Origin of the sequence: Arcobacter pernae, from assembly GCF_049472135.1 — a bacterium.
Taxonomy (GTDB): Bacteria; Campylobacterota; Campylobacteria; order Campylobacterales; family Arcobacteraceae; genus Arcobacter_B.
The window spans coordinates 57672-115342 of sequence record NZ_JBMOVV010000002.1; the positions used below are offsets into that span (position 1 = coordinate 57672).

The following is a 57671-nucleotide window of genomic DNA, read 5'->3' on the forward strand; positions in this document are numbered from 1 at the left end:
TGTAAAAACTCAGAAGTAATATTGTTTTTAAACTTTTCACTAATATTTTGTTTAAAATAGTCATATTCGCTAGCACAACTTAAATCATCTTTATTTAAAATTCTAATCTCTAGTTCTGCACCTAAAGTAAATGTATAGCCGTTTGTGAATTTATCAAATATCAAGTTGCACCAACTTTTATATTAATATTGTATAACATAAATACTAACATAAAAAGTTGTGAAGAAAATAAAAAATAATAGTTTTTTATTGTTTATTTATAAAATAATTATGCCCTAGTCAGCAAGTTTATCTAAGATATATCTCTCTAAATCTCTTTTTGTAACTTCATCTTTTTGTGATTTTTCAAAGATTTCTTCCATTTTTTTAGAGTAATCTTCGTAAGGGAATAAAGGAAAATGAAGCTTCCAAGATCTTTTGATTAGTAGTAAACTAATTGAATCTCTCATTTTTGCTCTAAAGAAATTAAAGCCAATAAAAATCACAGCTGTAATAACCATTGCTCCTAAAATTGAAACATGAGAATCTATTTTTGCTAAAGTTTTATGAGTTAATAAAGATATTGGAACTAAGATAGATAAAACAATAGCTAAATACACTAAATAAGCTCTTGATAATCTAAGTCTAAACCCTAACTTAGCAGGATCAACATGCATCCCTTCATTGTATTGTCTATTTGCGATTAATAAATCTCTTAATAAAATTGGTTGCTTTGAAGTAATGTAAATATAGTCTAAAATTTTCTCTTTAAATGTTTTTCTCTTAGGCATTAGGCTTTCCCTATAAAATTTTAATCATATTTTATCCAATTAAAGATAATAACGGGTTAATTTAAAAAACATGAAAGTTTATTAATTATTAACTCTTGATATTTTTATATTTTCAATATAATTAAAATTTATATAATAATTTAATCTAAATAACTATAAACTAGATAAAATATATAAAATAGATATAGGTTTTCTTATGAAAAAAATAGTTTTAATATTTTTCACTTTTATTTACACTTTTTTATATGCAAATGAAAAGACAAATGTCTCTATTCAATTTATGTGGCATGATCAGTTTCAATTTGCAGGTTTTTATATAGCAAAAGAAAAAGGCTTTTATAAAGATGTTGGTTTAAATGTAGAGTTTCATAAATATACAGCAGACACAAATATCACAAACCGAGTTCTTCAAAATAAATCTGACTTTGCAACTGGTTCTATTTCCTTACTAGTAGATAAATCAAAAGGTAAAGATATAGCTCTTTTAGGTTCTATCTTTCAATCTTCTCCTTTAATACTTCTTTCTTTAAAAGACTCAAACATAAATAAGATTGAAGATTTTAAAAATAAAAAGATAATGATTACAAAAGACCTTCAAAGATTTGCTACATTCCAAGCAGTTCTTGCTAGTAAAGGGGTTTTGTTAAAAGATTTTCAAACTCTTGAACATAGTTTTGATGTTCTTGATTTAGTAAATAAAAAAACTGATTCAATGATTGCTTATACTACAAATGAGCCTTTTGTTTTAAAAGAATTAGGATACGAAAGTAAAATCTTTCATCCAAAAGATTATGGATTTGATTTTTATGAACAATTAATTTTCACATCAAAAGAGTTTACACAACAAAATCCTTCTACGGTAAGAAACTTTTATGAAGCTTCTATAAAAGGTTGGGAGTATGCTTTTGAAAATATCAATGAAACAGCTAAACTAATTTTTGATAAATACAACCCTCAAAATAAAAGCCTAAAAAGTCTTATCTTTGAAGCAAAAGAGATGAAAAAACTTGTTTACACAAAAGATGGGAAAATTGGGCCTATTAGTAAAGATAAAATTGCATTAATTGAAAACACATATAGAATTATGGGCTTACTTGATAAACCTTTAGATATTAATGAACTTGTTTATGAAGAACATATTAAAGTAAAAAATAGTTTAACGCAAAGTGAAAAAAATCTATTAAAACAAATGGGTACGATTAAGATGTGTATTGACCCTAGTTGGATGCCATTTGAAAAGAATGAAAATGGTAAACATATAGGAATTACTGCTGATTTTATAAAACTAATTGAAAAACAAATAGGTACAAAAATAAGTATGGTTCCAACATCAACATGGTCACAATCTTTAGAGTTTGGAGAAAAAAGAGCTTGTGATATTTTCTCTTTAATAATGTCAACAAAATCAAGAAAGACTTTTTTAGATTTTACGAAACCTTATTTAGAAATTCCATTAGTTGTTGCTTCAAAATTAAATACTATGTTTATAAATGATATATCTCAATTAGAAAATAAAAAACTAGCTATAGTAAGAGATTATGCTTATGCTGAAATATTAAGATTTAAATATCCAAATATAGAACTACTTGAAGTTGATAATATTGATGAAGGTTTAAAAAAGATTGAAAATGATGAAGTTTACGGTTTTATTGGAAGTCTTGCAACTATAGGTTATCACATACAAAAAGATTATATTGGACAACTTAAAATTAGTGGTAAATTTGATGAAAAATGGAAACTAGGAATCGCTACAAGAAACGATATACCTCAATTAAAAACAATTTTTAATAAGGCAATAAATAGTATTTCTGATGAAAATAAACAAACTATATTAAATAGATGGATTTCTGTAAACTATCAAAAAAGTTTTGACTATTCACTTTTATATAAGATTCTATTTTCATCTTTAGTTATTATCTTTTTAATCATTTTAATTTACAGACAAATACTTCTTAAAAAGCTTAATGAAAGACTAAAGAGAAAAGTAGAAGCTGAAATACAAAAAAACAATGAACAAAATCAACTTATGAATCAACAAGCCAAACTAGCTGCAATGGGTGAGATGATGGGAAATATTGCTCATCAATGGAGACAACCTTTATCTCTAATCTCAATTACAGCTACAGGAATGAAGTTTAAAAAAGAGTTAGGGAATTTAGATGATAAAGAGTTTGATAAATGTGTTGAACAGATTGTAAACTCAACAAAATATCTATCAAGTACTATTGATGACTTTAGAAATTTTTTAAATAGAAATAAACCTGCTTTTGCATTTAGCACAAAACAGTTAATTACTAAAACTCTAAATTTAATTGATGCCCAATTTAAAAACAATGATATTGAAATAATTCAAAATATTGAAGATATTGAAATCACTGCCCATGAAAATGAGCTTATTCAAGTTTTAATCAATATTCTAAACAATGCAAAAGATGCTCTTGAAAACAGAAAAGAAGAAAAACTAATTTTTATTAATATCTATGAAAAAGGTAACTTTGTTTATATAGAACTTCAAGATAATGCAAATGGAATTGATGAAAATATCATTTCAAAAATCTTTGAGCCATATTTTACAACTAAACACCAGACACAAGGTACTGGTATTGGTCTTTATATGAGTAAGCAAATGATTGATAAGACGATGAAAGGAAAACTATTAGTCCAAAACAAAGAGTTTATCTATAATCAAAAAGAGTATAAAGGTGCTTTATTTACTATAAAATTAAGCAAACATAAACAAAGCTAGAAATCACTTTGTTTTATCAAAGTTGATAAGACCTTTATATATAGTTTCTCAATTATACTTTGGGGTTTTGAATCAACAATCAAAACTCCTTTTTGTCTATATAAAACCTCACTTGTAAAACCTATGGGTTTTGCAAAAACTTTATAATATGCTTTTTGACTTACAAGGTTTTCATTTTCATCTTTATTTGCAGCTATTTCTCCATCATAAATAGAGCTTAATTCTTTAAACTCTATATTTGGTAAAGAGTATGTAGATATTTCTAAAACTTCACTTTCAATCTTCTTTATACCATTATCTAAAAGAAGCTGTGCATTTTTACTATCTTTTATATACGAATAATTCTCTTCTTTACAATAAGCAATAATCTCAAATGAACTAGGATTATAAAGAGTAAATAAAGGCTGTTTTTCATCTACCCATATACCTTCTTGAATATCTTCATTTTTATAAATAATTCCATCAAAGGAAGCTCTTATTTCAAAACTATTTAACTGTTTTAAAATTGATTCCTTTTCTCTTAAAAGTTTTAATAATTGCTCTTCTAATACTATTTTATTATCTAAAGATTTTTGATTAGAATCAACAGTATTTAGTTTTAATTCTACTAGATTAATCTTTTTATCTAGTTGCTTTAATGCATACTGTTTTTCAGAAGAGTTTAAATATGCTAAAAGCTCACCTTTTTTAACTCTTTTTTCATTTGAAAAGAAAATCTTTTCTATAAAAACCTTATCATTTGAATAAATTTGATTAAACTGTTTTGATTGAAGTACAGCTGGCATAGAAACTTTTGTGTTCCAAGGATAAACTAAAAAAACTATAAAAAGAACAAATAAAATCAAACTTGTAATATTTCTCATATTTAAACTCACTTCATTAAACTTTTTAGTCCAAACTTTTAACTCATTGTATATTGGCATCAAAATAAACCAAATAATTTCAACAATAAATAGAATAATACCTAAAACTTTAAAAGCAAAAAAGTAAACAAGTAAAGCTATTCCTAAAAATAAGAAAAATCTATAAATCCAAGTAGCTATTGCATAAACAATAAAAAATCTTTGTTTATATAAAGGCAAAAACTCTGGTGGGTTTATATCTAAACCTAAAATATATTTTCTTAAAAACCACCTAGCCATTGCAAAACTTCGTGGCTGTAAATTTTTAGTATTAGTAGCATCACTTAAAGCATAATAACCATCAAACCTAAGAAATGGACTAATGTTAATCAACAAAGAGGTAATCCAACTTGTTGTTGCAAGTATAAAAGCAATTGTTTTTAAAATACCATCAGGCAAAAATGCCCAAAGAAAAGTTGCTATTAAGGCTAAATAAAGTTCAACTTTTACTCCTGCAAGAACTATTTGCAATCTTTTATATTTTGATTTTAATCTCCAAGAGTCTGTTGTATCTGTATACATTACTGGAAATAAAACTAAAAAAGCTACTCCCATAGTAGGGACTCTAATACCATTTTTCTTTGCTGTAAAAGCATGTCCTAATTCATGTAATATCTTTACAAATATAATTGATACTATATAATAAAAAGCCCCTTGCATTGAGAAAAGGTATGAAAAAGTATTTATAAAATCTTCATAATTTCTAAGTGCAAATAAAATACCAATGAATCCTAAAAATAAAACTATATTTTTATAAAAAGCACTGTAAAAAAAACTTACTTTTGACAAATTGTTTTCTAAAAATCTATCACTTTTAAATAAAGGTATTTTTATAAAAAGATAGTTTTTTAAAAGCCATTTAAAAGGTGAATCTTTTGTATTTTGATATTCATCATACAATCTTGTTACATCTTCTTTACTTGATGTTTCTAATAGAGAGTTTTTTCTCAAAAAATCTATAAAAACATCTAGATTCTCTTCTTCAATTTCATAATCATTTTGTTTTAGAAACTCTAAAAAGGAATTAATATTCTCACCATTTCTCCAAAGTCTTACAAGTTTAAAAGCATCATATGAAATTGAAAAGTATTTATCTTGTAAAGGATCAAAAATAAGCCAACTCTTTTCACCAGTTTCTGTTGGCATTGCATCTAAAAGTTTAAGGTCTTCTCGTATTGAAGGTAGTAGCTTTTGCTTACTATTTAGCATAGACTACCAACCAATATATTGTCTTAAAGAGGTTATAGGTTTTTTAAATAAATAGAAAAATAGAGTTACTTCTTCAGAATAGATTTTTGCTGTACCTCTTAATCCAATAGATGGCAAACTGTTTTTATCTAAACTATCAAAAGAGGCTATTATCTTATAAGATAAAATATTTTGAGTACTTAACTGTGGTTTATATGAGATATGTTCAACTTTTCCTTGCCAAGAGTTTAAGGGATCATTATCAAAAAAAGCTTTAATATTTGCATTTTTTTCAATAAAAATAGCATCACTTACAGGAAGCATTATTTTTAATTCTACCATGTTTTTATTTGCAATATAAAGGATTTTTTCTCCTATTATTACAGGTTTACCTTTCCATTCATTAGGATTATGAACAATAGCAATTCCATCTTTTTTTGCATATATTTTTGTTTTTTCTAGTTGTTCTTTTCTATACTTTAACTCTACTTCTTTTAATTCAACTTGTGTTTTTAACTCAGCAATTTTTCTTTTTTGATTAATATCAAAAAAACTAGCTTGAGAAGAAGTATGTAGTTGAGCTTTTGCTATATCCAAACTCTTTTTTGCAAGTTCATAATCATTTTTATAAGAAGTATTATCTAAAGTTACTAGAAGTTCACCTATTTTTACCTCATCATTTGGCTTTACATTTATTTCTTTTACAGCAGCATCAAGAGCTGATGTGACAATAAAAGGCTCTTTAGGAACTACTTCAAGAGGAGCTAAAACAGACATTTTAATAGGAATAAACATCAATAAAATAAAAACTAAAAAAAGATATTTGAAGTAACCTTTAAAAAAGCTTCTTTTTCTTAATTTTAATGAGAAACTATTTTTAGTCATTGCATATAAAAAGTAAGCATATGAACCACTAAGATGGGAACAAACTTCAAGATGTTTTTTCTCAAATGGCTCTTCATTTATTAGAATCATATAAAAACTTATTGAGGCATCATTTTTTTCTATTTTAATAGGAACAAAAAGAAGATTTTTATATTTGTACTCTTCTAATACTTCTCTTTCATAAGAGTCCAATTCCTCTTCATTGTTTATCAAGTGCAAACTATCACTTTTTTTTAAAGCTTTGTTTGCAATAGATTGTAAAGTTTGAACAAAAATTGAGTTAGTATTTACTGTTGCCACATCTGAAATAGCTTCAACTTTTAAATCTTTATTTTTATTTGCAAAGAAAAACAAAGCTGTTTTATAAGGAATTAGTTTTCTTGTTTCATTTACAATTATATATCTTAGCTCTTCATAACTTTGTGCATTTCTGCAATTATGTTCAATTTGTAGAAGATTCGCAATATTTAATTTCAAGCTTTAACCCTTATACTTCTTGACTTGAGAATAAAGCTCTAAGATTTTTTCCGTAAGATTCTAAATCACTATCTTGTTTTGCTAACTGTGAACTAAAATCAAGACTTGTATTATTTGAACTTATTTCTAAAATTTCATCTTGTAAAGCTGATATATCAATCTTTATATTTAATATTCTTGTTTTATTATCATAATCATAGGCTTTAATAATAAACTCCATATTTTCTTTTATTAAACCTTTTAATTCTCCTGTTTTCTCATCAAAAACAATAGTACTTGGAAGGTTATCTCCATTTGCTAATAAAACTTCATATGCTTTAGCTTCTTTTACATCTACAATTTTTAGTTGTATATAATCATTTGAGTAAGAGAAATCTTCAATTGTTAAACCTATAGTATCATATGCCTCTTTTTGTTGTTGCTTTATATCAACCTCTCCTCTTGTATCAAATGTAATATCAATTGATTTTAGAAGATGAAACTTATTTATATTTGTAAAAGCTTGAGTTTGATCTATTGTTTCAAATTGAGTATATCCTTTTCCTATATTATCAAGTTTTTGAAACTCTTGATTAAACTTTTCATTTGATTCTTCTTCAATAGGATTTGTTTGAACTACTCCTGCTTTTTCACTATTTACAGAAGTATCTTCAACTTTAATCTCTTCAACATCGGAAGGTGGTTCAACAATATTTGGTTTTTCAAATTCAGGGTCAACAACTTTTGGTGGTCCTAATACGTCAATTTGATATGTTCTTGAAGCTAAAGCTTGCATTGATGAAGAGTCATATGTTGTAATAGTAACTTCAAAAATTCCAATTTCAAGAGGTGTTCCACTAATCAATCCAGTTACAGGGTCATATGTAATTCCAGTAGGAAGCCCCACAGCTTCATATACTAAACTATCACTATTATCAACATCTGTAAATAAAAATGCAATTTCTTGTGAATAGTCTTGACCATAAGTAATAATCGAATCTATATCTTCATTTGATACAATTGGAGCATCATTTTGACCACCAATATTTATGGTAATTGCTCTTAAATCTGTTTGTTTTTCATTATCTGTAACTTCAATATTATAAACAATTTTTATTGATTCATTTTCCGCTAAAAAATCTAGTTTATCTTCTGTAATAGTATAGTCCCATGTAATAGTTCCACTACTAGTTCCCTCTCCTATACTACTAATACTAAAAGCATTTAATAAATCTATTTGTTGTTGTGTAGTTAAAGTAAAAGTAGTAACTCCATCTGCTCTATATGCAATAATAGAATCAAAATAGTCACTAATACTTATGTTATTAGTTAAATCTAAATCTTCAAAAGTTAAAGTTCCCCCATCATTGTATGTTGAACTTTCTTGAATATTCCCCACTAAATCAGTTCCACTTAAAGTTGGATTATCATTTGAACCTTTTATTACTATTTCCACATCTTGAGTTGATGTTTGACCATCATTATCTGTTACTGTTATTGTAAATACAGCTGTTACAGTTTCACCTAATGATAGAAAATTTATATCTGCTTCATTTATATTATAATTCCAAGTAACAGTCCCATTATTTGTATTTGAACTAAGGTTTGTAATAGAAAATGCATTTTCAATTGCAGCTCTTTGAGAAGGAGTTAAAGTAAGTGTTGAGTTATCACTTTTTGTGGCTGTAACATCTTTTACACCAAAACTTCCTACTGGATTATCATCTTTATCAATATCTGTAAAATCAATTGAACCACTATCACTTAAGCTTGAACCTTCTTGAATTGCCCCATTTACATCTACTGCTGTAATTACTGGAATATCATTTTCTCCTATAATTACTATTGTAATATCATGAGTAGCAAAAGCTCCTGTTTCATCCTGTACTCTTATTTGAAAAGTTAAAGTAATTTCATCACCTTGACTTAAAAAATCCAATTGAGTTTCAGTTAATGAATAATTCCATTTTACCTCTGAACTATTAGAATTAGGTGTAGTTTGAGTAATTGAGAAGGCATCTTCTAAAATAGTTGCATTTGAACCACTTAAAGTAAGAGTATTTCCATCTTTATCTACTGCTTGAATATTTGTTAAGCTCTCACTTACAACGGGCTTATTAGAAATATCTATATCACTAAAATTAATCGAGCCACTATCACTTAAAGTTGAGCCTTCAGATACTCTTCCTTCATCATCAATTACATTAATAACTGGCTGTTCATTTGTTCCTTTTATTGTAATAACAATATTCTGCTGTTTAGTGCCATTATTTCCATCATTAACTTCTACTGTAAATGTAGCTGTAAGAGTTTCACCTTCACCTAAAAACTGAATATCATTTTGACTTATAGTAAAGTCCCAATTTATACTTCCATTATTACTATTTGTATTAGAAGGAGTAATAGAAAATGCATCAATTATATCTTGTTTTTGTAAATCACTTAAACTATACCCATTAATATTTGTGCTAACTAAAGAAGCAGAAGGAGTATCTGTAAGGTCTGGATCAACAAAAGTTATAACACCATTTTGACTAACCACACCTTTATCAACTATTTCACCCGTATTTGTTGAACTATTTACTATAGGAGCATCATTTGTTCCTTGGATATTTATAGTTATAACTTGATTAACACTAGCACCACTACTATCTGTAACTCTTATTGTAAATTTTGCTACTACTGACTCATCTTTTGCTAGAAAATCTAATTTATTATTTGTAATAGAATAACTCCAGTTAAAAGTTCCAGTGTTTGAGTTAATACTACTATTTGTGAAACTAAATGCATTGATAATATCATTTGAGCTTGCACTATCTAAACTCATACTTGTACCATCACTTAAATAAGCCTCAATTGAGTTTGTAATATAACTTGCAGATAAAGTATCATTTAAATCTTTATCACTAATATCAATACCACCTGAAGCACTAACAATTCCGTCTTCAACTAAGTTTTTTGTATCATCAGCACTATCAATTATCGGTGCATCATTTTCACCAACTATTTCAAGAATTGTTTGAGAAGTATTACTATCATTTACTCCATCATTTACTTTCCATGATATTGTTCTTTGATTAAAAGTGCTTTCTGGGGAATCACTTGTAGAATAGAATCTAACAGCCTTAATTGCATTTTTATATTGTTCAATTGTTGCAGTTCCCACTAGACTTAAAACCCCTGTAGAACTGTCATATGAAGAAGAAATATTTCCATAAAGAGTATTATCATCATTTAAAAAACTAAGAATATCACCATTTGTAAAACCATCACTAATAGAAATTTCTGCACTCTCTAAATTAGTACCATCATCAGTTAAAATTACAAGATTTACTAATTCTGAGGGTGTACCTCCTTCTGTATAAGTAAAAGTTGTTACATCTGAACCCCCAATTTTTATCTCTGCAACTTGAACAGGTATTGAAGAACCTGAACCTCTAAGGGCATTAAATTCTACTTTATAGTATCTATAAACTTCTGTATTACTAAATGGTGCTTTAGGAGATTCTGTTTGTCTTGCTATATCAGGATTTAAATCTCCTGATGCAATAAAAGTAAAATTAGAATTATCATTTGAACCATAAATAGCAAATCTTGTTGGGTCATAATCTGTTGGACCATCTGATGTTACAATTGTAATTGAATCAACTATATAAAAGTTACCTGCATCAAAAGTAAAGTTACTTCCTCCACCTGGTTGATAAGAGTAAGAAGTATTTACATCATTATCAAAGGCAAATTGAGCTTCATTTTTAGAAAAATCACTCGCAGGAATAGCATCAAAGTTATTTGAAGTTGAAAGATAAGGAGCATCATTTGCTAGTAAAGTCTCATAATTTTCAATTACGATAGTTTCACTTTCAATAAATCCTGTACTATACTCTAAGTTCCAATCTGCTTCTAAAAGCTCATCCCCTGTTAAATCATCTGAGGCAGCGATATCTGCATTTGTTAAAATAGCTAATTTATCAACAAAATCTCTACCTTGATTACTTTGTCCAACTGAACAACCATATAATAAAATATCTGCATTTTCATTTAAACTTTTTGAGATATTCTCAAAACTTTCTTTATAATCATCAATATTTTCATTATTAACTAAACTAGAAGAAAAAAGAAGTTCTCCTTCTTTTCCATGGGAAATTATATGCAAACTATCAATATCATCTATATTTTGTAAAATGCTTTCAATTTGTTTTATTGCATCACTATTACTATCTAAGTAGTAAACTTCGATATTATCATCTAATTGTTCTACAATTTTTTCTTTGTTTTCAACACTACTGTCAATAAAAGCTATTTCTTTTGTTTTTTGATTATCTGAAGTATTATCTGGTGTATCATTGTTTTCAAAACTATTATTATCTAAAACATCAACAGCAGTAGCCACAGCTGCTCCGTCAAATAATACTCTTGGTTCTAGGGTACTAATTAGTGGATTTCTTTTCATAATAACCCTTTATTTTTGTTCATCAATTTGAAATATTGCTGTTGCACTCATCCCTGGAATAATTTTATCATATGGTTTTTGTAAAGCCACTCTAACTAAAACTGTCTGACTTATTGGGTCAACTACAGAACCTATTTCTTTAATTACAGCATTTATCGAAGTTTGAGTTTCATCTACATTTAAAACAACTTTCATGCCTTTTTTTAAAACTGACAACCAAGTTGAAGGAACAAATGTTTTCGCTTCTAAACTATCTGTTGAAATAATCTCTAATATCTGTTCATTAGGTTTTACACTTTGATGTTGACTAACTTCTCTACTTACTATTCTTCCATTATATGGTGCTTGAATATTACATCTTTGTACATTTATAGAAGCTATCTTATATTCAGCCTCTTGCTTTCGAAACTCTTCTCTTGCAATATCAACTTCAAATTTACCTATTGATTTAAAGCTTTCTAGTTTTTTATTCTTTTTATATTTTAAATAAGCAATATTTTTTTCAATTGCTGCTTTTGATTTTTTTGCTTGATAAATATCACAATTAATTTTTACTAAAACTTCATCTTTTTTAAAAGAATCACCTTCTGTTTTTTTCAAATAAGTAATATTTCCTGCAAGTTCACTTGAAAGAATTGTTTTATCATAAGAAGTAATTACAGCTCTTGAACTAATCTCATCTTGTGCAAAAACAAATGTTGAAATTAATATTAATAAAAATGCTTTTTTCATATCTTACTCTTCTATATCCATAACTAAATTACTAACATACCCAAAAGAAGTTTTATACCATATATCTTTTTTTGTTGATACTATTTCAGAGATATTAATTTTTTTATCTTTTGGCAATAAAAAAACTGTCGGACTTTGCCAGTTTGGTTGTGTTCTTATATTTGCATGTTTAAAAGCAACAGCTTTAAAAATACTCTTTTTTGCATCCATTTTATTTGCTAAAATCAAATCTTTATTTTCAACTTCATCTTTAATAAATACTGCACTTTTGTAAATAAATCCCAAAGGTGTTTCTACCCATTTCCCAAATTTATTTTCAAACTCTCTTAAAACTTTTATTTTTCTATCTTTTAATAAAACTACACTAAATTCACTATCTTTATTAGGTTCTTTTCTTAAGTATACATTTTGCGTAGTTTGTGCAGTCTTTATAAGGTTTTCTACTCTCTTTTTTGTTTCAGCTTTTACTTCTTTTATTTCTTGCTTTTTAGGTTTTTGTTCTTTTAAAATACTATTTTTCTCAATTGTTTCTTTTCCTATATCTTCATAAGTTCCAATTGAAGCAAAAACTCTTCCATAACTATTTTGAACATTTGCATATGAAGAAGAGTGTCTAAGCAATGCCAAAATATAGTTTAGTTTCTCTTTTATATAAACTAATCTACTATTCATATCAAGTCTATTTGTAACTTCTGTTAATTTATAAATCTCTTGGGCTACATCTAAATATTTTTTAGAAAGCATATACTCTTTCTTTGATTGTTCAAAATCAGCTAAAGATAAATGTACTTGAGATAAAACTGCCATAGAAATAGCTAACTTTTGTTCCTTTGCAATTGCAATTTTTGTTTTTGCAAGCTTTTGACTTGTACTTGCTTTAAAGATATTTAATAAATTCCATGAAATTGTCGCTCCATATGAAGTCCAATTGTTATTTAGTAAATAATCATTGTTATCATATGAAATACTACTATTTAACTTAATTCCAGGAAGCATTTGTAATATAGCTCTTGTTGTTTCTTTATGTGAAATTCTTTGTTGGTATCTACTTTCTAAAATTTCTGGTCTATTTTCTAAAGCCATCACTTCCATTTCTTTAAGACCTAAATTTAACTTTGGAAGTTCATAGTCATTTTTAATCTCTTGTGCAATAGTAAAATGTGTACCTGCTTTAAGTCCCATTAGCTCTGCTAATTCAACTTTAGCATTCATCAAACTTCTCTCTAAAGTTTGAAGAGATCTTAATACTTCTAATAAATCCCTTTGATAAGCCAAAGATTGCATTGGTGAATTTATTCTTAGTTTTTTAATCTTATTTGAGTCATCTAAAGCTGTTTGAACATCTTTCATCATTGGTACAATTTTTTTAAGTAAAGCTTGTGCAGAAGCAGCTTTATAATAAGTTCTTCTTACTTCTTGAACGATATTATGAATTACTTTTCTTTCATTTTGTTTTGCCATTAGATACTTATCAGCTTGTTGTTGAGCTTTTACATAAGATAATCCAAAATCTAAAATATTCCAACTAAAAGAGATATCCGCATCAATCTTCTCTTTATCTTGTGATACAGAGTATGAAGGTGTTCCAATTATTGGCTCTGGGTTACCATTTGAAAAAGATGTACTTGCAGATGCTGCATATTCATCTCTTTTTGAATATCCTGCACTTGTAGTTAAGTTTGGAAGCATGTCATAATAAACTAAATCAATTTGCTGTTTTGCTAATGCTGTTTGCATTAATTTTATTTTATTTCTTACATTATTTTTTAAAGCCTTATTTATTGCTTCATCTATTGTAATTGGTTCTGTAATAATTGGAGAAATTCTATTTATTAATTTTAAATCTTGATTTGCTTTTAAAGCTATTTCATCTTTTGTTAAAGGTTTTGGGCTAACTGTACATCCAGTTATAAAAAGTGTAGTTATTAGTAAAAATATTGTAGTTGATTTTTTCCTAAAAAAACCCATTAAAAACCCCATGATGTAATTATTTTATATATTTTGCCCTATATAAACTTAAATCCCTATCTAATGGGGTTTTTAGAAGTTATTTTTGTTTAAAAAGTAGTTTGACCTACTTTTTAAATATTATAATATTTTGCTTCGTGGTGAGGAACAACTATTGCACAAGTTGTTTGTTCTGGATGCATTTGGAATGTCTCAGATAATTCAATTCCAAACTTCTCTGGGTCTAATAAATCAAAGATATCTCTGTTCATTGCTAAATCTGGACAAGCCGCATATCCAGGAGAGTATCTACAACCTACATATTGTTTCATTTGAACATCATTTAAAGTATGTCCTTCTTTTGGAACAATATCTAAATCAAGTCTGATTTGTTTATGTAAAACCTCTGCTAATGCTTCAGCAAGTTCAACACCAAGTCCATGAATTTGATAATATTTATTAAACTCACCCTTATTATAGAACTCTCTCTCATAATCAGCTACTTTAAGCCCAGCACTTGCAAGAGTAAATCCTACTACATCTAATCTATCATTTGCAAAATAATCAGCAATACATCTAAATGGTTTTCTTTGTTGTCTTGGGAACTCTAAAACTTTTATTGCTTCATCTAATGATGGCTTGTTTGCTCTTGCTTCTTCTTCTGAATTAAATAGATATTTTTTATCAAAGATATAAAGTTTATTATCATGTGACATACAAGGATAATACTCGTAAATAGCAATTGGGTCAAAGATATTATTATCAATTAACTCTGCTTTTAACTCTTCATACATAGGTTTAACAACTTCTTCTTCATGCTTCAAGAAGTCTGTACTACTTTGTTTACCTCTTTTATATCCCCATCTTTGTCTAAATAATACTCTATGGTTAATCCATTTAAATACTAACTCTTTATCTACTTCATCACCTGTTTTTGCAACTCTATCCCAGATTGGAGGGAAAGTAAATTGTGTAGGTTCAGGAAGTTCTATTTCTTCATAAGGTGGTATTTCAACTTCTTCTTTTGCAACTCTATCACTTGTATCAACTTCTTCAATTAAATCAGCAGCTAAAGCAGTGTTTTCTAAATCACCTTCTTCAATTCTTTGCATAGAAACAACACCATCAAAGGCATCTCTACAATAGAAGATTGGACCATCATAAATTGGTCTACAATAATCATTTACAAAACCTTTTGTAAGTGCAGCACCACCTAAAAGTACAGGAATATCAATACCCTCTTTTTGTAAAGCCTCAAGGTTTTCTTTCATTACTGCTGTTGATTTTACAAGTAATCCACTCATTCCTATTGCTTGTGCTTTATGCTCTTTAACTGCAATAATGAAGTCATTTAAATCAGCTTTAATACCAATGTTTATAACTTTAAATCCATTATTTGAAAGAATAATATCAACTAAGTTTTTACCAACATCATGTACATCACCTTTTACAGTTCCTAAAACAAGTACAGTTTCACTAGCTTTCTCTTCTTTTGGTAAATATGGATTTAAAGCATCAACAGTTGCTTTCATAGTTTCTGCACTTTGAAGTACGAAAGGTAACTGCATTTGTCCTGAACCAAATAGCTCACCAATTACTTTCATACCATCAATTAACCACTCATTTACAATAACTTCTGGGTCAACTGTATGTCTTAACTCATCAACTAAAGGAAGCATTCTTTCTTTATCACCATCTAATAAAAGTTTTTTAACTTTCTCAATAGGTTCAAGTTTTTGGAACTCTTCATCACTTGTATCTTCTTGGGCTTCTACATTTGAGAAGTGTTCAATAAACTTAAATAATGGGTCACCATTTTCTTGGTTGTTAAAGATTAAATCATCACAAGCTTTTCTATCTTCTTCTGAGATTTTATTTAAAGGCAAAATATGTTTTACATTTACAATTGCTGTTGTAAGACCTGCTTTTACACAATGGTCTAAATAAATAGAATTTAAATAAATTCTTGCTTTTTGGTCAAGTCCAAAAGAGATATTTGAAAGACCTAAAGTAGTACCAACTTCAGGATGTCTTTTTTGGAACTCTCTAATTGCTTCAAGAGTTTCAATACCTGCTGTTCTATATTCATCATCACCAGAACCAATAGTAAATGTAAGCATATCAAATACTAAATCTTCAGGATTAAAACCATGTCTATTTACACATAAGTCATAAATTCTTTCAGCAACTTCAAGTTTTCTATCTAAAGTTTTAGCCATTCCAATTTCATCAATTACAAGACAAACAAGTGCAGCACCAAACTTCTTAGCTAATATACATATTTCATCAAACTTATCTTCACCATCTTCAAGATTTACTGAGTTGATAATACATCTTCCACCAATTTGTTTTAATGCAGCTTCAAGTGCAGGAATTTGAGTTGAATCTGGCATTAAAGGAAGAGATACTTTTTGAGAGTATAAAGATACAACTTCATCCATATCTTTTCTCTCATCTCTTCCCGCAAATCCAACAGATACATCAATTACATGAGCACCTGCTCTTACTTGTTGTTGACCTACTGATAAAGTACCTTCATAATCATTTGCTTTTAATAACTCTCTAAATGCTTTAGAACCAGTAGCATTTGATCTTTCACCTATTAAAAGTGGTGCTGGGTCTTGTTTTAATGGCATTACATTAAATAGCGATGCAAGAGAGGCTTTTAAAAATCCACTTGGTTTTCTAGGAACTTTACCTTCTATTGATTTAGATAATGCAGCAATATGCTCTGGTGTAGTACCACAACATCCACCTAAGAAAGATACACCATTAAACTCTAAGAACTCTTCTGATAATTCAGTAAACTCTTTAGGTCCCATTGGATAGTAAGTTACTCCACCTTTATTTTGAGGAAGTCCTGCATTTGCGTGAACTGAAATAGGGAATTTACATACTTCACTTAAAGTTTTTACATGTTTATGTACTTGCTTTGGTCCCGTACCACAGTTAAATCCTAAAGATAAAATATTAAATGGTTCCATAATAGCTGCAATTGTCATTGCATCTGTTCCAATAAGCATTGTTCCTGAAAGCTCAATTGTTACAGAAACCATAATTGGTGTTTTAGGAGATACAGCAGTTAAAGCATGTAATGCAGCTTTAATTTGTAATGGGTCTTGACAAGTTTCAAGTAAGAAAATATCTGTCCCACCATCAATTAAACCTTGAGCCATAATCTTGTAACCTTCATACATATCATCATAAGTAATATGACCTAATGAAGGAAGTTTTGTTCCAGGACCAATTGAACCTAATACATATCTTGGTTTTTCTGGCGTACTATATTTTTCACAAGACTCTTTTACTAGTGCAGCACCTAACTTTGATAATTCATAAGAAGTTTCAGGAATTTGATACTCATCTAATACCCATGGCATAGAACCAAAAGTATTCGTACTAATTAAATCAGCCCCTGCTTTTGCATAATTATCGTGAATTGTTCTAAGAACATCTGGTGCAGTTAAATTTAAAAGCTCATTACAACCTTCTAAATTTCTTCCTTCATATTCCCAATCTTTATCTTTTATATCAGCAATTTGAAGTTGTGTACCCATAGCTCCATCAATTACTAATACTCTGTTTTCTATTATACTTTTAATTTCTTCTATCATTCTTCTTTCACTTTTATTATTTGAAAATCTTATAATTATTATATTTTAAAGTTATAATATACCAATTTATAACTTAAATTAATTTCTTTGTTATTTCTCTACAACTACTCTAATTACGCTAGCCTCGCCTTGATGACCTTTCCCTTCATCAAGAATAGTTACAACTTCTTTTACATCATTTTGACAAAGAGCAAAACCTTTTTTGAAATCTTCAACTGTATAAAGTAACTCTACATCTTTTGGGCCACCACTATTAAAGTTTAGCTGATTTACAGAGAAAAACTCCCCAACAAAAATTCCATCTGGTTTTAAAACATCTTCAATTTTTTCAAAAAGTTTTGCTCTATCTTCTTTATACATATGTAAGTATGAAGCTACAATTACATCATATTGCTCTTTTACTTCCCACTCATTTAAATCTGCACAAATAGTCTCAATAGAAACACCCTCTTCTAATGCTCTAAAATGAAGTTTAGAAAGTCCTATATCAGAAGCATCTATTGCAGTAACTTCCATACCTCTTTTTGCAAGAAAAATAGCATTTCTACCTTCTCCTTCACCTAAACATAAAACCTTTCCACCTCTTGGAAAAGTTTTTATTTTTGAAGCTATAAAACTATTTGGTTTTGTACCATAAAGGTAACCTTCTCTTGAAAACTTACTATTCCAAAACTCTTGTTGACTCATTTTTTAGAATCCTTTTTTACACTACAATTTATTGTTATTCTATCTACTAAAGTTATGTACCACTTACCATCTTCTAGTTTATTTAGATGAAATACAATTTCTGGTGTTAAGATAACTTTGTAAGACATCAGTTCAATCATTTTTGCTTTATGAAAATCCTCTTTTTTAAAAGAGTCTTTTTTAAGCATATTTTTCTCTTCCATAAACTTTTTTAGCTTTGTACTAGTATTTGTACTTAAAAAAAGTCCATGATTAGTCCAACCATAATAAGCATCATTATAAGGACTACAATTAAATTTAGTATCAGCCTCAATAATTGGAAGATTTACCGTTTTTTTAGGAACTCTTGAGATTAAATGAGAGAATTCATCAATCTTAATAATCTCTTCTTCAATAACATTATAGAACATTTTTTGATATGAAAAGTTCTCATATCCATCAACTTTATATAAATTATAAACACCAAAATCTTTGTTTATAAATTTTGTATTTAATAACTGTAAATTATTTTGAGACATAGCTTTTACTATCTCATGTACAGTTTTCAAAAGTTCATCAGAAACAACAGGTCTTTCATATACAAACTCTTTTTCTTTTGGTTGAATAATCTCATTAAAATCTTTTACAGAACAACCAGTAACTACTAATGCTATAAACACTCCTACAGCAAAATTCTTAATAAATCTTCTCATTTAAAAAACTAATCCTAAAATTTTTTTGATAATATACCATAAGTAACTATTTAAACCCCTAAAAGGAATTTAGCATTTAAACTATGACCTAATTTTAATAATATCTTGGCTAGAATATTCATTAAAAATTAAATCATTAGGAATTTATAAGATGACTGAAGCAAAATATATATGGATGGATGGAGAATTTGTAAACTGGCATGATGCAAAGGTACATGTTCTTTCTCATACTCTACACTATGGAAATGGTGCAATTGAGGGTACAAAAGCATATAAAACTCATGATGGAAGATGTGCGATTTTTAAATTAGAAGAGCACACTAAAAGACTTATAAACTCAGCGAAAATGACACTAATTGATGTTCCATTTAGTGCTGAGGAATTAAATAAAGCACAAATTGAATTATTACAAAAAAATGAATTAACTGAAGGTGCTTACATTAGACCATTAGTATACTTAGGTTACGGTGTTATGGGACTTTATCACAAACAAGCTCCTGTAAATGTTTCTATTTCTGCATGGGAATGGGGAGCGTACTTAGGTGAAGAAGGTATGAAAAAAGGTGTAAGAGTAAAAATTGCATCTATGACTAGAAACTCAAATACTTCTGGAATGGGTAAAGCAAAAGCAGTTGCAAACTACTTAAACTCACAAATGGCAAAAGGTGAAGCGGTTGAATGTGGATATGATGAAGCATTATTAAGAGATGACCAAGGTTATATTGCAGAAGCTTCTGGTGCTTGTTTCTTTATCGTTAGAGATGGTGTAGTTATTACTCCTCCAAATGACAACTCTTTAGAGTCTATTACTCAAGCTACAGTTATTGATTTAGCTAAAGACTTAGGATACGAAGTTGTAAGAAGAAGATTAACAAGAGAAGAAGTATATATTGCAGATGAAGCATTCTTCACAGGAACAGCTGTTGAAGTTACTCCAATTAGAGATATTGATGCAAGAATTATTGGTACTGGTTCAAGAGGACCAATTACTGAAGCATTACAAAAAGCTTACTTTGATGTTGTTCAAGGTAAAAATGAAAAATACACTAAGTATTTAACATACATTAACTAATCTTTGTTAATATTTGGAAATTAAACTAAAATAAGGGAAAAAATGCCAATAGACAACGACTATTTTAAAAACAGACAACAGCAAAATAATGGTGGTGGTTCTAACAATGGTGGTGGTGGAAACTATCAACCACCTTTTGAGCCACCTGAATTTTTCAAAAACTTTGGAAAAAAAGCAGGATTTATTTATGTAATAATCATACTTATAGCTGCACTATTTATCTTTAAACCATTTGTGATTATTGAATCAGGACAAGTTGGTATTAAAGTTACAACAGGTAAATATGAAGATAGACCTTTAACTCCAGGTTTCCACTTCTATATTCCAGTATTCCAAAAAGTTATTGTTGTAGATACAAAAGTAAGACTTATCAACTATAGAAGTGTTGAGCAAATGGGTGGATTTGACCAAAGTATTAGATCAAACCCTGCAATTAACATTCTTGATGCAAGAGGTTTACCAGTTTCTATTGAATTAACTGTTCAATATAGACTTACAGCAGCGGGAGCTCCAACTACTATTGCTACTTGGGGTCTTGGATGGGAAGATAAAATTGTTAACCCAGTTGTAAGAAATATTGTAAGAAATGTTGTTGGTGGATTTAACGCTGAAGAATTACCAACAAGAAGAAATGAGATTGCTACATTAATTGAAAATGGTATTAGAACACAAGTTGAAGCTTTAGAAGGTACTCCTGTAACAGTTGAGTCTGTTCAATTAAGAGAGATTGTATTACCTGAGAAAATTAAAGAGCAAATTGAAAGAGTTCAAATTGCTAACCAAGAAGCTGAAAGAGTAAGATACGAAGTTCAAAGAGCAAAACAAGAAGCTGAGAAAAAAGCTGCACTTGCAAAAGGTGAGGCTGACAGAAACAGAATTGAAGCACAAGGTAGAGCAGATGCTGTAACTATTGAAGCAAAAGCACAAGCTGCTGCAAATAAAGAGATTGCAAAATCTTTAACATCAGAACTACTACAAATGCAACAAATTCAAGTTCAAGGAAAATTCAACGAAGCACTTAGAGAAAATAAAGATGCTAAGATTTTCTTAACTCCTGGTGGTTCAACTCCAAATATCTGGGTTGATACAAAAGACAAATCAAGAGATACTGCAATTCACAGTAAATAAAATAATAGAGTAGATTTTCTACTCTATTAGAATTAAAACAATGAAAAAATCAAAACTACTTTTAATACTATTTTTATTAATTATCAATCATTCTCTTAATGCAGAAGATAATATTAAGAGTAATAAAAAGATAGATTTAAATCTATCTTTAGAAGAGGATAGATACTCAAAATACAAAGATGAAAAATACTTAGCTCCTCCACCAACAACAGAAGAATCTAAAAAACTTAAAGATGATGATATAGAAATTGGTGGAGAAATAGAAGTAGATAAAGTTACAAAAGAAGTTGAAAAACTGAAACTTGATATAAGTAAAAAATTTTAAGGGTACAAATGGAAGCAATAGAAAAAATTGACTGGGAAAAAATGAATGGTTTACTTCCAGTAATCACACAAGATGCAAAAACTAATGAAGTTTTAATGTTAGCATATATGAATAAAGAAGCATTAGAATTAACTATTAAAACAAACTACGCACACTACTTTAGTAGAACAAAACAAAGAATATGGAAAAAAGGTGAAAGCTCAAATCACACACAAGAGATTGTAAATATAATGCTTGATTGTGATAATGACACTCTTTTACTAAAAGTAAATCAAGAAGGTGTTGCTTGTCATACAGGAAGAAAATCATGTTTCTTTACTGATTTACAAACAAATGAAGAAGTAAGTAAAGTTGAAGTAGATACAACAGCTGCTTATGGAGTTATTGATACTTTATATCACACTATTCTTGATAGAAAAAATGATGACCCAAATAAATCTTATACAGCAAAACTTTTAAAAGGTGAGCAAAACTCAATGCTTAAAAAGATTGTAGAAGAATCAGGTGAATTTACTTTTGCAATTAAAGATAATAATGAAGAAGAGATTATTTATGAAGCAGCTGATATTACATATCATGTTTTAGTGGCATTAGCTTCAAAAAATATAAGTCCAGATAGAGTTAAACAAGAATTAGCTAGAAGATTTGGAATGTCAGGAATTGAAGAAAAAAATGCAAGAACTAAATAATTTTATTTAGTTCTTTTTTAAATAAAATTAAATCTTACTTTTAGTACCCGCGACTAAGTTGCAATTAATACTTTAAAGATATAATTCCCAAAAGGAGTTATGATGGCTAATGAATGTCAATACTGCTCTAAAAAAATACCTATTTCAAAAGTTTTTTGTTCCAAAGATTGTAAAGAGAACTATTTTGAAAAAGCAATTATAAATATTCCAAAACCTTTCGTGAAAAGACTTTATTTCTTTTGTAATGAAAATGAAAGAGAAACTGAGATTTCAAAGTTTTGTGAAAGACACAATTGGAAAGAAAAGCTTGTAAAAGAAAAAATAGAAGAGATTTATTTAGAGTATTTTAAATGTGGATAAAAAAGTAGATTTTCTACTTTTTTATCTTGAAGTCTTAGTGACAACCACATCCTGTACCACAACCACCACCTGATGATTGTTGAGTTTGTTGTGCTGAACTAGCACCTGCTGCAGCTGTTGAACAAGCACTTACACCTGGAGGTGTAGTTGGTTGAATATCTGCATTTGATCTGTTATCATCTACATTTTCTAAGAATGAAATTAATCTAGAAGCAGCTTCCATATATCTTTTTGCAGAAATTGATTCTGGGTTAAAGTAAGTAATTGGTTTACCACCATCTCCACCTTCTCTAATTGCAGGCTCAATTGGTAAGTTTCCTAATACTTGAGTATTATATTGGTCAGCTAAATCTTCACAAGTTCCCATTCCAAAGATGTCAGACTCAGTTTCACATGAAGGACAAATAAATCCACTCATATTTTCAACAATTCCACCAATTGGAATATGTAACTTTTGGAACATATCTAAAGATCTTCTTGAATCATCAAGTGCAACATGCTGAGGAGTTGTAACATTAATACCAGCAGCAACAGGAACACTTTGTGCTAAAGTTAATTGAGCATCACCAGTACCTGGAGGCATATCAATAAATAAGATATCTAAGTTTTCCCATAAGATATCTCTTAACAGTTGTTGGATAGCTTTCATAATCATAGCACCTCTCCAAATAACTGCTTGACCTTCTTCCATTAAAACACCCATAGACATTACATCAACACCATAAGCATTTAAAGGTTTAGCTTTCTCACCAATAACTTCTACTTCACTTCCTTGTAATCCCATCATTCTAGGAATATTTGGACCATAAATATCAGCATCTAAGATACCAACTCTTTTACCTTGCATAGAAGCAGCAACAGCTAAGTTAACAGTAGTAGTTGATTTCCCAACTCCACCTTTACCAGAACTTACCATTACAATCTTTTTAATTTGTGGAGCAATATTTTTACCACTAACAGAGTTAGAGTTTTGCTTTGGAGCTTGTGGTTTATTGAATCCAAGTCTAACTTCAAGTCCAATAGCATTAATACAGGCATGAATATCTTTTCTTAACTGATCTTCAACTTCTTGTGCACTTGATGTAATATCTAATACAATTGAAGCTGTATTTCCATCTAATTGAACATCTTTTACAAATCCAAAATCCATAATAGATTTTTCAAATCCAGGATACTTAACTTTTTCAAGTTCCTTTTTAATCTCTTCTATAGTTGCCATAGAAAATTCCTTTTATAAAGTTTTATATTTAAATTTTTTGTATTATATTTTAAATAGGATAATTTTTGTCTTAATTAAACAAAATTTTAATATTTTTTATAAAAAGTAAAATAATGTTTACTTTTCTAAACACAATATTTTATCAAAAGTTTATGAAATACATAGAATTTTTATTGAATTTATATTTAGAGTTTTTTAAATTTTTATTTTTTGGAATAAATTTGAAGTTTTAAAATAAAAAAAGCATCCTTCAAATTATTATGAAGAATGCTTTTTGTTAGGTAATTTTGGATAAGTTTATGTTTTCACTCTTTTTATCCAACATTTCGTCAAAGCATTCGGCGCAATTACGAAATCAAAGATTTCTATTTCGCATCAAATCCTCGTAAATGCCGAAAAAGTGAAACTGTTCACTTTTTTATCCGACATTTACCATCGCATCACCGTGATCTTTTACAATCTTTTGTGTGATTTTATATGAACAAAACTTTGGTCCACACATAGAACAAAACTCTGCTTCTTTAAATACATCTTGAGGAAGAGTTTCATCATGATACTCTTTTGCTCTTTCAGGGTCTAAACATAATTCAAATTGTTTATTCCAGTCAAATGCATATCTTGCATCAGACATTTCATCATCAATATCTCTTGCACCTTTTCTTCCTCTTGCAATATCAGCAGAGTGAGCAGCAATTTTATATGCAATAATCCCTTCTCTTACATCTTTTGCATTTGGTAAACCTAAGTGCTCTTTTGGCGTAACATAACAAAGCATACTAGCTCCATGCCATCCACCAACAGCTGCACCAATTGCAGATGAAATATGGTCATAACCAGCAGCAATATCAGTTGTTAAAGGTCCTAAGATATAGAAAGGTGCCTCATGACAATACTCTTGCTCAATTTTCATATTTCTTTCAATTTGATTTAATGGAACGTGACCTGGTCCTTCAATCATAACTTGAACATCTTTTTCCCATGCTCTTTTTGTTAATTCACCCATTACTTTAAGTTCAGATAATTGAGCTTCATCAGAAGCATCTGCTAAACATCCTGGTCTTAAAGAGTCACCTAAAGATAATGATACATCGTATTTTCTACAAATATCTAAGATATCATCAAATGCATCGTAGAATGGATTTTCTTTATGGTAATGCATCATCCATGCAGCCATTAAAGAACCACCTCTTGAAACGATTCCCATTTTTCTTTTTGCAACATGAGGCATAAATTGAAGTAAGAATCCAGCGTGAATTGTAAAGTAAGAAACACCTTGTTGTGCTTGCTTTTCTAATACTTTTAACATTACATCAATAGATAAGTCTTCAATCTTATTGTTTACATCATGTAAGATTTGGTACATTGGAACTGTACCAATTGGCACATTAGAGTGAGCAATAACAGCTTCTCTAATTGCATCTAAGTCTCCACCAGTACTTAAGTCCATGATTGTATCAGCACCATATTTTAAACATACGTCAACTTTTTCAACTTCACCGTCAATATCTGAAGCTAAGGCTGATGAACCAATATTAGCATTAATTTTACAAGATGATGCAATTCCAATAGCCATTGGATTTAAGTTTCTATGATTTACATTCGCAGGAATAATTAGTCTTCCTCTTTCAATCTCAGATCTAATTAATTCAGGATCTAAATTTTCAACTTTTGCAACATACTCCATATCAGGAGTAATAATACCTTGCTTTGCATAATACATTTGTGTTCTAACTTTATCATCTTTATGATTATCTAGCCAATCTCTCATTTTAAAAATCCTATAATATTTATTTGATTGTGAGTTGATTATATCTAAATTTGTTTATAAAACCTTAATTAAATCAATTAATTTTGATTTATTATTTGTATAAGTTTCTTTTCTATATAATAGTTTTATTAAGAATAACGAGATAATTATGAAAAATAAAATTAAAGATAAAATTGATTCATTGCCACCATTACCAAATAGTATTATGGAACTTGAAGAGTTTAAAAAAGTAAAAGACTCTTCTCCTGATGAACTAATAAAGATTATTGAAAAAGACCCACTACTTGTGGCAAATATATTAAAAGTTGCTAACTCATCAATGTTTGGATTTAGAAGTAGTGTAGATACTTTAAGTAGGGCAATTAATCTTCTTGGAATAAATTTTACAATCTCTTTAGCAATTGGTTCAATTGTACAAAATACTGTAAAGTGTAACCTTTTAGCATATGGAATGACTACAGACGAATTTATTAACTTAAGTGCATTATCAACGAAAATCATAAATGAATGGGTTTCAAAATTTGATAATGAATTAAAAGAAGAGTTAATAATGCCTGCATTTTTACAAGAAACTGGTAAATTTATTATTGCTGGAATTATTGAGCAAGAAAACTTAGTTGAAGAGTTCAAAGAGGCTTTAAATAAAGAGAGTAATATCTCACTAGTTGAACTTGAATTTACAGGTTTTACAACTGCTAAAATAACTGCAAATCTATTTAAACATTGGGGTTTATCTCATAATCTAATATATCCAATTGGATTTGTAGAAGATATAGATGATGCGCCATCTGAATTTAAAAGAAAAGCTCAAGTTTTAAGGATTACAAAAGAGCTTACTAATTACAAAAATCCTTTAAACACTAATAGTATTGAAAAAGCTTCAAAACTTTCAAAAACTTATGACTTTGATGAAAAAATACTAAATAGCTCAATTAAAACAATAAAAGCTGAAATTCTGAAAAATTCTTAACTTTTCATAAGTAACATTAGATTATAATATGTAACTTTTTTACACAAAGGGGATATTGGTGTCTGATGTTACTTTAATAGTCTTATGCGCAGGGAATTCTACGCGTTTTAACCATAAGACGAAAAAGCAATGGCTTAGAATTGAAAATGAACCATTATGGCTAAATGTTACCAAAAGATTATCAAGTTTTTCTGATTTTGATAAGGTAATTATTACTGCCCATAAAAATGAAATATCATATATGGAAAATTTCAACGATGAGTATACCTATGTAACAGGTGGTGACACTAGACAAGAATCAATGGCAAACTCTTTAAAAGAGGTTACCACTAAATATGTAATGGTAACTGATGTAGCAAGAGCTTGTGTCCCTAAAAGTGTAATTGATAATCTACTCAACGAAAAAGGTTTAGCAGATTGTATTGTTCCTGTATTAGATGTATCTGACACAGTTATTTACAATGAAGCCACAATAAATAGAGATAATGTAAAACTTATTCAAACTCCGCAACTTTCAACTACTGATATATTAAAAAAAGCCCTAAATACAACAACTGAATTTACCGATGATAGTTCTGCCATTAAAGCGATTAATGGTTCTATTAAATATGTAAAAGGAAGCACTAAGAGCAAAAAACTTACGCATGGAGATGAAATAAATGAAATGCCTAGTTTAAAACCTGCTTCTAATAATTTTTTTACAGGTACTGGAATTGATATACATCAGTTTGAAGATGGTAAAAAAATGTATCTTGGTGGAGTTGAAATACCATGTGAGTATGGATTTAAAGCACACAGTGATGGAGATGTATTAATTCACTCTGTTATTGATGCTTTACTTGGAGCAGCAGGAGCTGGAGATATTGGAGAATTTTTCCCTGATACAGACCCTAAATACAAAGGTGCTGATTCAAAAGTTTTACTTCAAGAGATTGTAGAATTTATTTATAATGTTGGATATGAAATTGTAAATATTGACCTTACAATATTAGCTCAACAACCTAAAATCAATCCTTTTAAAAAAGATATAAAAAAACAATTATCACAAATTTTAGCCTTAGAAAAACAATTTATAAATATTAAAGCAACAACAGGTGAAAAAATGGGATTTGTTGGTAGAAAAGAAGGTGTGGCAGTTCAAAGTATTGCTACATTAAAATACTATAAATGGAAGTAAAATATGAATATTTTAATTATTGAAAATGAGATTTATTTAGCACAAAAGGTAGTTTCAAGACTACTAGATGACGGACACAGTTGTGATTATATAGAATCACCAAATATTGATAACTTATCAAAAGATTATGACATAGTACTTTTATCAACTTCACTTCCATCAAGTTTATGTAAAAACATAATCAAAAAATATAAAGAAAACTCAATTATACTTCTTTTAGTATCTTATATCTCAGATGAAACAGTTACTAACCCTATCAAAGATGGTGCAAAAGACTATATAATGAAACCATTCTTAATGGATGAACTTGTAAGAAAAATCTATCACTATAAAGAGTGTAGAAGTCTAAGAAGAGAGTTACAAACATTAAGAGAATATGTTGACTTTATTATGGAAGATGTAAACACTTCTGATACATTTTTACCTCCATCATTCCCAACATTAATAGAATCAAATTCTCAAAAATGTTCTGATAAGTTAGTATTTGAATTATCAAGAAGACTTGATATGCCTATCTCATTTATATCTTTAAACTGTACAAATTGGCAAAAGAAATTAAATGCTTTAGATAATAAAGGGATTATTTACCTAACAGAGTATCATAGTCTTAAGAAAACTGCTAAAGATAATCTAATCAAATTAATTGAACATAAAAATTGTGTGATTTCATCTTTAGAAAGCGAAGATGAATTCCCTTATAGAAAGATTGAATTTAACAATGAAAATCTACTTATGAGTACTACAAATATTATGACAATCAATGATTATGTAAAACTTATGGTTTTATCATACCAAGCAAAATATCCAGATACTGAACTATCTAAAAAACTTGGTATTTCAAGAAAATCTCTTTGGGAAAAGAGAAAAAAACTTGGTATTGAAAAAAAGAAGTAAGGTAAAATATGAACTTTAGAAAATTTTTCTTAACAGTTGGATACTCTGGGTTATCACCAAAAGCACCTGGGACAGTAGGTTCTTTTGTAGCCTTATTATTAGGTGTTGGAGTACTACAATTTTTTGATGTATCAACACTATTTTTATTAGGTTTATTAGTTACTGTATTTGCAGTAAAACAAATAGACATCTATGAAAAAGAAGTTGGAGAACATGATAGCAAAGAGATAGTTATTGATGAATTAGCAGGTATGTGGATAGCTTTATCTATTTGTAAACCAACGGAATCTAATATGCTTATTATGGCTATTTTGGCTTTTGTATTCTTCAGACTTTTTGATATTTGGAAACCTTCGATTATAGGAAGAATTGACCAGAATGTTAAAGGTGGTTGGGGAGTAATGGGTGATGATGTAGTAGCAGGTGTTGCTGCTGGTATTGCTGCCTCAGGTGTTTATCACTTAATTGCAAACTTTTTATAAAAGAGCTTGAAGAAAGAGGTTTAACTTCAACTCTTTTACAAGAGAATTAAAAAAGGGAAACTCAAATGAGTTTCCCTTTTTTTATAGCTAAATAACCTAAATTATTTAACTATCTTAGCAAACTCATCAAAGATATACTTAGACTCATGTGGTCCTGGAGATGCTTCTGGGTGATGTTGTACAGAGAAAATCTCTTTATTTTTATATTTTACACCCTCAATAGTTCCATCAAATAGATTCTTGTGAGTAATTTCAGCAATTTCTACAATTGAATCAGGAACATTATAGTTATGGTTTTGTGCAGTAATTTCTACTATTTTTGTTTCAGGATTTGCAACAGGGTGATTTCCTCCATGTTGTCCAAATGGTAACTTATATGTATCATGCCCATGAGCAATAGATAACATTTGGTGTCCTAAACAAATAGCAAACATTGGAATATTTGCAGTAATTAATTTTTGAACTTCTTTTTTCTCTTCAGTTAAAGTAAGTGGGTCACCTGGTCCATTTGATAAGAAAATACCACCGATTTCTTTTGCTTCAAATCTAGCAATTAAATCTTCAGCTTTAAATGTTGATGGAACAACTTCAACTTCTAATCCTGATTGAACTAATTCATTTAAGATATTTCTTTTTACACCAAAGTCAACAACAACTATTTTTTTATCACTCATAACAGCTTTGTTGTAAGCTTTTGCTTCATGATTCCAAGCTCCACTTTTATGAATATATGACTCTTTTGTTGAAACTTGTTCAATATAGTTAATATCTTCAATTCTTGGACTTTCACTTAGTTTCTTAGCTAACTCATGTTTATCAGAGATTTCAGTAGAAGCAATCATCATCATTGCACCCTCATCTCTAATCATTTTAGTTAAGTATCTTGTATCAATTGCCGTAATACCTAATACATTGTGCTCTTTTAATAATGAGTCTAAATCACCCTCTCCTCTATAGTTAGAGTATTCATGGTGATAATTTCTAACTAAAACACCTTTACAGTATGCTGTTTTACTTTCCATATCATCTTCATTTACACCAACATTTCCAATTTCTGGCATTGTAAATGTAATAAACTGACCTGCATATGATGGATCAGTAATGATTTCTTGGTAACCAGTTAGTGATGTATTAAATACTACTTCTCCAACAGATGTACCAGTTGCACCAAAAGATTTCGCTTCTAAAAATGTTCCGTTTTCTAAGTAAATCCAAACTTTTTGCATCTTATATTAACCCTCTTTTAATTAATTCTTCTTCATATAATCTATGATAAACTAAATCATAATCCTCAGTTCCTGGTATTAACTTTCTTTTATAGTTTTTAAGCTTAGCTAATACCAGAGAATCTGCTTCTTCAAAACCTTTCATAAACTCATCAATTGATGAGAATATTACATTTTTCACTTGATTGTCTGAGCAAGTATAGTGGATATAATCCTCTTCCCATAAGAAATCTAATACTTGATGAGCAATATCTGAGAATCTATCTTCATTATTTAAAATAACACCAAAGTCGTTTGCCAATCTTTTTTTAGTCATCCAAAAAAGTTGTCTTCTATCAGCATTTAACATTTCGATTTCTTCATCTTGTCCATCAAGAATCTGATCAACTTTTTCGTCTAGTTCAAACTCTTTTTCTATATCAGCATCCATAATTCTTTCGATTTGAGCTTCAATAGAGTTTTTATCTTTTCTTACTTCTACAAAGTCACAAGAGATTAAGTCTCTTGTAATTCTTCTAGAAATATATGGTGTATGATGTAATTTGATTCTCATCCTCTTACCCCCTTATAATAGTGTCTGCTCTCTCAGGAGATGTCGAAACAATCCCAACTTTTACAGCTGTTACCTCTTCAATTTTTTCAATATATTTTTTTGCATTCTCTGGAAGTTTGTCATAATCTCTACAACCAACAACACTATCCCATCCATCAATTTCAACATAAACAGGTTTTACATCTTCTAAATCTGATGGTACATAATCAATAATTTCACCGTTTGCTAACTCGTAAGCTGTACAAACTTTGATTTTTTCAAAACCATCTAATACATCAAGTTTCATTAATGCTAGTTGGTCACAACCATTAAGTCTTCCTGCATGTTTAACAGCAACAGCATCAAACCATCCACATCTTCTTTTTCTTCCAGTTGTTGTACCAAACTCTTTCCCTACATCTGCCATAGTATCACCAGCAGTTCCAAAGTCTTCTGTTGGGAAAGGACCATTTCCAACTCTAGTACAGTAAGCTTTTGTAATTCCAGTTACAATACCAATATCTTTTGGGTTTAATCCAAGACCAGTACAAGCTCCAGCACTTACAGTACTTGAAGAAGTAACATATGGGTATGTACCATGGTCAATATCAAGCATAGTTCCTTGAGCACCTTCTAATAATACTTTTTTATTATCATCTAATGCATTCCAAACCATGTTTGTAGTGTTTGTAATAAATGGTTCTAAAGCAGTTTTGTACTCAGTTAATAAAGCTAATAGTTCATCTTTATTTGGAGTTGCAATCTCTAATACATCAAAAATTGCTCTATTTTGTTCAAAGTACTCTAAGATTTTTCCTGTTAATTTTTCAGGATTTAATAATTCACCAACTCTGTGTCCAATTCTGTTAATTTTATCAGAGTATGCAGGTCCAATTCCTTTTCCTGTTGTACCAATAGCCTTATCACCTTTTAATCTCTCTTTTGCTTGATCAATTAGTGCATGGTATGGTAAGTTTAAGTGAGCTTTATCTGAAATATAAAGTCTACCCTCTAAGTTCTCAAATTGACTCATCTCTTTGATAATTGATTCTGGTGATAAAACTACACCATTTCCTATAACATTTATAGCTTTTGGATTTAAAACTCCAGAAGGAATTAAGTGAAGTGCATACTTTACACCATCTACCCAAATAGTATGACCTGCATTATGACCACCTTGGCTTCTACAAACCATGTCATAATTTTGTGCTAGCATATCAACTATCTTACCTTTTCCTTCATCACCCCACTGGATACCAACTATTAAATCTGCTCTCATATATTATTCCTAATCCTCTAAAATTTTTAATAAACTATCTGTATAAAGTGCAAAACCTAATGAACATGTACCTTCACTTGAGTACATACCACCTTTACATACTGTTAAGTTGTCACTTATAACTCTATAATAAACACCATTGTAATATTTCAGTGAACCATAATATAATGGAGCAATTACAATATTGTTGTAGTTTACTTCACTTGCTTTTTTGTATAGTTTTTCTAACTCAACTTTAATTGAGTCTGGAACTATTTGCATAACTTTTTCTAAGTCATTTAAATCTTTAACTTTTATAAGTTCGTTTAACCATTTACAATCTAATTTAAATAGTGATGCTATTTCACCATTTTTAAATAAATCAATATCAATATTTAATTCACTTGCAACAAGTTTTGGAATATTGATATTTGAGATTTGAAATACTGGTTCTAAGTCTAATGCTTTTAAAATATCTGCTGTTAAATTCATTACATCAGAGATATTATCATGACCTATCCACTCACATCCAATTTGATACTCTTCATTTGATGGATAAGTAAATACAGGTTGAACATAAAACCATTTTTTATGGTCTGTTGTTCTTCCTAATCTTTTTGAGATAATTCTTACTACATCTAAAGTAGAATCTGCTCTTAATGATACTTGTTCATTATCTTCATCTGAAAATTTAATTAACTTTTTTTCATCTGCAATTGATTGGTGTTGCGAGTATGAAAAGTTTGGTGTTAATATCTCTTCAAATCCATTGTCGTCTAATATTTCACAAACTCTATTTTCTAAAACTCTTTTAGCTTTTGCAGCTTTTGCGAAATATAATCTACTTCCCTTTGGAATTTCGTGTTCAAAAACCATAACTACTAGTTTCCTTTGAACATCTGCTCAAGAAATACTTTATTAGCTGTTCCATCAAATGCTCTTAAATCAAGTTCATCCATAGCTAATTCAATTGCATTTACAACCCATGCAGCTTCAAAATCTTCTACTAATCCCATATGATTAATTCTGAAAATTAATGTTTTGATATGATCTTGTCCACCTGCAATATTCACATTATATTTAGTTTTTAAAATTTTTCTAATTTGTGGTGCATGCTCAGTATAAATTGTAGTCATTGCATTTGCAGGACTTTGAGGGAAAATTTCACATCCAATTGCACTTAATGCTTCTCTTGTAGCTTTTGCTCTTAAAGCTGTTTTTTCATAAAGTGCATCATATCCACCATTTTCTTTGATATGCGCTAAAATCTCTTTTAATCCAATGATTAAAGTTGTAGCTGCTGTCCATGCTGTAGTATTTGTTCTTTGTTTTTTAATCTCAGTAGCTAAGTTGAAATAGAATCCTCTAGCTTTTGTTTCTATTTTAGCAACAGCTTCATTTGATAAACCAATTACAGCTAATCCTGGTGGTAACATTAAAGCTTTTTGACTTCCTGTAATAACAGCGTCTAAATTTGTTGTATCAATCTTTTCAACACCAATTGCTGTAATTCCATCAGCAACAATTGTAATATCTTTATTAATCTTTTTAACTTCTTGTGCGATTTGTTCAACTGGATGTCTTAATCCACCTGCACTCTCACAAACTTGAATAAAAATTGCATCTATATCACTGTCATTTTTTACAGCTTCTACAACTGCTTCAACACTTACAGGTACATTCCATTCATTTTTAATTTCTGTATATTCAATATCAAAAGCTTTACAAATTTTTCCGAATCTCTCACCAAACTTCCCTGAGTTAATAGTAAGAGCTTTTTTATGAGTTAAGTTTGTAACACAAGCTTCCATAGCTCCTGAACCACTTGATGCAAGCATTACAACCTCATCCATTCCATATAATTCAAATAGTAATTCTCTAGTTTGTTCAAAAATTGCTTCAAACTCTGGCGTTCTATGGTGAATAGTTACATCAGCCATTGCCTTTCTTACAAATTCTGGTACTGGAGTAGGACCTGGAGTTAATAGCATTTCATATTCCTTAATTTTCTTTCTTTATAGCAAAACATGATATTTTAGCTAATAGTTTATTATTAAACGGTTAAGCAAATAAAATAACAGAAATTATAAAAAAACTGTTATTTTCTCTTGACAAAAGAATTTTTTTGATGTACAATCTCCATAATTTATTACTTTTATACAGAAGTAATAGTAAAAATCTATAAAATAACAAAGGAAATAACAAATGGCAAAAGAATTAAAAGAAAAAAAAGTTGCTAAAATCGCTAAGAAAGCTACTAAAAAAGTAGTATCTAAGAAAAAAGACGTAAAAAAAGTTGCTAAAAAAGTTACTAAAAAAGTATTAAAATTAAAACCAACTAAAGTAAAAACTGCTAAAAAAGCTGCAAAAGTTGCTGCTAAAAAAGCTGCGTAATTAAATTACACCCTTCTTTTAAAGGTAGTACGAAAGTGCTGCCTTTTTTTATGCCTTTTTAACAAGAAACAAATTAAAATAAGCTCTTAAAATAAATTTTACAAAAAAGATAAACTATGGATTTAAATGTTTGGATAACACTATTATTAGCTTCTATTGCAATCTCTGTTTCACCTGGTGCAGGTGCAGTTGTTTCAATGAATCATGGAATTAAATATGGATTAAAAAAATCATATGCAGCTATCTTTGGTCTTCAAGCTGGATATATTATTCAAACTTTTATTGTAGTAATAGGACTTGGAGCTTTAATTGCAAAGTCTGTTATGCTTTTTAACATAATCAAATGGATTGGTGTTGCTTATTTAGTATATCTTGGTATCTCTAAATTTATTGAAAAAGTAGAGATTATAGATGAGAGTAATCAATTAAATGACTATAATGCTAAAAAATCTTTTGTACATGCTACTTTGATTAACCTAACAAATGCAAAGGCAACTGTTTTTTTAGTGGCTTTTATACCACAGTTTCTTAATCCGAATGAATCACTATTATTACAATTTGTAATTATTGGTCTTACTTTATGTATTGTTGACATTTTTGTTATGACAGGATATTCAAGCCTTGCTTCAAAATTAAAATTCTTGATAAAAGATGTTAGAGCAATGAAAATTCAAAATAGAATTACTGGTAGTTTTTTGATTTTAGCAGCAATTTTTATGTCTGCTGCAAAAAAATCTTAGAAATTTCAAAATTTTTCTAATGCCCATTTTATAGTCTTTCAAAGGCTATTTATTACTAACTAGTAATATTAATCAATGTTTAACCTCTTGACAAATACTACTAACTAGTAATATAATTTCAACAAGGAGTTAAATCATGAGTAATAAATCAATTAAAAGTTATGGAAAAAGAACAGACAAATCTATGAAAGCAGTTGTAAGACTTGAAAGACTTAGATTAAAGATTCATAACCAAACAGTAAACTATTTAAATGATTTTAACCTTACCTTTAATCAGTTTAAAGTACTTGAAGTACTTTATCACAGAGGAGACTTAAATATAGGTTCTATTACAAAACTTACAATGAGTACTCCTGGAAATATTACTGTTGTTGTAAGAAATCTTAAAAGAGATGGATGGATTACTTCAATTAGTGACCCTGAAGATAAAAGAGCTTCGATTTTAACGCTTACTTTAAAAGGCACTGAAGTAATAGAAACAGTATTTCCAAATCACGCGCAGAACTTGTATAAATCACTTGAAGTTTTAAGTGATGAAGAACTAGATACTTTTTATGAACTTTTGAATAAAGTTTATAAAGCAAATTAAAAAAATTTAAAATAATAGTACTAACTAGTACAACCTAAAAGGATGAATAAAATGACAAAATTAGTAAAACTTGGATTAGCTTCAATTTTAAGTGCAGGTGCTTTATATGCAGGAACATACAATGTTGACACAAGTCACTCAAATGTTGGATTTAAAGTTAAACATATGATGATTTCAAATGTAACTGGTAAATTTGATACTTTTAATGGTTCTTTTGAATATGATGAGAAAACAAATTCATTAAAATCATTAAATGGTATTGTTGAAGTAAAATCAATTAATACTGCAAATAAAAAAAGAGATGATCACTTAAGAGCAAGTGACTTTTTTGCTGCAGATAAATACCCTCAAATTAAATTTGATTTAAATAAAGTAGAAGATGACAAAGCTTATGGAAAATTAACAATGAGAGGTGTTACTAAAGATGTTGTTTTAGATGTTGAAACAAATGGAACAATCAAAGATCCTTGGGGAAATACTAGAGCTGGTTTAGTACTTGAAGGTAAAGTAAATAGAATGGATTATGGAATTAAATATAACTCTGTTTTAGAAGCTGGTGGTGTTGCAGTTGGTGAAAAAGTAAAACTAATTGTTGAATTAGAAGGAATATTAGCTAAATAATAAGCTATTTTAAAATTTAAAGGAATTCAAATGTACCCTACACTATTTATTTCACATGGAGCACCTAATATAATTTTGGGTAATTCCTTTTCTAAAAAAAATATTAACAAGTTTTCAAAAACTCTTGATAAACCAAAATATATCATTATCTTTTCAGCTCATTATCTTACTAATGACTTAAAGATTTTAGATTATGAAAAACCTGAATTATTATATGACTTTTATGGTTTTGAAAAAGAGTTATATGATTATGAATATGAAATAAATAGTAATGAAGAGATTTCCCTTAAAGTAATGAAGCATTTAAATAATCATAATTTAAATGCTTCCATTCATAAAGGTAAAAATAGTTTTGACCATGGAGTATGGACTACTTTATCAATGATGTATAAAAATATTGATATTCCTGTTGTTCAAATAAGCTTACCCAAAAGCTATTCCTATGAACAATTAATAACTTTAGGAGAGGCACTTAAAGATTTAAAAAATGAAGCAATGATAATAGCTAGCGGAGGATTAACACATAATCTATCTGATATAAGTCCTAATCCAAAAGTAAAAAAATATGCAAAAGATTTTAATGATTATGTTTGTGATGCAATAACTAATGGTAGTAAAGAGAAACTACTAAGAAGTACCCAAGAGCCGATGTTTTATATGAATCATCCAACTGCTGAGCACTTTTTACCATTATTTATTGCATTTGGTAGTGCTTTTAATAAAAAAGGTATTTCATTTAATAGTGAAATTGTTTATTCAAACATCTCAATGGAGTGTTTTGCTTTTGATTTAAAGGATTGAAAATGTTAAGAAAATTACCAAAAAATAATATGGGAACTTCAAATTTAGGTTGGCTAGAGAGTAGATTTCATTTCTCTTTTGCAGAGTATAGAAATCCTCAAAATGTAAACTTTGGAGTTTTAAGAGTATTAAATGATGATATTGTTCATCCAAAAAGTGGCTTTGACATGCATCCCCATGAAAATATGGAAATTATTTCATATATAGTTGATGGGGAAATAACACACAAAGACTCTATGGGAAATCAAGAGACTTTAAAAAGAGGTGAAGTTCAATACTTAAGTGCTGGAGATGGTATCTTTCATAGTGAACATAATCTTCATGAAAGCAAAGATTTAAGGCTTTTACAAATTTGGGTTTACCCACCTAAAAGAGGTCTTCCAAGACTTTATGGCTCTGAGAAATTTACAAAAGATGAAAGAGAAAACAAACTTTTAAATATTGTTTCATCAACAAATGGCAATGGAAAAATAAAAATTCATCAAGATGTAAATCTGTATGTAAGTGAATTAGAAAAAGATAAATCAATTGAATTTGACATTGATGAGAATAGACAAGTTTATTTTGTTCAAATTGAAGGAGAATCTTCAATAAACGATACTAAACTTGATTTTGGTGATGCAATGGAAATTACAAAAGAGTATAAAATCAAAATAGAAGCATTAAGTAATTCGCATTTTCTTTTTATTGAAATGAAAGAGGCATAAAACTTACTAGACTAAAAATTTATATGATAAAATACAAAATATAAATTTTTAGGTCTAATCTACAATGAAACATAAAATACTTTTAAATGGTGTGGGAAGAATCGGGAAAGCTATTTTAAAACAGCTTTTAGAAAATGATAATATTCAAATTATTGCTATTAATGAAATAAATCCTTATATTGAAAATATTGTATATTCAATTAATCATGACTCTACATATGGTAACTTAGATGATAGATTTAAAGTAACTGATAAAAACTATATTCAAAACTCAAAAAACAAAATTAAAATACTAAATTTTAAAAGTCTAGAAGATATTGATTTATTAGATATTGATTTTATAATTGATGCAAGTGGAGTTAAACATGATATAAAAATACTTGAAAAACTTGATGTGAAAGCTATTTTCTTAACTCATGCAAATGAAACTGCTCATAAAAATATTATCTTAGGAGTAAATGAAGAAGAGCTTGATATAAAAAAACATAAAGTAATATCTACAAGTTCATGCAATGCCACAGCCCTGCTTCCTGCACTCAAAATAATAAATGACTCAAAACATATTGTTTGTGGGGATATTGCGACTATTCATCCTTTACTTAATCATCAAAGAGTTTTAGATGGCAATTTTGTTGGAAGTGCCACAAGAGATGTTGACTATAACTTTGAGTTTGGAAGGTCAGCAACACAAAATATCATCCCAAATAATACAACAACAATAAAAGCATGTTCTTATGTAATGCCTTTCATAAATCATGATTTAATTTCATCAAACTCTCTTAGAGTTCCAACTGATACAGTAGGTGCTATAAATGTATGTTTATTTACTCAAAAAGATTCATCAAAAGAAGAGATTATAAAAATATTTGAAGAGTATCAATCAAATCAAAAGCATCCAATAGTATTTAATAATACAGAACCTCTTGTATCAAGTGATTTTAAAAAAGAGAAATTTACAACTATAATTGACCATAGATATACAGATGTAAAAAACAAAAAAATGATAAAGCTTTTAGTTTGGTACGACAATGAATGGGGTTATGCTTCAAAAACAATAGAGATTTTAAAATACTATATAAATAAAAAAGGGTAAGCTAAAAAGCTTACCCTTTTTTGTATCTTGGCAAAAGTTTATACTAGATAAAATCTACACCTTTTTCACCTTCAGCTATTTCACCGATTACATAACCATCAGTGTTTGCTAATACAGCGTCTACATTTGCAGGATTTACTACAAGAACCATACCAACACCCATATTAAATGTTCTGTACATTTCTTCTAATTCTACATGCTCAGACATAAATTCAAAGATTGGTAAAACTTTGATTTTTGATCTATCAACAACAGCTTTTAAGTTATCAGGTAAAACTCTTGGTAAATTCTCAGTAATACCACCACCTGTGATATGTGCTAAGGCATTAATATTTTCTTTATTTGCTTTAAACTCTTTTACATAAATTCTAGTTGGCTCTAATAATACATCTTTTAAAGGCTTCCCTTGGAAATCATCATCTAAAGACATACCTAATTTTTCTAATAATAGTTTTCTAACTAGCGAGAAACCATTTGAGTGAACACCAGAAGATGGTAATGCAATTAAAGTATCTCCAGTTTGAATTCTTTCAACTCTGTTTAACTCTTCTTTTTCAGCAATACCTACACAAAAACCAGCTAAATCAAAATCACCTTCTTTGTACATACCTGGCATCTCAGCAGTTTCACCACCAACTAAGGCACACTCAGATCTAATACAACCCTCAGCAATACCTTTTACAACATCAGTAGCTTCTTCAACTTCTAATTTTGCAGTTGCATAATAATCTAAGAAGAATAATGGCTCTCCGAAGTTACATAATAAATCGTTTGTACACATTGCAACTAAATCAATTCCAACTGTATCAAATTTTTTTGCATCAATTGCTAACTTTAATTTTGTACCAACACCATCAGTTCCTGATAAAATTACTGGTTGTTTATATCCAGTAGGAAGTTCAAATGCACCTGCGAATGATCCAATTCCACCTAATACACCAGGAATCATTGTTGATTTAACATATGGTTTAATATTTTCTACAAACTGATTTCCAGCATCAATATCTACACCAGCATCTTTGTAACTAACTGTTGCCATTTTTCACCTTTTTTCTACGAGTTTTCTAATATCTTACTTAGTTTAAAATTTTTTTGGTATTATAACGAAATGTTTATAAATATTAAGGATTATATACAATGAATAATATCGCATTTAATGAAATGATGGTACACGTGCCATTATGTACGCATAAAGAAGCTTCAAATGTATTAATTATCGGTAGTGCAGACGAAGAATTAAAAGAGCAGGCAGCTAAACATAATAAAACTTCAAATATTGAATTTGGAGATAAATCACTTTTAACATCTAAAAATGAAAAAGATATTGATGTAATTATTTTAACAGATGTTGAAGTAGATGAACTATTATTAGCAAATATTGAAAGAGTTTTAAAAGATGATGGTTTAATCACTTTTGCAACTGAATCTTTCTCTAAAAATGAAGAAAAATTAAAAGCTGATTTAACATTAGTTGGTGAGAAGTTCTGGATTGCTATGCCATTTAGATTTGGACACCAAACATCTATTTTAGCTTCAAAAAGATACCACCCAACTGCTGATGTTGTATTACAAAGATCTGATTTATTAGATGATTTACAATACTACTCAACTGAAATCCACAGTGCAGTTTTTGTATTCCCAAAAGCCGAGCATGTGGCACTTACAGGTATCGCTAAAAGATAAAATCTTACATTAAATTTTAAATAAATCATTATTATTGTAGAATCTCTTCTATGAATAGTGATTTATTTAAAAATGCAATAGCCTTAACAGGCGGAATTTCTACAGGAAAAAGTACAGTTTGTAACCTTTTTAAACTACATGGTTTTCTAATTATTGATGCGGATAAAATTGCACATAAACTATTAGATGAAAATAGTGCAAAGATTTCAGAGATGTTTGGAAGTCAGTATGTAGATAAAGATGGAAAAGTAATTAGAAAAGAGCTAGGTAAAATCATCTTCTCAAATGAAGAGAATAAACTAAGACTTGAAGCACTTTTACACCCACTTATCAAAGAAGAGATTATAAAACAATCAAGACTTTTTGAGAGTCAAAATAAACCATACTTTATTGATATCCCTCTATTTTTTGAGAAGATGCATTATCCAATCCCAAGATCTTTAGTTGTTTATACTCCAAGAGATATACAAATTCAAAGATTAATGAAAAGAGATAATATCAATGAAGAAGAAGCAATCTTAAAAATTTCAAATCAATGGGATATTGAAAAGAAAAAAGATTTAGCCCATATGGTAATAGATAACTCAAAAGATTTAAAAAACTTACAAAATGAAGTTGAAAGAATTATGGAGGAGATAATATGACATATGCAAAATATAGTGCAAGTGGAAATGACTTTGTAATTTTTCACACATTTATAGAAAAAGATTACTCACAAGAAGCAATAAAATATTGCAATAGAAATGAAGGAATTGGTGCAGATGGCTTTGTAGCACTTGTTCCAAGTAATGAAGCTGATTTTAAATGGCTTTTTTATAATAGCGATGGTAGCCATGCTGCTATGTGTGGAAATGCTACTAGAGCAGTTGCTCACTATGCTTATAATAATGGTTTAGCACCATCATCAATGAAGTTTTTAACTGATGCTGGTTTAATTGAATCAAATGTAGAAGAAAATATAGTTGAAACACAAATGACAAAACCAATAGTAATAAAAGAGCCTTTTGAACAAGAAGGTCTTACTTGGTATTTAATTGATACAGGTGTTCCTCATTTAGTAACTTTAGTTGATGATTTAGAGAGTTATGACCATGACTTATGTGCAAAAATGAGATATGAACACAATGCAAATGTAAACTTTGCAAAAGTTCAAGAAGATGGAACTTTAAAAGTAAGAACTTATGAAAGAGGTGTTGAAGGTGAAACACTTGCTTGTGGTACAGGAATGGTTGCATGTTTTTTAAGAGCAAATGATCTAGGACTTGTTGATAAAAAAGCTTTTGTTTATCCAAAAAGTAATGAAGAACTTACAATCTCTAAAATAGATGACAAAATCTATTTTAAAGGTGCTGTAAAGAAAGTATTTACAACGACAGTTTAATATATGAAAAAATCTATTTTTAAAAAACTACTAATTACTGTTGGTTTGGCAGCCACCACTTCTTTAAGTGGTGCTTTGCCAAAAGAGTATTATGACATATCTACAACGAAAGAATCAAAGAAATACTTCTTTGAATACTTTTATAATCTAATTGAAAAAGAAAATATTAAAATCTTACAAGAAAGAGAGTTTGTAAAAAACTATCTTAACTCTAATATTTTAAATATTAACTACTCATCTGCCTCATTTAAAAAGCTTTTAGAAATAAAAAGAAAATATAGAATAAAAAGTCTATTTAGTAAAGAAAAATATCTTAGAAAAATAGATATTGTACCTCCTTCAATGGCATTAGCACAAGCCGCAGTTGAAAGTGGTTGGGGAAGAAGTAGATTTATAAAAGAGGCAAATAATGTATTTGGTCACTGGACTTACAATCCTAAAATTGGAATGATGCCTCTTCAAAGAGATGAAGGTGCAAGACATTTTATTAGAGTTTTTAAGACAGTTCAAGACTCAATTAGTGCATATATGTTAAATCTAAATAGAAATAGAGCTTATAAATTATTTCAAGATAAAAGATATGAGCAAAGAGAAAAAGGTATGATTCCTCAAGGAATGGAACTATCTCAAACTATGCTTAACTATTCTGGTATTGGGCATAATTATTTAGAAATTTTAAATGATGTTATAAACAAAAACAATTTAATAAATTACGATAAAAAATTTTATACTAAAATAAAGGAAGAAAAATGATATTTACAGCACCTCTAAAGTCTGATTCTATAAAAATCATGTTATTAGGAAGTGGAGAATTAGGGAAAGAAGTTGTTATTGAAGCACAAAGATTAGGGATTGAGACAATAGCAGTTGACTCATATAACAATGCTCCTGCACAACTTGTTGCAAATAAAGCTTATACAATAAATATGAAAAACAAAAATGAAGTTTTAGATATTATCAGAAGAGAAAGACCTGATTATATTTTACCTGAGGTTGAAGCTTTAAGTATTGAAGCACTTTTTGAAGCAGAAAAAGAAGGTTTTAATGTAATTCCAAATGCTGATGCAGTTAACAAAACAATGAATAGAAAAAACATTAGAGAGTTTGCAGCAGTAGAATTAGGACTTCCAACTTCAAAATATGAGTTTGTAACAACTTTAGATGGATTAAAAGAGGCTGCTGTTAAAATTGGTTTCCCTTGTGTAATCAAACCAGTAATGTCTTCATCTGGTCATGGGCAAAGTATAGCAAAGTCTATTGATGATATTGAAAACTCTTGGGAATTAGCAAAAGAAGCTAGAGGTGATGCTAGTGAGTTAATTGTTGAAGAGTTTATCACTTTTGATTATGAAATCACTTTATTAACTGCTAGAAATGAGAATCAAACAGTATTTTGTGAACCAATAGGTCATATTCAACAAGATGGTGACTACATTTTCTCATGGCAACCAATGAATATGAGTGAAGCTGCAAAAGAGAAATCAAAAGAAGTTGCTAAGAAAATCACTGATGGTTTAGGTGGTAGAGGTATTTTTGGTGTTGAACTTTTTGTAAAAGGTGACGAAGTTTACTTCTCAGAAGTAAGTCCAAGACCACACGACACAGGAATGGTTACTATGATTACTCAAAGTGCTAGTGAATTTGCACTTCATGTAAGAGCTGTTTTAGGGCTACCTTTAGATTATATTGATTATGGAGCAGGAGCTAGTGCTGCTTATAAAGCAAAAGGTGATAGCTTTAATCCTAAAATTGATATTTTTGATGCATCATTTACTAAAGAATCACTTATTAGAGTATTTGGAAAACCTCAATCACATGAGGGAAGAAGAATGGCAGTTGCTTTAACTTTTGATAAAGACTCTTCAGATAAAGCTTTACAAAAAGCAAAAGAAATTATTGGAAACTTCCACGATAACTAAAAGCTTAGGCTTTTAGTTATTTGATTTTTAAATCTAAAATATACTGCATTCCACCTTTTTCATCTACAGTTGAAATATCAACAGTACCACCTATCATTCTAGCAAGATTTCTAGCTTCTACAATATAACTATTAGTTGACCCTGCTGAGCCTAGATACATCAAATGTATATTTTTCTCTTCAAAACCATTGTTTTTTACAACTAATTGAATACTATTTTTAGTTTGAATAACTTTCAGCTCAATTAATTTAGAAATTTTTCCTCTTTTTAACTCTTTTTTTATAAGGTCAAGACATGATTGTTCAATAAAATTAACAATGATATTTTCTAAATAAGCTACACTTAAATCAACACTTTTTTTAAGTTTTTTTACTTGGTTTTCATACTCTAAAGAGATTTTATATCTAACATTGTCATAGACATAATTATCTATTCTCCTTTTTATTATTTCAACAGGTCCATCAAAATCCAATAAAGATTTAGTCTCTTTTTCAAAACTATCAAAGTTATCTAATGTCTCTTCAAATCTCTTAAGTTCTTCATACTCCAAACTATAGCTATCAATTAGTTCGAATATAAACCTACTATTAATTAAATCATCCATTCCTAACTTATTTAGATGCTTATTTAAAGGTGTAGTATCAAACATAGAGATAAAGTACTTTAATGTATATATCTTATTTTTAAATGTAGTTAATGTATTTATACTTTCTATTAATTCATGTTTTTGTACTTTTGGCAAATCCATTAAATCTAAATCCATTATAAATAGTTCATGAAAACTCGCATCATCATAAATAAGATTTTTATCTAATTGAATATCTTTAAAACCATTTTGATTTAACTGATCAACAATTGTATCTCTAAGCTCTTCTAATACCTCTGATAAATACTCTTTTATTCTATGGATATGATTTAAAATAGAAGCGTGAGCTTCATTATAAAAATCTCTATTAAGTTTTGTTTTACCACTACTTTCTGTAGTAAACATATTATCAAATACAAATAAAGAAGTGTACTGGGGTTTTATTTTTTCTAGTTCTTCTTTTATATTTATAATGGATGTTTTTATAGCAAGTTCCATTTCTTTAACTTGATTATTCAAAATATTAACCTTTTATAAACACTCATTATTTGAAGAAACAAATTTATTTACTAAAATTATCCAGTTACTCTCATTTTCAACCAGCATAACATCTCCAGATTTCTTCTTATAAATAGTATTTATTTGTGCCCATTCACCTTTTTTAGACTTAATAGTAAACTCATCACCTTTTTTTAAAACTCTTAAAATAACTGCATCATCAAAAGTATCATTTCTTACATTTAAGCTACTAACTTCAACTTTATATAAACACTCATTTATATTTTTAATACTCTTTTTTACCACTGTTGCCTTTTGAAATATTTCAACTATTTCATTCTCTTTTTTACTACTTACTTCTTCTACTTTAACAGGTCTTTTCTTTACAGGTGGCTCTTTTTTTTCTTCTTTTTTTAAATCACTAACAGAAATACCATAATTACTTAATACAATATAGTAACCAAACTCTTCATCAAGTTTTTTATATAATTTTACTGTTTTAGTTTGAGTATTTATATCAACTATCTTATGAGTTAAAATATCATCACCCTCTTTATATCTACCTTCTATATTTAAACTTTGTTCTTTATTTGTATTTTCAGTCTCTTTATCAAGCTTTAAAACAACAAAATCTTTTCCATTAAAAGAGTACATACTTTTTATTCTTATATCTTTTAAATTTTTAGTTCTTGTAAAATCTGTTGTAAGTCTTGCTATTTCATTTTCATGTTTAAAAACATTTTTCGCATAATCTTCAGTAGATTGTATAACTTGATTTGCACCACTACTATTAGGTAAAGAACCTGGAACTTGTGTAATTACTCTTTGTTTTTGCTTTTGTTGTATATTTGAAATTTGCTCTTCTAAATAATCTTTTTCTAATCCTGTAATAGCATTAAAAAACTCTTTTGATTGCTTATCTAATACATCAAGTTTATCCATATCATCCATACTTTTTTCTTGTGCATATAAACTATTTAAAGCCAATGCAACTAAAGCAATCATTACAATTTTCTTCATTTTTATCCTTTTCAAACTTCTACTTAAACTCAAACTCATAATTAAACCCACCTATATATGTAGGATACTTCATAAAAAAAGCTCCTGTTTTACCAGCACTTGTTGTTGTACTCCAATCACTACCTGATGTCATATTTGTCAAATATCCATCATATCCACCCTCAGCTACCATATAATCTTTTTCTAAATCATATAGGTTAGTATTAAAAATAGGTAACATAAAAGTATTCCCTGTGTAGCCAGTATTATTATTCCCATTTCTATAGTAAGACATAATCCCCCAACAATACATTTGATTGTAAATATCTATTCCACACATACCATTATCATCTTCGATAACTTTAATCTTCTTCCATTTTATTTTAGCAATTGCTGCTTTAAAGAAATCATCATTTTCATTTAAAGCTGTAAAATAATCACCTTTTAATTCATTTTTTGAATTTACCCAAACAATTCCACTATTTTCTTGTAAAGACCCAGAAAGCAGTCTACTTGAAATATCTACATCTAAAAGTTCAGAATCATCATTTGAATCATAGCTAGAATATGAGCTAATTATACTATTTACTGATGTCACAGTAGGAGTATAACCCCATGCTTGATGTATTTTATAATATTGATTATTTTCACCAAGCGCTACAATTGAATGTAAACCACCTTTTATCTTTTTTAAAGATATTGGTGTATTTACTTTTGTTGGAACACATAAGTTAACTGAAACATTTGAACTTCCGTTATATACACTTTGTGAACAACTACTATTATAGTATGTATCTAATCCCCAAAGATAAAGTTCTCCCTCATTTGATAAAGCAGCTGTTTTTCTATATCCAATAGTTAAAGTATATGTAATATCTTTAAAGTACTCTCTTACTCCATTATCATATACAACTAACTCTGTAGGATTACCATAGTTATTATATTTTGTAAAATTACTAGAACTTGTTCCTGAGAAACCAGCATAATCATATCCCCATCTAAAGAGCTGACCATTCTTTAAATTACCTTCACTATCAGTAGTCGCATTTGCTAAAATAAGCCATATCTGATTGTTTGCGAAAATTTTATTTGCTTTTCTATCACTTGAACCATTAAAATACAGACCTCTGTATAGCTTTTCTCCTTCATCTGAAGTATCTAAGTTTGTATAAGTACTTGAAGTATCATTAGCTTCTTTTCCTCCACAATAAAGCTCACCTTTATTGCTAACTCCACAAGTACCATGATAAACTGTACTAAAAAAATCTACAAACTTTGGTCTTATTGAAGAAGAATAATATTCTTTACTATTAACTAAAGAGTCTTCATAATTTTTTGCTTTCATTCTAACTAAAGTGTTTATTACAGGGAATCTATTACTTGTATTTAAACTTCCATTCTCTTTATAATAATTAGGCTCATCTATACCCGTAATATTATTAGCATTATTTCCCCAAGTATAAATATCTCCATTTACAAGCATTCCTCCAGCTCTTCTTGTAAACTGAATAACTGCTTTTCCTATATCCCTATCATCTTCTCCAACTTTAGCATAACCTATATCTTCACCTAGATTTACATACTCACCTACACTATTAGCCCCTAGATATAGTGTTTCTTGACCAGCAAAAAGAACTTCTTTACCTAAACTTTTAAAGAAGTTCTTATAAGGGTTAGTTCCTGGTTCACCTAAACTATTATCTGCAATAAGTTTATTTTCTGTAATTGAAAACTTATATTTCCTACTTGCATCATACCAATGAAGAACACCTTGTGGGTCTAAATAATACTTGTTTGAAGGTGTTGTATCTGTTGTTGTAATGTCATCTTTGTATTTGAACTTATACTTTTCATCAGCACTTAAAACAATCTCTACCTCATCATTTTCATAACTAATTGGTGCTTTAGTATATTTTCTATTTACATTAGAATAATAGTAATCATATAAGTTAGTTTTATCTTTTATATCATCTGGTATTCTTGTAGTTATTATATGAGTTAAAGGATCAATACTAATTCCTACATTAAAAAGATTATATGGATTATAGCCTTCTGCTAAATAACCTTTATCTATTAAGTTTAAAAGTGTTGAACCATTGGCATTTTTTGAGATATACTCTTTATAAGCTTTTGCTATTTCTTCTTCTTTTTCAACCAATCTTTTTACTTTAGCAAAACTAATAGTATCTATATATGTTGAAGCATTTAAAGAAACAATAGTAAAAAAGATTATAAATAGTTTTTTCACTTCTTCTGTACCTTTGGTTTTGAAATATAATCTACAAAATATAAAGTTTCATTTGTATCACTTTTCCTAATTTCACCTAAATAAGATAAAATACCTTCGCCTGCTACAACTCCCTTTGGACTACTTGCAGTTAATTGAGCAATAATTACATGTCTATCCACACACATTTGTTTTGCATCTAAATACTTTAAAGTATAATCAAAGACTGACATTCTTTTAAATATCTCACTAACTCTTGTTTTTATCTCATCTTTAGATATATAACTATCTTTTACATTTTGAGTTTCTTGTTTAACTCTCTTTACTTCTAATTTTAATTGTGAATACTCAATTTTTTTAGTTTCTAAATCTTTTGCTAAATACTCTTTTTTCTTTTGTGTTTGGTAATAAGTTGCAGCTTTTAAAACAGTAAATCCCAATACATAAAGAAACAATAATAAAATAGCTACTTTTGAAAATGCTGTTAATCTATTTTTATTGATACTTATCATTTTAAGTCTCCACTAATACATTGAATTAACTCTTTGTGTTTTCTTTTTGCTGTTCTAAGTAGGATTTTTTCTCTTACCACTAATCTTTTTTGTATTTTTATTTCATTTTCTATTTGCTTTAAAGAACTTGTTTCAATATACTTTTTTTCAATACTTGGTAATACATAAAATACGATTGTTGCAATAAAAGCTAAAAGTCCAATTACATATGCACTTTTTAAAGAGTAAGTATTAATCGTATCTAAAGGGTTTAAATTTTCAATTAAACTATTTACATCCCCTAAGCTTTCTGCAATTACTTCACCTTTTTCGTTTTTTGTATTTTGTTTTAAAATATTTTCAATTGCCGCATTATATTTTGTATTTGCTACATAATAAATATGTTCTATTTCTCCACCACTTGAAAGCATTGCTATATGCTTTGTAATTAAAATTGATTTCATAATATCATCAGATATGAAATTTGGATTTATTTTTGCGGTGTAAACAGTTTTATGATTGAATAAAATATAATACTCTTCATCAGCAATATGAACTAAAATTTGATTATTATCTAAATGCTTCTTAGATAATAAATTTAAAGAATAGATATCATCATGTACATCATATCTTGATAGGATAACACTATGTTTTCTAAAGTTATCATATGTAAACATAGTTTGGTTATCACCAAACTCATCACTTACATATAAATCAAAATTTTCTTCTTTTGAAGAGAAGTCAGTAATTACTAATCGTACCATAACTCTTCCCCTCTAATAATAGCTGTTGCATCTTCTTTTGTAATTAAACCTTCATGATATTGAGCCATACAAGCTTTCTCAACTGTCATATATTCAGCTGGGTTTTCAAAATCTCCACCCTCACCTAATTTAAATCTTACAACTTCAGCAATTGGAACCCTATCTTTAAATCCAGTTTTATTACACTCGTCACAACCAACACTAGTGTAACCACCCTCTCCATCTGGTTCTTTACAATATTCACATAACTTTCTAACTAATCTTTGAGATACAATACCTCTTAAGTTATCCGTAATATCCCCTTCATTAATTCCTAAAGAACTTATCATTCTAGATACAGTTGCAGGAGCTGAGTTTGTATGCATAGTTGAGAATACTAACTGACCTAAGTTTGAAGCATTTACTAACTGATAAGCAGTTTCAGGTTCTCTTGTCTCACCAATAAGAATAATATTTGAATCTTGTCTTAAAATATCAACTACGGCTTCTGGGTAACCATATTTAAACTCTTCACTTGCACTTGCATATTCAGATAAATCAATTTGGAAGAATGAATCATCAACATACTCAACAGGATCTTCAATAGTTACAATATATTGTTGCTGTCTTGCTAGTTTTTGTAAAAGTGCATACATTAAGTGTGTTTTACCAGAACCTACTTGTCCTGTAATTAGAATCATACCATTTGCATATCTAGTTAAGTTATTTAAGATATTTACTGTTTCTTGAGGATAATTAAGTCCTCTTAAATCATGAGAAACAACACCTTTACCACCAATCATTCTCATTACAAGGGAAAAGTTCATTTTTGAGTTTATAAGACCTAGTCTGAACTTAATGTTTTTCTTTCCATACTCATAATTTATCATACCATTAATAGACTCATAATCTGAGTCTTCTTGGTCAGCCATAGTAACAAGTCTTCTTTTTAGTGTTTTAGCTAAAGTAATTGGCATGGTACCCATATCTTGTTTTACACCATCAATTCTAAACCATAAAGAAGCTGACCTCGTACTTTTTTGAATGTGAATATCAGAAGCTCCAAGTAAGATAGCTTGCCCCATCATCTTTTCAAAATATTTATTGATTTCATCATCATCTTCAACATCATCTTGAGATGTAAATACAATTTCTCTATCTTCACCAAATACAGAAGATAAAACTCCCTCACCTAAGATTACAATCTTTGTAAAATAGAACTTACTTAAGATATCAAAATCTAAATTTACAATATCTCTAATTCCAAGTACTTTGTTTTTACTTTTCTTATCTTCTAAAGTAATGATATACATACTTGTACAAAGTTCTAATTTCTCTTCATTTAATAAGTAAGAAGTATCTTGATACTTTACAGATAATTGTGCATAAGAAGGATAGTATTCATATCCTAGACTTTTTACAAATTCAGAGTATTTCCCCTCATCCGCTATTAGGTCTCCATATCCTCCAATAAGTTTATATTTTGATTTAATCATATTTTCAATAATTTCAGCAAGATTTTTATCATCTTTTGCTTTTTGGCTAAATAAACTATTGATTTTGTTTTTTTGTTTATTTAAAACTTTCTTTATATCAAACTTATTTTTTTTATTATCTTTTGGTAGTAAACTATCACTTATTTTTTCATCTTTATTTAAGAACGAAGGTAAGCTTTTTCTAATATTACCTTTTAATCCTCTTCTTAAAAATTTCTTTAAAATATTCTTCATCTTCTACTCTTATTGATATAAAGTTTTAAATGTAAATGAACTTATTACAAGATTTATAATATCTGAACCAATGATAACTGTAATTAGCATAGCTATCAACCAAAAGAAAAATCTCCACTGTAAAACTATATATGCAATATTTTTTTCAAACATTGTATCACTTGTCTCATATAATGCTTTTGTAACTTCAGAATAACTTGTTTTACTTAATTCTGATAGTTTAATATCTGCTGTAATAATTGCAGGGTAGTTGTACTTTTCGAAAACAGTATAAAGCTTTTTATTTTTATGAATTACATCAGCTAACTCTTTAAAAAATGGTCTAAGTCCTACTTTAAAATAGTCTTTTGATAAAATCAATGAAGTTTTATGAAAAGAAATACCAGCACTTAACATACCATTTAAAATTCTAAACATAAATCTACCATCAGAAAAAGCCTGCGTCTTAAACACTTTATATAATAAAGCTGGATTATATTTCTCAGTATAGATATAACCTAAAAAAATTAAAGCTGTAACTAAAATAGATAAAACCAAGCCTATATATGCAAAATCATAAGTAAAATAACCAGGTATTCCTAAAAACTGTTCTACATCAGGATTTAGTTTTTTTAATTGAACTAAATCTTTTTTTAAAATATCTAAATATAAAATCATCCCATAAAAAGTACCTATAATAATAAGCATTGGTACTAAGATAGGATTTATCATTTTTGATAGAAGATTTGAGTTTGCTTTTTCAAAAGATAGTACTAGCTTTAAACCATCAATAGGATTTGTACTATTTACTACAAGACTATATTGAAAAGAGTTTAAAAATTTATTTTTATATAAGATTGCTTCAATTTTGTGTTTTCCAATCTCTAAATCCCTAATAGCAGCTTCAAGCCTCTTTTTAAAGTTTGTTTCTCTAGTAATTTGTTCTTTATATAAAACTAAAGCTTTTCTAGTATTTGAACCATTTTCAAGTTTAGTTACTAAATAATTTAATAAAAACTGTTCATAGGGATCTTTGAATAAATTCATTACTAAAAGCCTTTAATATCTCTTACAGTAACAACATAAACAATCTCTCTTCTTACATAAGATTTTGAGTCACTTCCACCTATTGCAAAACCTTCTAAAGGTAAAACACCTTGATACTCTTTTGCATCATCATGAACAATAATAGATCCAACAATTGCAGTTTCTCCAAGTCCTATTTGTCTTGAAATATTATAACTTTGGTCTTTATATTGAGGAAGTTTTATGTTAGTTCCCTCGACTGTAACATCTTCAAAATCAATAAGTTTTTTGATACTAGGGCTTATATTTAAAAAGATTTTATCTCTTGAAACTTTTGCCATTGCTGTAATTGAAGTACCATCTTTTAAAGTGTTTATTGTAATATCAGTAGTTGTTGTGTTTGTATCATCATCTTTTGTTGTTTCAATTTTCTCAATATAGTCTGTATTTTGGCTAATTGATTGAACAGAAGGGATATTGTTTTTTAATACAATTACATTTTTACTATAGTTTAAAATCTTTCCAATATTGTTGTTTGCTTTTGCAGTTAATTTTAAAAGTCTTGTTGCATTATTACTTTCAAAAGCAATTTCACCTTTATCTTTTATAGATTTTAAAACACCTGTATCGGTATTTGATTGTCTATCTGAACTAATACTACCTATTCCATACTCTCTATTTTTATTTAAAACTAACTCTATTCTTTCAAATTCAATAGTAGTCTCTTTTGCAAAACTATCTTCATAGGCTTTTACTATTGTTCTTACAGCACTTTCTACACTTTTTGTAGATTTTAAAAAGATTAAACCACTTGCTTTATCAATATGATATGTTGATACTTCATCATTTGCAATAATATTTTTAAGCATATTATCTAACTCATCATATAAAACTATTTGAGAACTATTTTCTACTTTACTTTCAGCACTTGTTTCTTGAGTTGCTGTTTGACTTGTAGATTTTAAGTCAAGTACAGGGATATTTAACTCAATTACTAAATCTTTATATCTTTTTATATAAATAGTTTCTTTATCATAATCTATATCAACATAAACATTTTTAGCATGAGCTATAGAGTTTAAAGCATCCATTAAATTTCTAGTTTTTACTGAAATAATACTATCTTGAAAACCTTTTACATCTTTGATGTAAGAGCCAATCGATACTTCATATCCAGACTCTGATGTAATTAGTTTTACTAACTCTTCAACAGAAATCTCTCCATCTAATTTAAATGCTATTCTATTTATATTTTGTTTTTTTGATTCACTCTTACTTAATAACTTTACTAAATATATAGAACCACTTTTTTTAATAAATAGTTCTTTATCTAACACAGCATTTAAATACTGATTTAGTTCAGCCATATTATGAATTTTTATTCTACTTTTAGGAATTAAAGTATCACTACTTTTTAGAAAATAGAAGTTTCCATCAATTAACTCTAACTCTTTTAGTACTTCAGATAAAGATTTATCTGATAACACACTGATAAACTCTTTTTTATTTCTTTTTTCATTTACCAAAGTTTTAGAGTAAGACTCTTTTATATTTGAATAACTTTCTTGGTTCACACCTTTTTTTACATCATTTAACATATCGTTATGGAAACTTTTCATCCCACATGCTGTAAATAATAATGGAGTAAATAATAAAATAGAATATTTAAATACTTTAATCATTTCTTTCCTTATTTAAAATAAAACTCATAGTCAAATCCGCCTATATATGTAGGAAATTTCAAAAATGGCTTATTTATATTGTCAAACTCATCATTTGTCATACTGTTATTTAATTCACTATTTTGTGTTATAAATAATTTGTTAATACTGTTTATTTTACCAACATCATACAAAGAAGTACTTAAAATTGGTAGGGATCTTCCAGGATTTCCCCAACAATACATTTGAGATTCACTTCCTAATCCTGTCATTGCACAAACAAAGTACTTTTGAGAATCCATAACATCAATTTTTATATTGTCAATTCCAAAAGATTCATTTGATGCAGATTCACCTAAAAAAGCTCCAAAACCTAACTTTAATCTTCCATTACCATCAAGTGTTGTATCTATTTCATAATAGTGCTTTTCATCTGCCCAACTAGATAAAGAGCCACTAACATTTATAGAATAACCATGTCTAGCATCCAAATCATCCATAGTACCATCATCAACTCTATAAACATCCTCTTTAACTTTATCATCATTTATATACACAGTCAATGCTTCTGTAATACCACCATCACCTGGATATTGATTAGCATCCCAAGAGTCAATCTCATACATTGTAAATGATATTTTAACATCTTTATTTGCATTTGCACTTCCAAAGCTATATGTTTTATAAACTTCTTGAGAACCATCTGCACTAAATGTACTAGAACCTAGATTTACTCCCTTTCCAAATCTTCCTAAGAACTTTGTAGCTTCATTTCCGTCGTGTATAAGAGTTGTATTCCAACCACTTATGCTTTTTTCAAAGTCTTCAAAAGAGACTGCACTTACATTATTTGTTTTAAAAATAGATACATTTGAGAACTCTCCATCTTCATCACTTTCTTTATCAAATTTTGCAATCATATCTTTAAATAGTTTTCTATTATAATCTCGACCACAATATTGATCACCTTTATATCTACATGTTAGAAGCTTGTCATTTCTACTAGAACCTAAATTATGTGTATATATTTTTCTATCTTCTCCAACATAAATATAGTTTCTCTCCATCACTCCACTTGAGTGGTTTGGAATAAGCATTGTTGAAACACTTAAGGCACTTGAAGGAACATACGAAGTTGAGATACTTTGCGTAGAAATACCATTTGTAATATTTTCAAATCTGTAAAAAACCTTATTGTCACTTCTTAAAATCAATGTATCACTATTTACAAATACTCTACTTGGGTCAAACTTTCTATCACTATTATCTTTTGTAGGTTTTAAAAGAGTTGTTCCATCTGATTTTTCACCCCATACCCAAAGTCTATTATCTTCATCAAGAGCTGCAAAAGTTTTTGTATCTCTTAGGGCATAAAGTTTTTTAAAAACTTGTCCACTTGTATTTATCTTTGTTGGAATATTATTTATATAAGTTTCATCACTATTATCTATCCCTAATACACCTTTGTTGTTTATTCCAAAAGTATAAATATTTCCTGCTTGAGAAAGTACTGCCATAGCATTATCAACCATTGCTACATCAGTTAAATATATTTCATCACCATCTTCTGTTTTATCTGTTTTCCCCGTTGAGAAAAATCTATTTCTTTTTAGAATAGAAGTTGTTACTTCTTTTAAATTTTGCGTTGTATCAACATCTTCAAAATAAGAAGAGTTTATTCTTCCATTACAGTATAAATCTCCTCCAAATTTAATATATGAACCTGATTGAAAGTAATCAAAAATAGGTGAAATACCACAAACATTTGTACTGTTTATTGCCATTTTCTCAAATTTGATTCTATAAGGATTGTTATACCATCTTTTATCTCTTCTTGTATAAGAAGTTCCTGTATTATCTGTTACAGAAGATTCATTATCAATTTGAACTTTTAACATCACAGGTGTATTTATAAAATCTGGAGAGAAGTTTGGATTTAACTGACCATGTGTTTGGATACCTGCCTTTTTATTATGGTTACTTCCCCAACAAAAAATATCTCCATTTGCAAGCATACAACCACCATCATTTCTTAAAACTAAATCCTTTGCATTTGGAATATAAGAGATAATTCTATCTTCGGCATCTGCTTCTTCATCTTGGCTATTTAATACACTACCTGACTCAACAGGAACCCAACTAGCTCCACTTGTATCACCTTGATAATAGTATTCATACCAGTTATTGTTTTTTTGACCAAATACTCTATCTCCAATTTTTGCTTTTATATATTGTAAATCATCTAAATCTTCTAAAACTATTGGAGGTCTTTGATAAACTTGAATTGAACTTTGGTCTGCTTTACAAAATTTGTAAATTAATTCTTCACCTTTTAGTTCATAATAATAGTTTAACTTAGGACAAGGTTTAGTATCTAGTGAAATTAACTGACTCTCATTTTTCAGTTTTATTATCTCTTTTACTACTTCACTATATTTAATCTGAGAGCCCTTTAAAAGCTCAACTTGACTTGTATCTTTAGGAGGAGTTGTATTTACTCTAAACAAAGCTGATTGATAAAAGTTATATAGATACATCTGTTTAGTATCATAATCATCAGCTTTTTCGATTGCACCCAAAATAAATAGATTATTATTTGCATCAAATCTTGTGACTATACTATTTGAAGTAAAATCATTAGTTTTATTAAAATCTAATAGATAATCTTCACTATTTAGAAGTGTCCAATTTAAACTCCCTGCTGTTGTTTTTGGAATTTCTCCTGTTTGTTGAATATATTTATTTACGGCAAGAGCTATAAACTCTTCTTTTTTTATAATGTTTTTTATAGAATTCATTGATGCTTTATTTTGAATATTAGCAAATATTGGCAATGCAAAAATTAGTACAAAAAATAAAATCTTCATATTAATCTACTTCTTTAATTTCATTATTTATAAGCTTTATATATCTAACAGAGTTTTGCACATAAATATATCTTCCAACAGCCAAATCATTTAACTTACTATTTGTAAGCATACTCTTACTACTTATAGTAATATTTCCTAAATTAAAATCTTTTTTATCATACTCTATCCAATCATTTGCACTTGAATCAATCCATCTTAATGTAGTTTTATTTTTATTACAATAGGTATTTGTAACTGTTTCACAACTACTAGATATTGCATTTCCTGAGTTCAATAAAGAATAAATAGTTTTTGCTTCATCACTTTGTAGTGAAATAGTTATATAAGAGTCTTCATAACTATCTTTTACTTTAACAGAAGTTCTTTTTCTATATACATCCCTATAATATAAATCTTTTAAATAAGTCTCTAACTTTTCTCTTGTCAATGCATATTTTAAACTTTTGTTAGTTTTAAACTCAATATCATCTCCCATTGGATTTTTTACATCAAAATTTTCACCTAAATATTTTGATGTCATTAAAGAGCTTATATTTGAAGGCAGTTTAAATTCATTTAATAGATAGTTTTCATACTCTAAAGCTATTTTTTCTTCTAGTTTTATAAGATTTTGTACATATAAAACATTTTTTTGCTTTAAAATATTTGGATTAGCATATAAGTTTAAAAAAGCAAAAATAAAAACTACTATAAATTTAATCATTGCAATCTCCTAATATCATCAAATGTTTTTAAATATTTTTGATTTGTAAAATCTATAAGCT

The 57671-nt window shown here is 28.5% G+C and carries 51 protein-coding genes (2 of these 51 cut by a window edge); 22 read left to right on the plus strand and 29 right to left on the minus strand.

The window, feature by feature from the left end; translation table 11 throughout:
• Together ACH5BF_RS02815 and ACH5BF_RS02820 are read right to left on the minus strand one after the other, a co-directional pair.
• A protein-coding gene (locus tag ACH5BF_RS02815) for a carboxylate-amine ligase (RefSeq protein WP_423272519.1) crosses the window boundary here: on the minus strand, positions 1-164 show its start. It extends 913 nt beyond the left edge of the window; 164 of the gene's 1077 nt are visible here — the first part of the coding sequence; it begins with the start codon at positions 162-164; its stop codon lies beyond the left edge, outside the window.
• A 111-nt stretch (positions 165-275) separates the two neighbouring features.
• A complete protein-coding gene (locus tag ACH5BF_RS02820) occupies positions 276-770 on the minus strand; it encodes a hypothetical protein (RefSeq protein WP_423272520.1) in 495 nt (164 codons plus the stop codon).
• Between the two features lie 196 nt (positions 771-966).
• On the opposite strand from ACH5BF_RS02820, the gene ACH5BF_RS02825 reads away from it, so the two are divergent.
• On the plus strand, positions 967-3516 hold the full coding sequence (locus ACH5BF_RS02825; RefSeq protein WP_423272521.1) for an ABC transporter substrate-binding protein: 2550 nt from the start codon (positions 967-969) through the stop codon (positions 3514-3516).
• On the opposite strand, the gene ACH5BF_RS02830 is transcribed toward ACH5BF_RS02825, so the two are convergent.
• From ACH5BF_RS02830 to ACH5BF_RS02865, 8 genes are all read right to left on the minus strand, one after another.
• The gene (locus tag ACH5BF_RS02830) at positions 3513-5627 is read right to left on the minus strand and encodes a site-2 protease family protein (protein ID WP_423272523.1); all 2115 of its coding nucleotides are present in this window, start codon (positions 5625-5627) and stop codon (positions 3513-3515) included. The genes ACH5BF_RS02825 and ACH5BF_RS02830 overlap by 4 nt on opposite strands.
• A gap of 3 nt (positions 5628-5630) precedes the next feature.
• Positions 5631-6968, minus strand: a complete 1338-nt coding sequence (locus tag ACH5BF_RS02835; protein WP_423272524.1) for an efflux RND transporter periplasmic adaptor subunit — start codon at positions 6966-6968, stop codon at positions 5631-5633.
• 10 nt (positions 6969-6978) lie between these two features.
• On the minus strand, positions 6979-11397 hold the full coding sequence (locus tag ACH5BF_RS02840; protein WP_423272525.1) for a DUF4347 domain-containing protein: 4419 nt from the start codon (positions 11395-11397) through the stop codon (positions 6979-6981).
• A 9-nt stretch (positions 11398-11406) separates the two neighbouring features.
• The gene (locus tag ACH5BF_RS02845; RefSeq protein ID WP_423272527.1) at positions 11407-12129 is read right to left on the minus strand and encodes an efflux RND transporter periplasmic adaptor subunit; all 723 of its coding nucleotides are present in this window, start codon (positions 12127-12129) and stop codon (positions 11407-11409) included.
• A 3-nt stretch (positions 12130-12132) separates the two neighbouring features.
• On the minus strand, positions 12133-14097 hold the full coding sequence (locus tag ACH5BF_RS02850; protein ID WP_423272528.1) for a TolC family protein: 1965 nt from the start codon (positions 14095-14097) through the stop codon (positions 12133-12135).
• A gap of 113 nt (positions 14098-14210) precedes the next feature.
• Positions 14211-17690, minus strand: coding sequence for a methionine synthase (gene metH, locus ACH5BF_RS02855; RefSeq protein WP_423272529.1), 3480 nt, complete (start codon positions 17688-17690; stop codon positions 14211-14213).
• A gap of 90 nt (positions 17691-17780) precedes the next feature.
• Positions 17781-18377 carry an SAM-dependent methyltransferase gene (locus ACH5BF_RS02860; protein ID WP_423272531.1) on the minus strand — a complete coding sequence of 199 codons (597 nt, stop codon included), beginning with the start codon at positions 18375-18377 and terminating at the stop codon, positions 17781-17783.
• Positions 18374-19069, minus strand: a complete 696-nt coding sequence (locus ACH5BF_RS02865; RefSeq protein WP_423272532.1) for a hypothetical protein — start codon at positions 19067-19069, stop codon at positions 18374-18376. The genes ACH5BF_RS02860 and ACH5BF_RS02865 overlap by 4 nt, the downstream gene beginning before the upstream one ends.
• A 151-nt stretch (positions 19070-19220) precedes the next feature.
• On the opposite strand from ACH5BF_RS02865, the gene ACH5BF_RS02870 reads away from it, so the two are divergent.
• The 5 genes from ACH5BF_RS02870 to ACH5BF_RS02890 all read left to right on the plus strand — a co-directional run bounded on the left by ACH5BF_RS02870 (position 19221) and on the right by ACH5BF_RS02890 (position 22643).
• On the plus strand, positions 19221-20141 hold the full coding sequence (locus ACH5BF_RS02870) for a branched-chain amino acid transaminase (protein ID WP_423272533.1): 921 nt from the start codon (positions 19221-19223) through the stop codon (positions 20139-20141).
• A 42-nt stretch (positions 20142-20183) separates the two neighbouring features.
• The gene (locus ACH5BF_RS02875) at positions 20184-21269 is read left to right on the plus strand and encodes an SPFH domain-containing protein (protein ID WP_423272534.1); all 1086 of its coding nucleotides are present in this window, start codon (positions 20184-20186) and stop codon (positions 21267-21269) included.
• A gap of 40 nt (positions 21270-21309) precedes the next feature.
• Positions 21310-21594, plus strand: a complete 285-nt coding sequence (locus tag ACH5BF_RS02880) for a hypothetical protein (RefSeq protein WP_423272536.1) — start codon at positions 21310-21312, stop codon at positions 21592-21594.
• 8 nt (positions 21595-21602) lie between these two features.
• Positions 21603-22283, plus strand: a complete 681-nt coding sequence (gene hisIE / locus ACH5BF_RS02885; protein ID WP_423272537.1) for a bifunctional phosphoribosyl-AMP cyclohydrolase/phosphoribosyl-ATP diphosphatase HisIE — start codon at positions 21603-21605, stop codon at positions 22281-22283.
• Between the two features lie 102 nt (positions 22284-22385).
• Positions 22386-22643, plus strand: coding sequence for a hypothetical protein (locus tag ACH5BF_RS02890; protein WP_423272539.1), 258 nt, complete (start codon positions 22386-22388; stop codon positions 22641-22643).
• 34 nt (positions 22644-22677) lie between these two features.
• On the opposite strand, the gene ACH5BF_RS02895 is transcribed toward ACH5BF_RS02890, so the two are convergent.
• Together ACH5BF_RS02895 and thiC are read right to left on the minus strand one after the other, a co-directional pair.
• A complete protein-coding gene (locus ACH5BF_RS02895) occupies positions 22678-23862 on the minus strand; it encodes an Mrp/NBP35 family ATP-binding protein (RefSeq protein ID WP_423272540.1) in 1185 nt (394 codons plus the stop codon).
• Positions 23863-24280: 418 nt separating this feature from the next.
• Positions 24281-25630, minus strand: a complete 1350-nt coding sequence (gene thiC, locus ACH5BF_RS02900; RefSeq protein ID WP_423272542.1) for a phosphomethylpyrimidine synthase ThiC — start codon at positions 25628-25630, stop codon at positions 24281-24283.
• A gap of 148 nt (positions 25631-25778) precedes the next feature.
• On the opposite strand from thiC, the gene ACH5BF_RS02905 reads away from it, so the two are divergent.
• From ACH5BF_RS02905 to ACH5BF_RS02920, 4 genes are read left to right on the plus strand one after another with little or no spacing between them, the layout of a single operon-like run.
• Positions 25779-26600, plus strand: a complete 822-nt coding sequence (locus ACH5BF_RS02905) for an HDOD domain-containing protein (protein WP_423272543.1) — start codon at positions 25779-25781, stop codon at positions 26598-26600.
• Positions 26601-26658: 58 nt separating this feature from the next.
• Positions 26659-27777, plus strand: a complete 1119-nt coding sequence (locus tag ACH5BF_RS02910) for a bifunctional 2-C-methyl-D-erythritol 4-phosphate cytidylyltransferase/2-C-methyl-D-erythritol 2,4-cyclodiphosphate synthase (protein WP_423272545.1) — start codon at positions 26659-26661, stop codon at positions 27775-27777.
• A 3-nt stretch (positions 27778-27780) separates the two neighbouring features.
• Positions 27781-28671, plus strand: coding sequence for a DNA-binding transcriptional response regulator (locus tag ACH5BF_RS02915; RefSeq protein WP_423272546.1), 891 nt, complete (start codon positions 27781-27783; stop codon positions 28669-28671).
• 8 nt (positions 28672-28679) lie between these two features.
• Entirely contained in the window at positions 28680-29153 is a 474-nt protein-coding gene (locus ACH5BF_RS02920) for a phosphatidylglycerophosphatase A family protein (RefSeq protein ID WP_423272547.1), read from the plus strand.
• A gap of 101 nt (positions 29154-29254) precedes the next feature.
• On the opposite strand, the gene carA is transcribed toward ACH5BF_RS02920, so the two are convergent.
• Genes carA through ACH5BF_RS02945 form a run of 5 tightly spaced genes read right to left on the minus strand, consistent with a single transcriptional unit; the run spans position 29255 to position 34160 of the window.
• Positions 29255-30379, minus strand: a complete 1125-nt coding sequence (gene carA / locus ACH5BF_RS02925) for a glutamine-hydrolyzing carbamoyl-phosphate synthase small subunit (protein ID WP_423272548.1) — start codon at positions 30377-30379, stop codon at positions 29255-29257.
• 1 nt (position 30380) lies between these two features.
• On the minus strand, positions 30381-30932 hold the full coding sequence (locus tag ACH5BF_RS02930; RefSeq protein WP_423272549.1) for a DUF507 family protein: 552 nt from the start codon (positions 30930-30932) through the stop codon (positions 30381-30383).
• Between the two features lie 4 nt (positions 30933-30936).
• Positions 30937-32190: an adenylosuccinate synthase gene (locus ACH5BF_RS02935; protein WP_423272550.1), complete on the minus strand. Its 1254-nt coding sequence runs from the start codon at positions 32188-32190 to the stop codon at positions 30937-30939.
• Positions 32191-32199: 9 nt separating this feature from the next.
• Positions 32200-33045: an ATP phosphoribosyltransferase regulatory subunit gene (locus ACH5BF_RS02940; protein WP_423272551.1), complete on the minus strand. Its 846-nt coding sequence runs from the start codon at positions 33043-33045 to the stop codon at positions 32200-32202.
• A gap of 5 nt (positions 33046-33050) precedes the next feature.
• Complete coding sequence (locus ACH5BF_RS02945) at positions 33051-34160, minus strand: pyridoxal-phosphate-dependent aminotransferase family protein (protein WP_423272552.1); 1110 nt, start codon at positions 34158-34160, stop codon at positions 33051-33053.
• A gap of 214 nt (positions 34161-34374) precedes the next feature.
• Here ACH5BF_RS02945 and ACH5BF_RS02950 point away from each other — a divergent pair, with 214 nt between their 5' ends.
• The 7 genes from ACH5BF_RS02950 (at position 34375) to ACH5BF_RS02980 (ending at position 39114) form a co-directional block, all read left to right on the plus strand.
• On the plus strand, positions 34375-34563 hold the full coding sequence (locus ACH5BF_RS02950; protein ID WP_423272553.1) for a hypothetical protein: 189 nt from the start codon (positions 34375-34377) through the stop codon (positions 34561-34563).
• 116 nt (positions 34564-34679) lie between these two features.
• A complete protein-coding gene (locus ACH5BF_RS02955) occupies positions 34680-35303 on the plus strand; it encodes a LysE family transporter (RefSeq protein ID WP_423272555.1) in 624 nt (207 codons plus the stop codon).
• 136 nt (positions 35304-35439) lie between these two features.
• Positions 35440-35892: a MarR family winged helix-turn-helix transcriptional regulator gene (locus ACH5BF_RS02960; protein ID WP_423272556.1), complete on the plus strand. Its 453-nt coding sequence runs from the start codon at positions 35440-35442 to the stop codon at positions 35890-35892.
• A 51-nt stretch (positions 35893-35943) separates the two neighbouring features.
• Positions 35944-36513, plus strand: coding sequence for a YceI family protein (locus ACH5BF_RS02965; RefSeq protein ID WP_423272558.1), 570 nt, complete (start codon positions 35944-35946; stop codon positions 36511-36513).
• 30 nt (positions 36514-36543) lie between these two features.
• A complete protein-coding gene (locus ACH5BF_RS02970; RefSeq protein WP_423272559.1) occupies positions 36544-37314 on the plus strand; it encodes a DODA-type extradiol aromatic ring-opening family dioxygenase in 771 nt (256 codons plus the stop codon).
• Between the two features lie 2 nt (positions 37315-37316).
• Positions 37317-38021, plus strand: coding sequence for a pirin family protein (locus ACH5BF_RS02975; RefSeq protein ID WP_423272560.1), 705 nt, complete (start codon positions 37317-37319; stop codon positions 38019-38021).
• A 64-nt stretch (positions 38022-38085) separates the two neighbouring features.
• Positions 38086-39114, plus strand: coding sequence for a glyceraldehyde 3-phosphate dehydrogenase NAD-binding domain-containing protein (locus ACH5BF_RS02980; protein ID WP_423272561.1), 1029 nt, complete (start codon positions 38086-38088; stop codon positions 39112-39114).
• A gap of 43 nt (positions 39115-39157) precedes the next feature.
• Here ACH5BF_RS02980 and purM read toward each other — a convergent pair whose 3' ends face one another.
• Entirely contained in the window at positions 39158-40153 is a 996-nt protein-coding gene (gene purM / locus ACH5BF_RS02985; protein ID WP_423272562.1) for a phosphoribosylformylglycinamidine cyclo-ligase, read from the minus strand.
• 98 nt (positions 40154-40251) lie between these two features.
• Here purM and ACH5BF_RS02990 point away from each other — a divergent pair, with 98 nt between their 5' ends.
• The 5 genes from ACH5BF_RS02990 to purT are packed head-to-tail and all read left to right on the plus strand — an operon-like array spanning position 40252 to position 44097.
• On the plus strand, positions 40252-40797 hold the full coding sequence (locus ACH5BF_RS02990) for a spermine/spermidine synthase domain-containing protein (protein ID WP_423272563.1): 546 nt from the start codon (positions 40252-40254) through the stop codon (positions 40795-40797).
• A 50-nt stretch (positions 40798-40847) separates the two neighbouring features.
• Entirely contained in the window at positions 40848-41441 is a 594-nt protein-coding gene (coaE, locus tag ACH5BF_RS02995; protein ID WP_423272564.1) for a dephospho-CoA kinase, read from the plus strand.
• Positions 41438-42178, plus strand: coding sequence for a diaminopimelate epimerase (dapF, locus tag ACH5BF_RS03000; protein ID WP_423272566.1), 741 nt, complete (start codon positions 41438-41440; stop codon positions 42176-42178). The genes coaE and dapF overlap by 4 nt, the downstream gene beginning before the upstream one ends.
• 3 nt (positions 42179-42181) lie before the next feature.
• Entirely contained in the window at positions 42182-42931 is a 750-nt protein-coding gene (locus tag ACH5BF_RS03005; protein ID WP_423272567.1) for a glucosaminidase domain-containing protein, read from the plus strand.
• On the plus strand, positions 42928-44097 hold the full coding sequence (purT, locus tag ACH5BF_RS03010; RefSeq protein ID WP_423272568.1) for a formate-dependent phosphoribosylglycinamide formyltransferase: 1170 nt from the start codon (positions 42928-42930) through the stop codon (positions 44095-44097). Before ACH5BF_RS03005 ends, purT begins: the two co-directional genes overlap by 4 nt.
• A 16-nt stretch (positions 44098-44113) precedes the next feature.
• Here purT and ACH5BF_RS03015 read toward each other — a convergent pair whose 3' ends face one another.
• The 11 genes in view from ACH5BF_RS03015 to ACH5BF_RS03065 are tightly spaced (at most 19 nt apart) and all read right to left on the minus strand, a layout consistent with a single transcriptional unit that may run on beyond the window.
• On the minus strand, positions 44114-45202 hold the full coding sequence (locus tag ACH5BF_RS03015) for a hypothetical protein (RefSeq protein ID WP_423272569.1): 1089 nt from the start codon (positions 45200-45202) through the stop codon (positions 44114-44116).
• 12 nt (positions 45203-45214) lie between these two features.
• Positions 45215-46201 carry an SH3 domain-containing protein gene (locus ACH5BF_RS03020; RefSeq protein WP_423272570.1) on the minus strand — a complete coding sequence of 329 codons (987 nt, stop codon included), beginning with the start codon at positions 46199-46201 and terminating at the stop codon, positions 45215-45217.
• A 19-nt stretch (positions 46202-46220) separates the two neighbouring features.
• Positions 46221-48428 (minus strand): hypothetical protein, encoded by a 2208-nt coding sequence (locus ACH5BF_RS03025; RefSeq protein ID WP_423272571.1) that lies wholly within the window; start codon positions 48426-48428, stop codon positions 46221-46223.
• A complete protein-coding gene (locus ACH5BF_RS03030) occupies positions 48425-48919 on the minus strand; it encodes a hypothetical protein (protein WP_423272573.1) in 495 nt (164 codons plus the stop codon). Before ACH5BF_RS03030 ends, ACH5BF_RS03025 begins: the two co-directional genes overlap by 4 nt.
• On the minus strand, positions 48916-49662 hold the full coding sequence (locus ACH5BF_RS03035; protein ID WP_423272574.1) for a hypothetical protein: 747 nt from the start codon (positions 49660-49662) through the stop codon (positions 48916-48918). The genes ACH5BF_RS03030 and ACH5BF_RS03035 overlap by 4 nt, the downstream gene beginning before the upstream one ends.
• On the minus strand, positions 49650-51371 hold the full coding sequence (locus ACH5BF_RS03040) for a GspE/PulE family protein (RefSeq protein WP_423272576.1): 1722 nt from the start codon (positions 51369-51371) through the stop codon (positions 49650-49652). The genes ACH5BF_RS03035 and ACH5BF_RS03040 overlap by 13 nt, the downstream gene beginning before the upstream one ends.
• Positions 51372-51380: 9 nt before the next feature.
• Complete coding sequence (locus ACH5BF_RS03045; RefSeq protein ID WP_423272578.1) at positions 51381-52397, minus strand: hypothetical protein; 1017 nt, start codon at positions 52395-52397, stop codon at positions 51381-51383.
• A gap of 2 nt (positions 52398-52399) precedes the next feature.
• Complete coding sequence (locus ACH5BF_RS03050) at positions 52400-54058, minus strand: hypothetical protein (RefSeq protein ID WP_423272579.1); 1659 nt, start codon at positions 54056-54058, stop codon at positions 52400-52402.
• Between the two features lie 8 nt (positions 54059-54066).
• On the minus strand, positions 54067-56904 hold the full coding sequence (locus tag ACH5BF_RS03055) for an RCC1 domain-containing protein (protein WP_423272580.1): 2838 nt from the start codon (positions 56902-56904) through the stop codon (positions 54067-54069).
• Between the two features lies 1 nt (position 56905).
• Positions 56906-57610: a hypothetical protein gene (locus ACH5BF_RS03060; RefSeq protein ID WP_423272581.1), complete on the minus strand. Its 705-nt coding sequence runs from the start codon at positions 57608-57610 to the stop codon at positions 56906-56908.
• On the minus strand, positions 57607-57671 hold the 3' portion of the coding sequence (locus ACH5BF_RS03065; RefSeq protein WP_423272582.1) for a hypothetical protein. Its footprint extends 685 nt past the window's final position; the window shows 65 of its 750 coding nt (coding positions 686-750); its start codon lies beyond the right edge, outside the window; the stop codon is at positions 57607-57609. The genes ACH5BF_RS03060 and ACH5BF_RS03065 overlap by 4 nt, the downstream gene beginning before the upstream one ends.

What these genes read in the sequence shown, in the direction of transcription:
- ACH5BF_RS02820 (WP_423272520.1), bottom strand. Translation starts at nt 770, where the DNA reads ATGCCTAAGAGAAAAACATTTAAAGAGAAAATTTTAGACTATATTTAC.
- ACH5BF_RS02825 (WP_423272521.1), top strand. Translation starts at nt 967, where the DNA reads ATGAAAAAAATAGTTTTAATATTTTTCACTTTTATTTACACTTTTTTA.
- ACH5BF_RS02830 (WP_423272523.1), bottom strand. Translation starts at nt 5,627, where the DNA reads ATGCTAAATAGTAAGCAAAAGCTACTACCTTCAATACGAGAAGACCTT.
- ACH5BF_RS02840 (WP_423272525.1), bottom strand. Translation starts at nt 11,397, where the DNA reads ATGAAAAGAAATCCACTAATTAGTACCCTAGAACCAAGAGTATTATTT.
- ACH5BF_RS02845 (WP_423272527.1), bottom strand. Translation starts at nt 12,129, where the DNA reads ATGAAAAAAGCATTTTTATTAATATTAATTTCAACATTTGTTTTTGCA.
- ACH5BF_RS02850 (WP_423272528.1), bottom strand. Translation starts at nt 14,097, where the DNA reads ATGGGTTTTTTTAGGAAAAAATCAACTACAATATTTTTACTAATAACT.
- metH (WP_423272529.1), bottom strand. Translation starts at nt 17,690, where the DNA reads ATGATAGAAGAAATTAAAAGTATAATAGAAAACAGAGTATTAGTAATT.
- ACH5BF_RS02860 (WP_423272531.1), bottom strand. Translation starts at nt 18,377, where the DNA reads ATGAGTCAACAAGAGTTTTGGAATAGTAAGTTTTCAAGAGAAGGTTAC.
- ACH5BF_RS02865 (WP_423272532.1), bottom strand. Translation starts at nt 19,069, where the DNA reads ATGAGAAGATTTATTAAGAATTTTGCTGTAGGAGTGTTTATAGCATTA.
- ACH5BF_RS02870 (WP_423272533.1), top strand. Translation starts at nt 19,221, where the DNA reads ATGACTGAAGCAAAATATATATGGATGGATGGAGAATTTGTAAACTGG.
- ACH5BF_RS02875 (WP_423272534.1), top strand. Translation starts at nt 20,184, where the DNA reads ATGCCAATAGACAACGACTATTTTAAAAACAGACAACAGCAAAATAAT.
- ACH5BF_RS02880 (WP_423272536.1), top strand. Translation starts at nt 21,310, where the DNA reads ATGAAAAAATCAAAACTACTTTTAATACTATTTTTATTAATTATCAAT.
- hisIE (WP_423272537.1), top strand. Translation starts at nt 21,603, where the DNA reads ATGGAAGCAATAGAAAAAATTGACTGGGAAAAAATGAATGGTTTACTT.
- ACH5BF_RS02890 (WP_423272539.1), top strand. Translation starts at nt 22,386, where the DNA reads ATGGCTAATGAATGTCAATACTGCTCTAAAAAAATACCTATTTCAAAA.
- ACH5BF_RS02895 (WP_423272540.1), bottom strand. Translation starts at nt 23,862, where the DNA reads ATGGCAACTATAGAAGAGATTAAAAAGGAACTTGAAAAAGTTAAGTAT.
- thiC (WP_423272542.1), bottom strand. Translation starts at nt 25,630, where the DNA reads ATGAGAGATTGGCTAGATAATCATAAAGATGATAAAGTTAGAACACAA.
- ACH5BF_RS02905 (WP_423272543.1), top strand. Translation starts at nt 25,779, where the DNA reads ATGAAAAATAAAATTAAAGATAAAATTGATTCATTGCCACCATTACCA.
- ACH5BF_RS02915 (WP_423272546.1), top strand. Translation starts at nt 27,781, where the DNA reads ATGAATATTTTAATTATTGAAAATGAGATTTATTTAGCACAAAAGGTA.
- ACH5BF_RS02920 (WP_423272547.1), top strand. Translation starts at nt 28,680, where the DNA reads ATGAACTTTAGAAAATTTTTCTTAACAGTTGGATACTCTGGGTTATCA.
- carA (WP_423272548.1), bottom strand. Translation starts at nt 30,379, where the DNA reads ATGCAAAAAGTTTGGATTTACTTAGAAAACGGAACATTTTTAGAAGCG.
- ACH5BF_RS02930 (WP_423272549.1), bottom strand. Translation starts at nt 30,932, where the DNA reads ATGAGAATCAAATTACATCATACACCATATATTTCTAGAAGAATTACA.
- ACH5BF_RS02935 (WP_423272550.1), bottom strand. Translation starts at nt 32,190, where the DNA reads ATGAGAGCAGATTTAATAGTTGGTATCCAGTGGGGTGATGAAGGAAAA.
- ACH5BF_RS02940 (WP_423272551.1), bottom strand. Translation starts at nt 33,045, where the DNA reads ATGGTTTTTGAACACGAAATTCCAAAGGGAAGTAGATTATATTTCGCA.
- ACH5BF_RS02945 (WP_423272552.1), bottom strand. Translation starts at nt 34,160, where the DNA reads ATGCTATTAACTCCAGGTCCTACTCCAGTACCAGAATTTGTAAGAAAG.
- ACH5BF_RS02950 (WP_423272553.1), top strand. Translation starts at nt 34,375, where the DNA reads ATGGCAAAAGAATTAAAAGAAAAAAAAGTTGCTAAAATCGCTAAGAAA.
- ACH5BF_RS02955 (WP_423272555.1), top strand. Translation starts at nt 34,680, where the DNA reads ATGGATTTAAATGTTTGGATAACACTATTATTAGCTTCTATTGCAATC.
- ACH5BF_RS02960 (WP_423272556.1), top strand. Translation starts at nt 35,440, where the DNA reads ATGAGTAATAAATCAATTAAAAGTTATGGAAAAAGAACAGACAAATCT.
- ACH5BF_RS02965 (WP_423272558.1), top strand. Translation starts at nt 35,944, where the DNA reads ATGACAAAATTAGTAAAACTTGGATTAGCTTCAATTTTAAGTGCAGGT.
- ACH5BF_RS02970 (WP_423272559.1), top strand. Translation starts at nt 36,544, where the DNA reads ATGTACCCTACACTATTTATTTCACATGGAGCACCTAATATAATTTTG.
- ACH5BF_RS02975 (WP_423272560.1), top strand. Translation starts at nt 37,317, where the DNA reads ATGTTAAGAAAATTACCAAAAAATAATATGGGAACTTCAAATTTAGGT.
- ACH5BF_RS02980 (WP_423272561.1), top strand. Translation starts at nt 38,086, where the DNA reads ATGAAACATAAAATACTTTTAAATGGTGTGGGAAGAATCGGGAAAGCT.
- purM (WP_423272562.1), bottom strand. Translation starts at nt 40,153, where the DNA reads ATGGCAACAGTTAGTTACAAAGATGCTGGTGTAGATATTGATGCTGGA.
- ACH5BF_RS02990 (WP_423272563.1), top strand. Translation starts at nt 40,252, where the DNA reads ATGAATAATATCGCATTTAATGAAATGATGGTACACGTGCCATTATGT.
- coaE (WP_423272564.1), top strand. Translation starts at nt 40,848, where the DNA reads ATGAATAGTGATTTATTTAAAAATGCAATAGCCTTAACAGGCGGAATT.
- dapF (WP_423272566.1), top strand. Translation starts at nt 41,438, where the DNA reads ATGACATATGCAAAATATAGTGCAAGTGGAAATGACTTTGTAATTTTT.
- ACH5BF_RS03005 (WP_423272567.1), top strand. Translation starts at nt 42,182, where the DNA reads ATGAAAAAATCTATTTTTAAAAAACTACTAATTACTGTTGGTTTGGCA.
- purT (WP_423272568.1), top strand. Translation starts at nt 42,928, where the DNA reads ATGATATTTACAGCACCTCTAAAGTCTGATTCTATAAAAATCATGTTA.
- ACH5BF_RS03020 (WP_423272570.1), bottom strand. Translation starts at nt 46,201, where the DNA reads ATGAAGAAAATTGTAATGATTGCTTTAGTTGCATTGGCTTTAAATAGT.
- ACH5BF_RS03030 (WP_423272573.1), bottom strand. Translation starts at nt 48,919, where the DNA reads ATGATAAGTATCAATAAAAATAGATTAACAGCATTTTCAAAAGTAGCT.
- ACH5BF_RS03035 (WP_423272574.1), bottom strand. Translation starts at nt 49,662, where the DNA reads ATGGTACGATTAGTAATTACTGACTTCTCTTCAAAAGAAGAAAATTTT.
- ACH5BF_RS03040 (WP_423272576.1), bottom strand. Translation starts at nt 51,371, where the DNA reads ATGAAGAATATTTTAAAGAAATTTTTAAGAAGAGGATTAAAAGGTAAT.
- ACH5BF_RS03045 (WP_423272578.1), bottom strand. Translation starts at nt 52,397, where the DNA reads ATGAATTTATTCAAAGATCCCTATGAACAGTTTTTATTAAATTATTTA.
- ACH5BF_RS03050 (WP_423272579.1), bottom strand. Translation starts at nt 54,058, where the DNA reads ATGATTAAAGTATTTAAATATTCTATTTTATTATTTACTCCATTATTA.
- ACH5BF_RS03055 (WP_423272580.1), bottom strand. Translation starts at nt 56,904, where the DNA reads ATGAAGATTTTATTTTTTGTACTAATTTTTGCATTGCCAATATTTGCT.
- ACH5BF_RS03060 (WP_423272581.1), bottom strand. Translation starts at nt 57,610, where the DNA reads ATGATTAAATTTATAGTAGTTTTTATTTTTGCTTTTTTAAACTTATAT.